Source organism: Bradyrhizobium sp. IAR9, assembly GCF_013408065.1.
Classification (GTDB): Bacteria; Pseudomonadota; Alphaproteobacteria; order Rhizobiales; family Xanthobacteraceae; genus Bradyrhizobium.
On the sequence record NZ_JACBZW010000012.1, the window covers coordinates 230,687 to 288,200 of the forward strand.

The 57,514-nt window shown below is 64.9% G+C and carries 51 protein-coding genes and 1 pseudogene (2 of these 52 cut by a window edge); 42 read left to right on the forward strand and 10 right to left on the reverse strand.

The window, feature by feature from the left end; translation table 11 throughout:
• The 5 genes and pseudogenes from GGD67_RS28335 to GGD67_RS28355 form a co-directional block, all read right to left on the reverse strand.
• Positions 1-2,097, reverse strand: partial view of an Orn/Lys/Arg decarboxylase N-terminal domain-containing protein gene (locus GGD67_RS28335; RefSeq protein WP_179737491.1) — the 5' portion only. The gene continues 258 nt to the left of window position 1, outside the view; only the first 2,097 of its 2,355 coding nucleotides appear in the window; it begins with the start codon at positions 2,095-2,097; its stop codon lies off the left edge, out of view.
• A gap of 100 nt (positions 2,098-2,197) precedes the next feature.
• Positions 2,198-4,398, reverse strand: a pseudogene (locus GGD67_RS28340) (xanthine dehydrogenase family protein molybdopterin-binding subunit).
• A gap of 7 nt (positions 4,399-4,405) precedes the next feature.
• Complete coding sequence (locus GGD67_RS28345) at positions 4,406-5,422, reverse strand: xanthine dehydrogenase family protein subunit M (protein ID WP_018315886.1); 1,017 nt, start codon at positions 5,420-5,422, stop codon at positions 4,406-4,408.
• The gene (locus GGD67_RS28350; protein WP_018315887.1) at positions 5,419-5,904 is read right to left on the reverse strand and encodes a (2Fe-2S)-binding protein; all 486 of its coding nucleotides are present in this window, start codon (positions 5,902-5,904) and stop codon (positions 5,419-5,421) included. Before GGD67_RS28350 ends, GGD67_RS28345 begins: the two co-directional genes overlap by 4 nt.
• A gap of 140 nt (positions 5,905-6,044) precedes the next feature.
• Entirely contained in the window at positions 6,045-6,524 is a 480-nt protein-coding gene (locus GGD67_RS28355; protein ID WP_026201569.1) for an Lrp/AsnC family transcriptional regulator, read from the reverse strand.
• Between the two features lie 144 nt (positions 6,525-6,668).
• Between GGD67_RS28355 and ald the strand changes: the two genes are divergently transcribed.
• Positions 6,669-7,784: an alanine dehydrogenase gene (ald, locus tag GGD67_RS28360; RefSeq protein WP_179737494.1), complete on the forward strand. Its 1,116-nt coding sequence runs from the start codon at positions 6,669-6,671 to the stop codon at positions 7,782-7,784.
• A gap of 76 nt (positions 7,785-7,860) precedes the next feature.
• Here the strand turns inward: ald and GGD67_RS28365 are convergent, their stop codons facing one another.
• The 3 genes from GGD67_RS28365 to GGD67_RS28375 are packed head-to-tail and all read right to left on the reverse strand — an operon-like array spanning position 7,861 to position 11,905.
• Positions 7,861-9,771 carry an NAD(P)/FAD-dependent oxidoreductase gene (locus tag GGD67_RS28365; RefSeq protein WP_179737496.1) on the reverse strand — a complete coding sequence of 637 codons (1,911 nt, stop codon included), beginning with the start codon at positions 9,769-9,771 and terminating at the stop codon, positions 7,861-7,863.
• A complete protein-coding gene (locus GGD67_RS28370) occupies positions 9,768-10,415 on the reverse strand; it encodes a TetR/AcrR family transcriptional regulator (RefSeq protein ID WP_018315891.1) in 648 nt (215 codons plus the stop codon). Before GGD67_RS28370 ends, GGD67_RS28365 begins: the two co-directional genes overlap by 4 nt.
• Positions 10,412-11,905 carry an AMP-binding protein gene (locus GGD67_RS28375; protein ID WP_179737498.1) on the reverse strand — a complete coding sequence of 498 codons (1,494 nt, stop codon included), beginning with the start codon at positions 11,903-11,905 and terminating at the stop codon, positions 10,412-10,414. Before GGD67_RS28375 ends, GGD67_RS28370 begins: the two co-directional genes overlap by 4 nt.
• A gap of 171 nt (positions 11,906-12,076) precedes the next feature.
• Here GGD67_RS28375 and GGD67_RS28380 point away from each other — a divergent pair, with 171 nt between their 5' ends.
• The 19 genes from GGD67_RS28380 to mmsB all read left to right on the forward strand — a co-directional run bounded on the left by GGD67_RS28380 (position 12,077) and on the right by mmsB (position 32,345).
• Positions 12,077-13,336, forward strand: a complete 1,260-nt coding sequence (locus tag GGD67_RS28380) for an ABC transporter substrate-binding protein (protein ID WP_179737500.1) — start codon at positions 12,077-12,079, stop codon at positions 13,334-13,336.
• Positions 13,337-13,425: 89 nt separating this feature from the next.
• Positions 13,426-14,328: a branched-chain amino acid ABC transporter permease gene (locus GGD67_RS28385; protein WP_179737501.1), complete on the forward strand. Its 903-nt coding sequence runs from the start codon at positions 13,426-13,428 to the stop codon at positions 14,326-14,328.
• Positions 14,325-15,344 carry a branched-chain amino acid ABC transporter permease gene (locus GGD67_RS28390; protein ID WP_179737502.1) on the forward strand — a complete coding sequence of 340 codons (1,020 nt, stop codon included), beginning with the start codon at positions 14,325-14,327 and terminating at the stop codon, positions 15,342-15,344. The genes GGD67_RS28385 and GGD67_RS28390 overlap by 4 nt, the downstream gene beginning before the upstream one ends.
• A 2-nt stretch (positions 15,345-15,346) precedes the next feature.
• A complete protein-coding gene (locus GGD67_RS28395) occupies positions 15,347-16,102 on the forward strand; it encodes an ABC transporter ATP-binding protein (RefSeq protein WP_179737503.1) in 756 nt (251 codons plus the stop codon).
• Positions 16,099-16,812 (forward strand): ABC transporter ATP-binding protein, encoded by a 714-nt coding sequence (locus GGD67_RS28400; RefSeq protein ID WP_179737504.1) that lies wholly within the window; start codon positions 16,099-16,101, stop codon positions 16,810-16,812. Before GGD67_RS28395 ends, GGD67_RS28400 begins: the two co-directional genes overlap by 4 nt.
• Positions 16,813-16,977: 165 nt before the next feature.
• Positions 16,978-17,196: a hypothetical protein gene (locus GGD67_RS28405; protein ID WP_018315898.1), complete on the forward strand. Its 219-nt coding sequence runs from the start codon at positions 16,978-16,980 to the stop codon at positions 17,194-17,196.
• A 111-nt stretch (positions 17,197-17,307) separates the two neighbouring features.
• Complete coding sequence (locus GGD67_RS28410; RefSeq protein ID WP_018315899.1) at positions 17,308-18,366, forward strand: YeiH family protein; 1,059 nt, start codon at positions 17,308-17,310, stop codon at positions 18,364-18,366.
• A gap of 95 nt (positions 18,367-18,461) precedes the next feature.
• Positions 18,462-19,634 (forward strand): fumarylacetoacetate hydrolase family protein, encoded by a 1,173-nt coding sequence (locus tag GGD67_RS28415; protein WP_179737505.1) that lies wholly within the window; start codon positions 18,462-18,464, stop codon positions 19,632-19,634.
• A 381-nt stretch (positions 19,635-20,015) separates the two neighbouring features.
• Positions 20,016-20,981 carry a galactofuranose ABC transporter, galactofuranose-binding protein YtfQ gene (gene ytfQ, locus GGD67_RS28420; RefSeq protein WP_018315902.1) on the forward strand — a complete coding sequence of 322 codons (966 nt, stop codon included), beginning with the start codon at positions 20,016-20,018 and terminating at the stop codon, positions 20,979-20,981.
• Positions 20,982-21,101: 120 nt separating this feature from the next.
• Entirely contained in the window at positions 21,102-22,646 is a 1,545-nt protein-coding gene (locus GGD67_RS28425) for a sugar ABC transporter ATP-binding protein (protein WP_179737506.1), read from the forward strand.
• Positions 22,643-23,635, forward strand: coding sequence for an ABC transporter permease (locus GGD67_RS28430; protein ID WP_179737507.1), 993 nt, complete (start codon positions 22,643-22,645; stop codon positions 23,633-23,635). The genes GGD67_RS28425 and GGD67_RS28430 overlap by 4 nt, the downstream gene beginning before the upstream one ends.
• A complete protein-coding gene (yjfF, locus tag GGD67_RS28435; RefSeq protein WP_179737508.1) occupies positions 23,632-24,612 on the forward strand; it encodes a galactofuranose ABC transporter, permease protein YjfF in 981 nt (326 codons plus the stop codon). Before GGD67_RS28430 ends, yjfF begins: the two co-directional genes overlap by 4 nt.
• Positions 24,609-25,373, forward strand: coding sequence for a FadR/GntR family transcriptional regulator (locus GGD67_RS28440; RefSeq protein ID WP_018315906.1), 765 nt, complete (start codon positions 24,609-24,611; stop codon positions 25,371-25,373). Before yjfF ends, GGD67_RS28440 begins: the two co-directional genes overlap by 4 nt.
• Positions 25,370-26,296 carry a Gfo/Idh/MocA family protein gene (locus GGD67_RS28445; RefSeq protein ID WP_179737509.1) on the forward strand — a complete coding sequence of 309 codons (927 nt, stop codon included), beginning with the start codon at positions 25,370-25,372 and terminating at the stop codon, positions 26,294-26,296. Before GGD67_RS28440 ends, GGD67_RS28445 begins: the two co-directional genes overlap by 4 nt.
• Before the next feature lie 2 nt (positions 26,297-26,298).
• Positions 26,299-27,375, forward strand: coding sequence for an aldose epimerase family protein (locus GGD67_RS28450; protein WP_179737511.1), 1,077 nt, complete (start codon positions 26,299-26,301; stop codon positions 27,373-27,375).
• A complete protein-coding gene (locus GGD67_RS28455) occupies positions 27,375-28,253 on the forward strand; it encodes an SMP-30/gluconolactonase/LRE family protein (protein WP_179737551.1) in 879 nt (292 codons plus the stop codon). Before GGD67_RS28450 ends, GGD67_RS28455 begins: the two co-directional genes overlap by 1 nt.
• 76 nt (positions 28,254-28,329) lie before the next feature.
• Positions 28,330-29,403: a multiple monosaccharide ABC transporter substrate-binding protein gene (gene chvE / locus GGD67_RS28460; RefSeq protein ID WP_018315910.1), complete on the forward strand. Its 1,074-nt coding sequence runs from the start codon at positions 28,330-28,332 to the stop codon at positions 29,401-29,403.
• 177 nt (positions 29,404-29,580) lie between these two features.
• Complete coding sequence (gene mmsA, locus GGD67_RS28465; RefSeq protein WP_179737513.1) at positions 29,581-31,158, forward strand: multiple monosaccharide ABC transporter ATP-binding protein; 1,578 nt, start codon at positions 29,581-29,583, stop codon at positions 31,156-31,158.
• A complete protein-coding gene (mmsB, locus tag GGD67_RS28470) occupies positions 31,155-32,345 on the forward strand; it encodes a multiple monosaccharide ABC transporter permease (RefSeq protein WP_018315912.1) in 1,191 nt (396 codons plus the stop codon). Before mmsA ends, mmsB begins: the two co-directional genes overlap by 4 nt.
• A gap of 99 nt (positions 32,346-32,444) precedes the next feature.
• On the opposite strand, the gene GGD67_RS28475 is transcribed toward mmsB, so the two are convergent.
• Complete coding sequence (locus GGD67_RS28475; RefSeq protein ID WP_018315913.1) at positions 32,445-32,612, reverse strand: hypothetical protein; 168 nt, start codon at positions 32,610-32,612, stop codon at positions 32,445-32,447.
• 173 nt (positions 32,613-32,785) lie between these two features.
• Here GGD67_RS28475 and GGD67_RS28480 point away from each other — a divergent pair, with 173 nt between their 5' ends.
• From GGD67_RS28480 to GGD67_RS28550, 15 genes are all read left to right on the forward strand, one after another.
• Positions 32,786-33,364: a cytochrome c oxidase subunit 3 family protein gene (locus GGD67_RS28480; RefSeq protein ID WP_026201572.1), complete on the forward strand. Its 579-nt coding sequence runs from the start codon at positions 32,786-32,788 to the stop codon at positions 33,362-33,364.
• The gene (locus GGD67_RS28485; protein WP_179737553.1) at positions 33,364-33,624 is read left to right on the forward strand and encodes a cytochrome C oxidase subunit IV family protein; all 261 of its coding nucleotides are present in this window, start codon (positions 33,364-33,366) and stop codon (positions 33,622-33,624) included. The genes GGD67_RS28480 and GGD67_RS28485 overlap by 1 nt, the downstream gene beginning before the upstream one ends.
• Before the next feature lie 114 nt (positions 33,625-33,738).
• Positions 33,739-34,191, forward strand: a complete 453-nt coding sequence (locus GGD67_RS28490; RefSeq protein WP_018315916.1) for a cytochrome c — start codon at positions 33,739-33,741, stop codon at positions 34,189-34,191.
• Positions 34,192-34,291: 100 nt separating this feature from the next.
• Entirely contained in the window at positions 34,292-35,638 is a 1,347-nt protein-coding gene (locus GGD67_RS28495) for a cbb3-type cytochrome c oxidase subunit I (RefSeq protein ID WP_092256289.1), read from the forward strand.
• A gap of 65 nt (positions 35,639-35,703) precedes the next feature.
• On the forward strand, positions 35,704-36,513 hold the full coding sequence (locus GGD67_RS28500; protein WP_018315918.1) for a CbbQ/NirQ/NorQ/GpvN family protein: 810 nt from the start codon (positions 35,704-35,706) through the stop codon (positions 36,511-36,513).
• 10 nt (positions 36,514-36,523) lie between these two features.
• Positions 36,524-38,440, forward strand: a complete 1,917-nt coding sequence (locus GGD67_RS28505) for a nitric oxide reductase activation protein NorD (RefSeq protein ID WP_179737515.1) — start codon at positions 36,524-36,526, stop codon at positions 38,438-38,440.
• 73 nt (positions 38,441-38,513) lie between these two features.
• Positions 38,514-39,176 (forward strand): HAD family hydrolase, encoded by a 663-nt coding sequence (locus GGD67_RS28510; protein ID WP_179737517.1) that lies wholly within the window; start codon positions 38,514-38,516, stop codon positions 39,174-39,176.
• Positions 39,177-39,183: 7 nt separating this feature from the next.
• Entirely contained in the window at positions 39,184-40,134 is a 951-nt protein-coding gene (locus GGD67_RS28515) for a sugar-binding transcriptional regulator (protein ID WP_179737519.1), read from the forward strand.
• A 327-nt stretch (positions 40,135-40,461) separates the two neighbouring features.
• Positions 40,462-41,775, forward strand: coding sequence for a sugar ABC transporter substrate-binding protein (locus GGD67_RS28520; RefSeq protein WP_018315922.1), 1,314 nt, complete (start codon positions 40,462-40,464; stop codon positions 41,773-41,775).
• Positions 41,776-41,860: 85 nt separating this feature from the next.
• Positions 41,861-42,733 (forward strand): carbohydrate ABC transporter permease, encoded by an 873-nt coding sequence (locus GGD67_RS28525; protein ID WP_026201575.1) that lies wholly within the window; start codon positions 41,861-41,863, stop codon positions 42,731-42,733.
• A 3-nt stretch (positions 42,734-42,736) separates the two neighbouring features.
• Positions 42,737-43,567, forward strand: coding sequence for a carbohydrate ABC transporter permease (locus tag GGD67_RS28530; RefSeq protein WP_018315924.1), 831 nt, complete (start codon positions 42,737-42,739; stop codon positions 43,565-43,567).
• A 15-nt stretch (positions 43,568-43,582) separates the two neighbouring features.
• The gene (locus GGD67_RS28535) at positions 43,583-44,590 is read left to right on the forward strand and encodes an ABC transporter ATP-binding protein (RefSeq protein WP_018315925.1); all 1,008 of its coding nucleotides are present in this window, start codon (positions 43,583-43,585) and stop codon (positions 44,588-44,590) included.
• A 20-nt stretch (positions 44,591-44,610) separates the two neighbouring features.
• A complete protein-coding gene (locus GGD67_RS28540; RefSeq protein WP_018315926.1) occupies positions 44,611-45,384 on the forward strand; it encodes an SDR family NAD(P)-dependent oxidoreductase in 774 nt (257 codons plus the stop codon).
• A 40-nt stretch (positions 45,385-45,424) separates the two neighbouring features.
• Positions 45,425-47,071: an FGGY-family carbohydrate kinase gene (locus GGD67_RS28545; RefSeq protein ID WP_179737521.1), complete on the forward strand. Its 1,647-nt coding sequence runs from the start codon at positions 45,425-45,427 to the stop codon at positions 47,069-47,071.
• Positions 47,072-47,076: 5 nt separating this feature from the next.
• Positions 47,077-48,012: a carbohydrate kinase gene (locus GGD67_RS28550; protein ID WP_179737523.1), complete on the forward strand. Its 936-nt coding sequence runs from the start codon at positions 47,077-47,079 to the stop codon at positions 48,010-48,012.
• 166 nt (positions 48,013-48,178) lie between these two features.
• Here the strand turns inward: GGD67_RS28550 and GGD67_RS28555 are convergent, their stop codons facing one another.
• Positions 48,179-49,066 (reverse strand): LysR family transcriptional regulator, encoded by an 888-nt coding sequence (locus GGD67_RS28555; protein ID WP_018315929.1) that lies wholly within the window; start codon positions 49,064-49,066, stop codon positions 48,179-48,181.
• 126 nt (positions 49,067-49,192) lie between these two features.
• Between GGD67_RS28555 and GGD67_RS28560 the strand changes: the two genes are divergently transcribed.
• From GGD67_RS28560 to GGD67_RS28590, 7 genes are all read left to right on the forward strand, one after another.
• Positions 49,193-50,614 carry an amidase gene (locus tag GGD67_RS28560; protein ID WP_179737556.1) on the forward strand — a complete coding sequence of 474 codons (1,422 nt, stop codon included), beginning with the start codon at positions 49,193-49,195 and terminating at the stop codon, positions 50,612-50,614.
• A gap of 84 nt (positions 50,615-50,698) precedes the next feature.
• Positions 50,699-51,649: an ABC transporter permease gene (locus GGD67_RS28565; RefSeq protein ID WP_179737524.1), complete on the forward strand. Its 951-nt coding sequence runs from the start codon at positions 50,699-50,701 to the stop codon at positions 51,647-51,649.
• Entirely contained in the window at positions 51,646-52,539 is an 894-nt protein-coding gene (locus GGD67_RS28570) for an ABC transporter permease (protein WP_092256267.1), read from the forward strand. The genes GGD67_RS28565 and GGD67_RS28570 overlap by 4 nt, the downstream gene beginning before the upstream one ends.
• Before the next feature lie 2 nt (positions 52,540-52,541).
• Complete coding sequence (locus GGD67_RS28575; protein WP_179737526.1) at positions 52,542-53,555, forward strand: ABC transporter ATP-binding protein; 1,014 nt, start codon at positions 52,542-52,544, stop codon at positions 53,553-53,555.
• Positions 53,552-54,556, forward strand: coding sequence for an ABC transporter ATP-binding protein (locus GGD67_RS28580; RefSeq protein WP_179737535.1), 1,005 nt, complete (start codon positions 53,552-53,554; stop codon positions 54,554-54,556). Before GGD67_RS28575 ends, GGD67_RS28580 begins: the two co-directional genes overlap by 4 nt.
• Positions 54,557-54,612: 56 nt before the next feature.
• Positions 54,613-56,109 (forward strand): ABC transporter substrate-binding protein, encoded by a 1,497-nt coding sequence (locus GGD67_RS28585; RefSeq protein ID WP_179737537.1) that lies wholly within the window; start codon positions 54,613-54,615, stop codon positions 56,107-56,109.
• A gap of 491 nt (positions 56,110-56,600) precedes the next feature.
• Positions 56,601-57,514 carry the 5' portion of a hypothetical protein gene (locus GGD67_RS28590; protein ID WP_312009886.1) on the forward strand. 370 nt of this gene lie beyond the right edge of the window, so 914 of the gene's 1,284 nt are visible here — the first part of the coding sequence; its start codon is at positions 56,601-56,603; its stop codon lies off the right edge, out of view.

Sequence of the window (57,514 nt, forward strand, 5' to 3'; positions counted from 1 at the left end):
GTTCTTGAACAGATAGCGCGCGGCATCGCGAGGCGACATCGCGATCTCAGGCATGTGCTCGGGCATGAACTGCCGGGCCTGGAGCGCGCTGACGTCGGCGGCGCGGAAGAACCGGTGCATCTCGCCGCAGAGGTCGCGTAAGCGCACGCCGGCATAGCGTGCCTGCCGCCGCTGGTAGAATTCTGGAATGACGTCGGCCAGCAGCGCGTTGTCATCGTGGAGCTTCTTGAAGGCGACAAGGCCGGAGATCAGCGTGCCGGCCTTGCTCGCCTCGACGCCGGGGGTCAGCAGGAAGAGCAGGGAGTTGAGGTCGTTCTTCTCGGGGACGATGCGGTTCTCGCGCAAATATTGCGCCACGACGGGGGCGGGGATGCCGTGCTCGGCATAGGCGCCTGAGCGGTCGAAGCCGGGGGTGAGCAGCGTCAGCTTGTTCGGATCTGTCATGGCAAACCCCTCGGCCATGCCGGGGAAGCCGTGCCAGTTGGTATCGGGCGAGAGCTGCCACAGCGCGGCGTTGGTGGCGAGCTCATCGGTGGAGAGGGTTTCCCAGGCGACGTTGTGGACGGCGCCCGGGCGGCCGACATCGGGAATGGCGACGCGGTCGGGAACGAAGGGTTCGAAGAACCAGCGCCGGTCCGGATTCTGCTCCTTCTCTTCGAACTCCCTGCGCATCGCGCGGATCTTCTTGCGCAGCTCGATGCCGAGGCGGATCGTGTCGTCCCACAGCACTTCGCCGGAGCGGCCCTTCATCATCTGCGCACCGACGTCGAGCGAGGCGAACAGCGGATAGAAGGGTGACGTGGAGGCGTGCTGCATGAAGCTTTCGTTGAAACGGCGGTGCTCGACGCGTCGCTTCTGGCCGCGGATGTGGCGGTCCTTGATGTGGATCTGGGAGGCCTGCGAGAAGCTCGCAAGCTGCTTGTGGGTCGATTGCGTCGCGATGATGCCCGGTGCTTCCGGCGGAAGGTTCGCCAGCCCCATGGCGAAACGGCCGGCATAGAGCGGGTGGAATTTCATGAAGCCGGCCCAGGCTTCGTCGAACAGGATGTACTCGCACAGATGGCCGATGCGCTTCAGGATCATCTCGGCGCTGTGGATCGTCCCATCATAGGTGCACTGTTCGACGACGGCGACGCGGAACGGCCGCTCCTTGCGCCAGGCCTCCTTGTCCGTGACCAGCGGGTGATTGCGGATCGCCTCGCGCAAGGTCTTCTCGTCCAGCACGTCCCAGCGCATCGGGCCGATCAGGCCCCAGGCGTTGCGGATGGTCGGCACGTAAACCGGGACGCCGCCGTTGATCATCAGGGCGCCGTGATGGGCAGCCTTGTGGTTGTTGCGGTCGAACAGCACGAGGTCGCCGTCGGTGACGAGGGCGCCGAGCGCGACCTTGTTCGAGGTCGAGGTGCCGTTGAGCACGAAATAGGTCTTCTCCGCGCCAAAAATCTGCGCGGCTTCCTTCTGCGCTTTGAGGGCAGGCCCTTCATGGGTGAGGAGGTCGCCGAGATCGAGCACGGAATTGTCGAGGTCGTCCCGGAATACGGATTCGCCGAGGTGCTCGACGAAGACCCGGCCGATCGGGCTGCGGTTGTAGAATACGCCGCCATTGTGCCCCGGGCAGGTCCAGAGCTGGTTGCCTTCCTCGGCATAGTCGACCAGCGCGCCAAAGAACGGCGTCTTCAACGTTTCGGCATATTGCTTGAGCCGGCTGATTAGATTCTTGGCGATGAAGGTCGGCGTTTCCTCGGACAGGAAGACATAGCCGTCGATGAAATCGAGCACCTCGACCGGCAGGTCCTCGAAGCGCTTGCGCCGGATCAGGAGGATGATCGGGAAATCGAGGCCGCGGCGGCGCATCAAATTGATCAGCGCCGAGGTCTTGCCCTCCAGGCCCTTCTTGCCCCAGTCCACCACCATGCAGCCGATCGCGGCGTCGGTCTGCACCGCCATCTCGGCATCCTCGAGCTTGCGCGCCCGGACCACCTCGAAGCCGGAGCGCTGGATCTCCTCGATGATCTGGTTGAAGCGGACGCCTTCGAGATCGTCGGCGTCGAACACTGGTGCGGCGAACAGGAAGTTGAAGCGCTTGAAATAGTCCATGTCGGGTCCTGAATGTGCCAGAGACACAGCTCATCGACACATTCGATGACAGCTGGATGACACTGACCCGATCCAGGCATGGCTCGGATGACAAGGCAGGTCAGCCGAGCAGCTTGTCCAGCGTGATCGGGAAGTGCCGGACACGCTTGCCGGTGGCATGATAGACGGCGTTCGCGATTGCCGCAGGCACGCCCACGATGCCGATCTCGCCGAGACCCTTGACGCCGAGCTTGTTGATTCGGTCGTCCGGCTCGTCGACGAAGATGACGTCGATGTCGTGAATATCGGCATTCACCGGGATGTGGTACTCGGCGATGTTCGCGTTCATGATGCGGCCGAAGCGGTGGTCCATGACCGTCTCCTCGTGCAGCGCCATTCCGATCCCCCAGACCACGCTGCCCATGATCTGGCTGCGGCCTGTCTTGGTATTCAGGATCCGCCCGGCCGCGACGGCGCTCACGACTCGCGTGACCCGAATGACGCCGAGTTCCTCGTCGACCTTCACCTCGGCGAAGACAGCCGAATGCGTGTTGCGGGCGTGCGACTTGTCCTCCGCGAACTGGTTGAGCTTCTGCTTCTCGATCCGCTCGAGCTTGCCGTGACGCATCACATCGGCGATCGAGACAGCGCGGCTCTTGTCGCCGGCCTTGGAAATCGTGCCGTCAACAAGAACCATTTCCGATGCATTGAGGCCGCCAAGTGGCGAGTCAGGTATCGCCTTGGCCAGACGCGCGAGCTCCTGGCGAATGTCCTCGGCCGCTCCCAAGACCGCATGTGCGCTCGAAGCGGCCATCCAGGAGCCGCCCTCGACGGGCGCTTGGGGCAGGGTTGAATCGGCAAGCTTCACGTCGATATTCCCGATCGGCAGCCCGAGGGCGTCGGCCGCGACCTGCGCCATGATGGTGTAGGTGCCGGTGCCGATATCGGACGCGGCGCAGGATACCTCGGCGTGGCCGTTGGCGGTCAGCACGATGCGCACGGCGACCGGCATCTGCAGCGCCTCCCACACCCCTGTCGCCATGCCCCAGCCGACCAGGTCCTTGCCATCGCGCATCGCACGCGGCGCGGGATTGCGGCGAGCCCAGCCGAAGGCTTCCGCGCCACGGGCGTAACATTCGCGCAGTTGCTTGCTGGTGAAGGGCAGGTCTTCTGGTCGCGATCCGAGTAGCACTTCAGGCGCAGCTCGATCGGATCGAGCTTGAGTGCGACGGCCAGCTCGTCCATGGCGCATTCGAGTGCGCAGACGCCCGTTGCCGCGCCCGGCGCACGCATGTCGCAGGGGGTGGGGACGTCCAGGTGGACGAGCTTGTGGGAGAGGCGACTGTTGGGGCTCTTGTAGAGCTGCTGCGCCCAGCCGGTGTCATTGCGTGAGAAATCCTCGTAGCGCGAGGTGACGGCAATGGCTTCGTGCGTGACCGCATCGAGCGTGCCGTCCGACTTTGCGCCGAGCGCGACGCGCTGGATGGTCATCGGCCGGTAGCCGAGCCCATACATCTGCTGCCGCGTCAATACGACACGAACGGATCGCTTCAGCGCGAGGGCGGCAAGCGTTGCCAGCACCACCTGGTGCTGCGGCCGCAGGCCGGAGCCGAAGGCGCCGCCGACATAGGGCGAGACCACGCGGATGTCCTCCGGCTTCATGTCGAACACGCCGCAGAGATATTTATGGACGTTCTGGACGCCCTGCGTCTTGTCGTAGACCGTGAGGCTGCCGCTGCCGTCCCAGACCGCTGTCGTCGCATAGAGCTCCATCGGGTTGTGGTGCTCGGTCGGGAGGACGTAGTCGGCCTCATGGCGAACCGCTGCCCCAGCCAGCGCCGCTGCGGCGTCGCCGCGCGGCTTGTGCGGCTGGTCCACCTTGGCGGATGTGCCGCGTTCGGTTTCGAGATCGGTCGCAAACGCCTCCTGCTCGTATTCGACACGCACGCGCGTTGCCGCGAATTTGGCAGTTTCCCAGTCCTCCGCGATGACGAGCGCGATTGGCTGACCGTTGAACTTGACCCTGTCGTCGTAAAGCGGGCGGAAGGGTGAACCCTTCTCCGGCGCCACCTCGTCCTTCCAGGCCTCATCCTTGTCGGCGAGGGCCACGCGATGCGTATGCGTGAGCACGTCGACCACGCCCTTCACCTTCAGCGCGTCGCTGGTGTCGAGCCGAGCGATGCGCCCGCGCGGAACCGTGGCATCGACGATGAAGCCATGGAGGAGGCCGTCTGCCGCGAATTCGCCGGCATATTTGGCGGCGCCAGTGACTTTGGCCCGGCCATCGACGCGGGACGTTGGTGTTCCGACATAGCCGTTCATCGGTCCCTCACGCGATCTTCTTGTGAGCTTGTGACTGTGGTGTGCCGCTTGCGGCCTGCATCAGCGTACGCACGACGGCCCGGCGTGCGAGTTCGAGCTTGAAGCCGTTGTGCGAACCAGCGACCGCTCCCTGCAGCAGCAGATCGGCAGCGCGTCCAAAATGATCCGGCGTTGCCGCCTGGCCGCGCAACGCCGCTTCAGCTTCGAGCCTGCGCCACGGCTTGTGAGCCACACCGCCGAGTGCCAGGCGCGCTTCGCTGATTGCGTTGCCCTCCAGTTCGAGCGCAGCCGCGACCGAGACCAAGGCAAAGGCGTACGACAGCCGGTCACGGATCTTCAGATAGCTGTAGTTCCGGGCAAAGCCGCGCGGCGGCAGCCCGATCGCGGTGATGATCTCGCCGGTGCTGAGATTGGTATCGACGTGAGGTTTGTCGCCTGGAAGCCGATGGAAATCTGTCAGCGCGATGGTGCGCTCACCGGTGGGGCCTGCGATGTGCACCAGCGCGCCGAGCGCGGCCAGCGCCACGCTCATGTCGGATGGGTTGGTCGCGATGCAGGAATTGCTGGCGCCTAGGATCGCGTGGTTGCGGTTGAGACCGTCGATCGCCGAGCAGCCGCTGCCGGGCTCTCGCTTGTTACAAGGGGTGGTCGTATCATAGAAATAGGCGCAACGCGTTCGCTGCATCAGATTGCCGCCGACCGAAGCCATGTTGCGCAATTGCGCGGAGGCGCCGGCGAGGATGGCGCTGGCGAGCAGGGGATAGCGCTGTTCGATCAACGGATGGTAAGCAAGGTCCGAATTCGGCACCAGGGCGCCGATGCGCAGCCCCTGATCGGGTGTCTCCTCGACGTTGCGGAGCGGCAGGCGGGAGATGTCGATCAGCCGCGAGGGGCGTTCGACGTTCTCCTTCATCAGGTCGATCAGATTGGTCCCGCCGGCAATCAGTTTTGCGCCAGGATCGGCGGCCAGAAGGCGGATCGCGTCGGCGACATCGTTGGCGCGGGAATACTGAAAATTATTCATGACCGGCTCATCGCCTGCTCGATCGCAGCCACGATGTTGGGATATGCGCCGCAGCGACAAAGATTTCCGCTCATCAACTCCCGGATCTCGTCGGCATCGCGCGCCCGACCTTCGGCCAACAAGCCCGCGGCAGAGCAAATCTGTCCCGGCGTGCAATAGCCGCACTGGAAGGCATCGTGGTCGATGAAGGCTTGTTGCAGGGGATGCAACGTGCCGTCCCTGGCCAAGCCTTCGATCGTCGTGATCTCGGCGCCATCCTTCATGACCGCGAGGGTCAGGCAGGAATTGACCCGTCTTCCGTCGACCAGCAGGGTGCAAGCGCCGCATTGGCCGTGATCGCAGCCTTTCTTGGTGCCGGTCAACTCCAGGCGGTCACGCAGCGCATCGAGAAGCGTGGTCCACGGCACGACCTGAAGCGCGCGCCTTTCGCCATTGACGACGAGGTTGATCAGAATGCGCTCGGGGATCGTAGTGTCGGCCATATCCTAATTCCTTGCGGAAAGGCCGAGCTGGACAAATAGTGGAAGTGACGCAAGAATGCGCTGCCGCCGCTGGCCGATAGCGCCCAACGGATGACGCGTTGCTTGGTTCCAGACCGATTCCCCCGACCGGATAGACGAGGTCAGCGCTTCACTTCGCCGAATACCACCGTCGGCACCGCGCGGTTGACGATTTCGCGCAGGGCAAAGCTCGATTGCACGCGCGCGACGCGCGGCAGGCGGGACAGCTCGGTGCGGTGGATGCGCTCGAAATCCTGGATGTCGCGGGCAAGCACGATCAGGATGTAGTCGTCGGTTCCCGACATCAGGAAGCAGCGCACGACGGAAGGGCATTTCACCACCTCCGCCTCGAACGCCTTCAACGCGTCGTCGCTCTGGCTTTCCAGCGCGATGCGGACCAACACGGTGATGGTGAGGCCGAACTGGGCGAGATCGAGTGCGGCCTGGTAGGCCTGGATGTAGCCCTCGTCCTCCAGAGCCTTCTGCCGCCGGGCCAGCGCCGTGCTGGAGAGCCCGACCTTGTTGGCAAGCTCGGTGTGGCTGGCACGCGCATTGGTCGTGAGTTCCGCGAGGATCGCGAGGTCTTTCCGGTCGAGGGCCAATGTTTCGTTTCCAGCGTGAAAGGGCAGCTTGGCGCCGGAAACCGGCGCGCGCCTGCCGAAACTAGCGGATATTTGCACGAAACCAAACCGGCCCCGTCGCTACGATGAGGAACAGAATCAAGGCGTTGGCAAAGGAGCCGGAAGATGCGCATCGGTGTGCCCAAGGAGATCAAGGTGCAGGAATATCGCGTCGGGCTCACCCCGGGCGCCGTCCGTGAATATGTCGCGGCCGGGCACCAGGTCACGGTCGAGACCGGCGCCGGCGGCGGCATCGGCGCATCCGACGAGGTGTATCGGCGGGCAGGGGCCACCATTGCCGAGAGCGCCCGCGACATCTTTGCCAGGTCCGACATGATCGTGAAGGTAAAGGAGCCGCAGAAGAGCGAATGGGCCCAGCTCCGGGACGGCCAGATCCTGTTCACTTATCTTCATCTTGCGCCGGATCCGGAGCAGGCCAAGGGCCTGCTTGCCTCCGGCTGCACCGCGATCGCCTATGAAACCGTCACGGACGCGAACGGTCACCTCCCGCTGCTCGCCCCGATGAGCGAAGTCGCCGGCCGACTCGCCATCGAGGCCGCCGGCGCCGCGCTCAAGCGCTCGGCCGGCGGCCGCGGCCTGTTGCTGGGCGGCGTGCCCGGCGTGCAGCCGGCGCGCGTCGTCGTGCTCGGCGGCGGCGTGGTCGGAACGCAGGCGGCGCGCATGGCCGCAGGCCTCGGTGCCGAAGTCACCGTGATCGACCGCTCGATCCCGCGCTTGCGCCAACTGGACGATCTTTTTGCCGGACGCGTGCGTACCCGCTTCTCGACCATCGAATCGGTCGAGGACGAGGTGTTCACCGCCGACGTCGTGATCGGTGCGGTGCTGGTGCCGGGCGCCAGCGCCCCCAAGCTGGTCACGCGCGCGATGCTGAAGTCGATGCGGCCGGGCGCCGTGCTGGTCGATGTCGCGATCGACCAGGGCGGCTGCTTCGAGACTTCGCACGCGACCACGCATGCCGACCCGACCTATGAGGTGGACGGCGTCGTGCACTATTGCGTTGCTAATATGCCGGGCGCGGTGCCGGTGACGTCGAGCCAGGCGCTGAACAATGCGACACTGCCGTTCGGCCTGATGCTCGCGAACAAGGGCTTTGCCGCGGTGCTGGAAAACCCGCATTTGCGAAATGGGCTGAACGTCCATCGCGGGCGCATCACCAACAAGGCGGTGGCGGAGAGCCTCGGGCTGGAGTTTGCTCCGGTGGAGAGTGGGCTGGCGGCTTAGCGGCGCGGCGTACGCGGATGTCTCACCCTTTCCCACAAGGGGAGAGGGTGCACCGGTTCTGCCGAGCGATCAACGTTCACGCCTTCGTCAGCCTGTACTGCCGCAGATCGGGATCATGGGTCATGCGCCAATAGTCCACGAACCGCCACGGCATCGCCGAAAACACCCGACCACTCGAATTGCGATAATAGGTGCTCATGCCAGGGTGCGTCCAGATCATCGCTTCGTGCTCGACATCGACCTTACGGACGTAGTCGTCGAGCACGTCCTGACGGACGTCGATGGCAGCGACGTCGTGCTCGATCATTTCGGCGAGGCAGGCGGCGATGTAGCGGCTCTGGCATTCCGACTGGAAGATGACGCTGCCGCCATGCGCCGGGCCGGAGTTGGGGCCGAGCATGCAGAAGAAGTTGGGGAAATCGGGCACGGTGAGGCCGAGGAACGCGGTCGGATTGTCGTTGCTCCAGGCCTCGCGCAAATCCTTGCCGTTGCGGCCGCTGATGTTGAGGCGCGCCGCCATTTCCGTCACCTTGAAGCCGGTTGCGACCACGATGACGTCGGCAGGGCGGTGATTGCCATCGGCGGTGACGATGCCGCGCTGGTCGAAATGGTCGATTGCCTCGGTGACGAGCTCCACGTTCGGCCGCGTCAACGTCTTGAACCAGTTGTTGTCGAGCAGGATGCGCTTGCCGTAGGGCGGATAGGTCGGCACGCATTTTTCGATCAGGTCCGGCCGGCCCTGCAATTCCGACAGGATGAAATCGGTCAGCTCCTGGCGGTGCCGGTCGTTGCCCTTGTTGACGGCACGCTCGGGATGCGGCCAGGCCGGGTCCTTGCGCAGGAAAGGCAAGAGGCCGTCGCCATAGCGCCAGAACATGTTGAAGCGGTACCATTGCACGTAGAAAGGCAGATGCGCCAACAGCCAGCGCGCACCCTCGCTGATCGGATCGGCATAGCCCTTCACCGGCCGCGCCCATTGCGCGCTGCGCTGATAGACGGTGACCGAGGCGACGCGGCCGGCGATCGACGGCACCAGCTGCATCGACGTCGCGCCGGTGCCGATCACGGCGACATGCTTGCCGTCGATGTTGATGTCATCGGACCACAGCGCCGAATGCAGGATCATTCCCGTGAACTTGTCCTCGCCCTCGAAGTGTGCGCGGGAGGGATCGTTGAGCTGGCCGATGGCCGAGACCAGCGCGGTGGATTCGAAGGTCTCTTCGCCGCTCTCGGTCTTGAGCGTCGAGATCCAGCGCCTTTTGCCTTCGTCCCAGCGCGACGAGGTCAGCTCGGTTTTGATGCGCAGGTGCTCGCGGATGCCGTATTCGTCGGCGACCTTCTGAAGATAGCCGAGCAGTTCCTCGCGCTGGCAGAAGTAGCGGGTCCATGCATTCCCGGAGCCGAAGGAATAGGAATAGGAATGGTTCGGCGTATCGACGCCGCAGCCGGGATAGCGGTTGATCCACCAGGTGCCGCCGAGCTCGGCGTTCTTCTCGACGATGGTGTAGGGAATGCCGAGATGACCGAGCGCCACGCCGAGCGCGATGGCGCAAACGCCGGCACCGACGATCAGCACGTGCCGCTCCGCGAGCTTGTCGTCGGAAGGACGCTGGGTCCAGCGCGCCTCGCGCGGCACAAAGCCCATCTCCTCGCGCATCAGCGGGGCGTATTCCGGCGCGACATTCTCGCCGAGGCAGCCGCGCATCATCTTCAGCAGCAGCTCGTCGCCGGGATCAGTGATGACGGGCTTCGGCGTGCCATTGGCGAAGAGCTTCACCACTGCGGCGCGGATTTCGTCCTGGATTTCCTTGGGCACGCCGGCCTCGGGATCGGGAATGAGGCGGATGTCGCGCTTGGGCAAGTACGGCGCAGCGAGCCATTTCTCGTCGCCGGTCATATGCACCAGCACCATCAGGAGGCAGCGGATGTCGCCTTCTGCGATGGTCGAGGCAAGGTCGAGCGGCCTGTGCGGAGATTCGATGTTCATGGCGTGTCCTGGTCTCCGGAGCCGGTGAAGAGGCCGCGCGTCATCAGCTTGCGATAAGCGGAGATGACGTGCTCGGGCACAGCGGTGACGCCGCCGGCCGAGTAGGAGTAGCGGCGGCTGAGATAGCCGCGCGCACCCATCAGCATGTGGACGATCGCCTCGAACTCCTCGTCGCTGAAATCCGCGATGGCGCCGGCAAGGCGCGCACGGCGGAGGATGCGGACATAGGCGACCGAGATGTTGTCGAGATGTTTCTGGTAACCGATGGGTGCGAAGAATTCGGCCTCGTTGAGGATGCGCAAAAACTCCGGCACCTCGCGGATGAAGTCGAAGAAGGCGGCGAAGCGCTCGATCTCCTGCCGCGCCGCATCCGCCGTGCCGGTGCGTACGCGGATGAACTCGACCATGTCGAGGCCGATCTTGGGCAGCAGCTGGTCGAGCAGCTCCTGGCGGTTCTCGAAATGATTGTAGAAGGTGCCCTGCGCGACGCCGGCCTGTTCGGTGATGCGTGCGACGGAGGCTTCGGCATAGCCATGCTTGCCGACGACCTTGGTGGCGGCCTCGAAGATCTTCTGCTTGGTCCAGGCGTTGCGCTCGATGCGGTTGAGCTTTGTGACTTTCGCGGTGGCTGGGCCTTGCGTCATGCCACGGTCTCCAGTTCGGCGCGCAGCACGCGCTTGAGAATTTTTCCAGATGGATTGCGCGGGAGGCTGTCGCGGATGATCAGCTCTTTCGGCACCTTGAAGCTCGCGAGCCGCGCGCGGCAATGCTCGGTGAGGGCAGGGAGCTCGAGCCTGGCGCCCTCGGTCAGCACGACGATCGCGACCGGCCGTTCACCCCAGCGTGCGTCGCGCAGGCCGATCACCGCGACCTCGCGCACCCCAGGCAATTCATAGATGACGCGCTCGACCTCGGAGGAGGCGATGTTCTCGCCGCCGGAGATGATCATGTCCTTCTTGCGGTCGGTCAGATACAGGAAGCCATCCTCATCGAGATAACCGACGTCGCCGCTGCGGAACCAGTCGCCGAAGAAGGCGGACGCCGTCTTGTCCGGATCCTTCCAGTAGCCGCGCGTGATCTTCGGACCGCGCAGGCAGATCTCCCCGTTAACGTTCGCCGGCACGGCCTTGCCGTCCTCGTCGCGGATCTCGATCTCGACATGGGCAATCGCACGCCCGGTCGAGCCGATCTTCTCGATCTCGCGGCCGGCCTCCATGAAGGTGTCGCCGCCGACGGTTTCGGTGAGGCCATAGGCATCGATATAGCGCGCGTTGCGGAAATATTCGGCGAAGGCGCGGATGCGCAGCTCCGGCGTTTTCTCGCCGCCGCCGACGGCCCATTGCAGGCTGGAGACGTCGTAGCGCTCGCGCGTCGGGCAGGTGAGCATCGCGCTGGTCATCACAGGTGCGAACCAGGCTGCGTTGAGCTTGTCCTCGGCGATCGCTGCAAGCGCCGTCTCCGGCTCGAAATTGCGTTCGATGCGAATGAAGCCGCCGTGCCAGAGCACCGCGAGGCCGGGAAGGTCGAGCGCGCCGACGTGATAGAGTGGGCCGACGACGAGAAGGCGGGTCTCGGCGCTGAGGCCGAGCGCGATCGTCTGGTCGGCGGACTTCCAGTAGAAATTATCGTAGGACAGCATCACGCCCTTGGGGCGGTCGGTCGTGCCCGAGGTATACATCAGCCGCATCAGGTCCGATGGTGCGCGGACATGCATCGGCGCGGGCAGCGCATCGCCAGCAAGACGCGCAAGGCTCTGCTGCGCGGCCTCGTCGAGCACGACAACCTCTGTGCCCGCGGCATTCGCAGCCAATTCCTCGTCGACGATCAGAAGCCGTGCGCCGGCATTGCCGATGATGTAGCCGACCTCGTCGCGGGAGAGGCGGAAGTTGATCGGCAAGAACACCGCGCCGAGATGGCTGGTGGCGAAGACGAGCTCCAGGAAAGCCGCACTGTTCTTCATCAGCACGGCCACGACATCGCCGGCGCCGATGCCCCGCGCAGCGAGCCAGCCTGCCACCGTCCGGACACGCGCATCGAACGCCGCGTAGGAAATCTCCTCGCCGCGATATTTCAGCGCGGGCCGGTCCGGCGTGCGCCGGGCATGAAAGGCGATGAAACTCGAAAGATTGATCATTTGCGGACTTTTGGGCCGTTTGTCGGCCTCACTTCCTCCTACAATGAATTCTGACTCGTAATTCATCTTCGGCTTGACGTCACCCCCCACCCTCTGAAATCCTCCGGAATACGGAGACGACACGATCTCCGACAGGGATTTGAAACGCCGACCCGACAGAGGGAGGGAAAAATGACGAGGACCCGCACGCCGGGCATCAGCCGCCGTTCAACGCTGGCGCTGATGGGTGCCGGTGCGATGAGTGTTGCCGCGCCTTGGGTGGCGCGTGCGCAAGCCAAGACCATCAAGATCGGTATGCCGACGATCCTGTCGGGCCGCGTGGCCCAGCTCGGCACGTCCTCGCGCAATGCGGTGATGCTCGAGGTCGAGAAGGTCAACGTCGCCGGCGGCCTGGCCGGCCGGCAGATCGAGATGGTGATCCGCGATTCCAAGGGCCAGCCGCAGGAAGCCGCTCGCGTCGCGCGCGAGCTCGTGAATACCGATGGCTGTGAGCTGCTGATCGACGCCGAAGCCTCGTCTGGCGCCTTCGCGGTGCATGAGGTTGCACGCGATCTCGGCGTGTTCTGCATCCACACCAATTCGGAAACTTCGTCGCTGACTGCGGACCCGAAGCAGCACATTCCCAATGCCTTCCGCACTGCGCGACAGGGCGTGCACGATTCCATCATCGGCGGCAGCTATGCCGCGGCGATCGCCAAGACCAAGGGTCTGAAGAAATGGGCGACCTGCTCGCCCGATTATGCTTATGGCCGCGACACAACGGCGGAGTTCACGCTGTACCTGAAGCGCTTCGCGCCCGAAGTCGAGATCATCAGCGAGTCCTGGCCCAAGCTGTTCCAGCCCGACTACACCGAGGTGGTGACGAAGATCCTTCAGGCCAAACCCCAGGCGCTTTATTCCTGCCTGTGGGGCGGCGATCTCACCTCCTATATCGATCAGGCCAACATCTACGCGATGTTCGGCCAGATGGAGGTGTTCGCGGTCAACATGGCCGACTACACCGCGCTCACTGTCGTGAAGAACCTGCCCAAGGGCATCCACTCCGGCAACCGCTACATCAAGACCTTCCCGACCACGCCGGAGAATGCCGCCTGGGGCGACGCCTACAAGGCGAAGTACAACGAATATCCGACCAACTGGTCGTGGGAGAACGCCACCGCCATCATGCTGATGGCGGAAGCCGCGAAGAAGGCGAACTCCGCCGACGGCAAGAAGATCGCGGAGGCGTTGAAGGGCCTCACCATCAAGTGCCCGTTCGGTGCCGACGGCACCGTGACGATGCGCGGCGACGACCACACCCTGGTCGGCTACGCCATCGGCTGGGGCACCACGATCCCGCAGGAGCCGTATGTGCCGGAGGTCAAGGCCGGCGACTGGAAGACGATCTTCGAGCTGGAGGCCGAGTGGAAGAAGAGCAAGGGCTACACCTGATCTGATGTGCGGCGGAGACGGGTGACCGTCTTCGCCGTTTCGTTTGAGTTTTCGCGCCGTGTCAGGCGCCCGATAATGAAAGTGCTCTCGTGGATCTCGACGCGCTTGCCGGCTGCCTCTCCAGTTCCGCCTGCCTGGTGACGCAAACCACCAGCGGCCTCATCATCGGCATGCTGCTGTTCCTGGTCGCGGTTGGGCTGACGCTGATCTTCGGCGTGCTCAAGGTGGTCAATTTCAGCCACGGCGCCTTCTACATGTTTGGCGCTTACTTCGCGATGACCGCCTATCAGCTCACCGGCAGTTTCGCGCTGGCGATGCTGGCGGGCGCGGCCGGCACGGCCATTCTCGGCCTGATCTTCGAGCGCGTCTTCATGAGCCGCGTCTATGGCGCGGACGTCTTGATGCAGCTCCTCGTCTGCTACGCCTTCGTGCTGATTTTCGACGATGTCGTGCGCCTGATCTGGGGGCCCGAATTCAAGTCGATGGGCATGCCGTCCGCGTTCCAGGTGATGCCGCTGTTCATCGCCGGCGGCGTGGTACCGCCTTATTACCTGCTGCTGATCGGTGTCGCGCTGGTTGCAGCGATCGTGCTCGGCATCGGGCTGTCGCGCAGCCGGATCGGCAAGGTGATCCGCGCCGCCGCGCAGAATCCCGGCATGGTGTCCGCGCTCGGCATCGACACCGGCCTGATCTATGGCGGCGTGTTCGCGCTCGGCGGCATGCTGGCGGGGCTCGCGGGTGCGCTCGCCGCACCGGTGCGCTCGCTGACGCCCGGCATGGGATTTTCGGTGCTGATCGAATCCTTCATCGTCACCGTGATCGGCGGCATGGGCTCGATCCTGGGTGCCCTGATCGGCGCGCTGCTGCTCGGCCTGATCCGCTCGTTCGGCTCGCTCGGCTTTCCCCTGTTCACGGAAGGCTTGATGTATCTGTTCATGGTGATCGTTCTGGTCTCGAAACCCACCGGCCTGTTCGGCAAGGAGGCGGCATGACCGAGCTGGAGGCCGGACGTGCGCAAGGGCTGGCACCCGTGCGCGGTGGCTCGGTGCTGCAACGTTATCGCGACGTCCTGATCGCGCTGGTCGCCTTTGCCGTGCTGGCGAGCTTGCCGCTATTGACGGGCAGCAAGGCGCTGCTCGATTTCGTCATCCGCTGCTCCGCCTACGGGCTGTTCGCGACCTCACTCAACCTACTGGTCGGCTACACCGGCCTGACCTCGTTCGGCCATGGCATGTTCTTCGGCCTTGGCGCCTACAGTTTCGGCCTGATCATGCAGAAGCTCGGCGTGCCCGTTCCGGTCGCCTTCGTGGCGACGCTGGCGATCACGGCGCTCGTCGCGGCCGTCATCGGCGCGATCTGCGTGCGGCTCAAGGAGATCTATTTCGCCTTCGTCACGCTCGCCTTCCAGATGCTGATCCACTCGACCATCCTGTCCTGGGCTTCCTTCACCGGCGGCGACCAAGGCCTGCGCGGCGGCATTCCGCGACCGGTCTTTCTAGGCATTGATCTCGCCAACCACGTCCATCTCTACATCGCCAGTTGCGCGCTGTTGATCCTCGGCCTGCTCGCGATGCGCCAGATCGCGCAATCGCCGTTCGGCTACACGTTGCGGATGATCCGCGACAATGCCGCGCGCGCGAGCTTTCTCGGCATCGACGTCTGGCGCGCCAAGCTCACCGTGTTCGTGCTGGCAGCGCTGTTCGCGGCGATGGGCGGCATGGTAATGGCGCTGTTCGTTTCCGGCGCCTATCCGGAATTCGCCTATTGGACCATCTCGGGTGAAGGCATCTTCATCAACATGCTCGGCGGTGTCTCAACCTTCCTCGGGCCGATGGTCGGCACCGTGCTCTTGCTGCTGCTCAACGACACCGTGACGCGGTTCACCGAGTACCATGGCATCGTGCTCGGCGTTGTCATCCTGTTCTTCGCGCTGGGCCTGCGCAAAGGCTTGCTGGATTTCGTCGCGGAATGGTTTTCGCAGCGGCGCGACGCAGGCGAGGGCCGCTAGCGATGCTGGAGATCCGCAACCTCGCAAAGTCCTTTGGCGGCGTGAAGGCAACCAACGACGTCTCGTTGGATTTCCCCGACGGCTCGCTCACCGCGGTGATCGGTCCGAACGGCGCCGGCAAGAGCACCTTCTTCAATTTGATCACCGGCGCGTTGAAGCCTGACACCGGCCAGGTGCTGCTCGACGGAGTCGATCTCGCCGGCCGCTCGCCGCCGGAGATCGTCCGGCACGGCATCGGCCGCGCCTTCCAGGTTGCGAGCATCTTCAAATCGCTGACGGTGCAGGAAACAATGCTCGCTGCGGTCAGTGCCGACCAGCGCAGCTCGGCGGTGCTGCACAAGCGCTTTCCGTTGCCAGAGACACGCGACCGCGCCGAGCACGTGATGGAGCTGCTCGGCCTTGCGGGCAAACGCCATCGCACAGCCGCGACACTGTCGCACGGCGATCAGAAGCTGCTCGATATTGCCCTTGCGCTGGTGCTCGAACCAAAAGTGCTGCTGCTGGACGAGCCGACCGCCGGCATGGGGCCGGAAGAGCGCTGGCGCATGATCGACAAGGTGCGCGAGCTCTGGGAGACCCAGAAGATCACCGTCGTCTTCATCGAGCACGACATGGACATCGTGTTCAAGATCGCGCCCAAAATCGTCGTGCTCTGCTATGGCCGCATTCTTGCGACCGGCACGCCCGGGGAGATCCGCAACAACAGTGCCGTGATCGAGGCCTATCTTGGCACCGAGCATGCGGGAGCGACCGCATGAGTTCTGTCGTCATCGAAGTCGTCGATCTCGACGTCTATTACGGCACCAGCCAGATCCTGTTCGGCGTCGGCCTCTCGGTGCGGCAGGGCGAGACCATGGCGCTGCTGGGCCGCAACGGCGCCGGCAAGTCCACGACCATGAAGGCGATCATGGGGCTGGCGCCGCCGCGGCGCGGCAGGGTGAGCCTCCGCGGCTCGGTGATCTCCGGCTGGAAGCCGCACCATATCGCGCGTGCCGGCCTCGGCTTCGTGCCGGAGGACCGCCAGATCTTTCCGGAGCATACCGTCGAGGACAATCTCGTGATCGGAAAGAAGAAGGGGCCGGAGGGCCAGGACGAATGGCCGATCAGGCGCATCTATGAGGTCTTCCCGCTGCTGGAGCCGCTGCGCCATCGCATTGCCGGGCGTCTTTCAGGCGGCGAGCAGCAGATGCTGGCCATCGCGCGCACGCTGATGGGCAATCCGGCGCTGTTGCTGCTGGACGAGCCGAGCGAGGGGCTCGCGCCAATCATCGTGCAGCGGATCGGCGAGCTGTTGCGGCAGCTTCGAAGCATCGGATCGACCGTGCTGATCGCCGAGCAGAACATGCATTTCTGCCTGGGGCTCGCGAGCCACGCCACGATCATCGACAAGGGCCAGATCGTCTACGCCGCCGGAATCGACGAGCTGAAAGCCAATGAGGCGATCCGCCGGCGTTATCTGGCCCTTTGAGCCCGGCGGGCGGTGCCCGAATAGGCCCGAAGAAGAAAACGGTTGTCCGGGGTCATTCCGGCGGAAGGAGTTTCCCCGCGGGGGACCAAAAAAGCCAATCGCTTCCATTGCTGTTTGGGGTCGAAAAGACGACATTTCAGCCACGAATTGATGGATTGGCCTGCTATGGAACGCACTGGATTTGAGCCCTTCGGCGAGCAATTGGTGTCCGCAACGGATGCCCAGCCGAAGTCGCGCGCGTCAAAGCTCCTGTTGCGGGTCGGCACCGGCCTGTTCTGGTCGCTCGTGGCCGGAATTGTGCTCGCGCGTGCAGCGTTCTTCGAACCCGGCGTCTACGACGGGTTCAGCCGTGTGGCCTCGCTCGCCAAGAGCCTGATCTTCTGAGGCCGTTTATTCCGGGTTGAGGACAGAACTTCCCTCGGCCCTGATATGTCGAAAACTTATTCCCCATTGAGCTGGCGCTGCGTATAAATCTTTCTCCCCTGGGAGAGATTTGTGTCGCAGAATCAAGCATCCAGCCCGGCCGATGCCAAGCCGGCCACCGCCGCGAGCCGTATTTTCGCGCTGATTCCAGGCATCCTCCTCTGTATCGCCGTCGCCGGTGTCTCGGCCCTGCTAGAAAGGGCTGAGCTCGGGGTGTTCGAGCATCCCTATGTCGAGGCGCTGGTGATGGCGATCCTGCTCGGGATGGCCCTGCGCAGCTTCTGGAAACCCGCGCCGCGCTGGCAGGCCGGCATCGCCTTCAGCGCAAAACAGCTGCTCGAAGTCGCGGTCATGCTGCTGGGCGCCTCGATCAGCTTCGCCGCCATCGCGGCTTCCGGCGTCGCGCTGCTGGCGTCGATCGCAGCCGTCGTGGTGATTGCACTCTGCGTGTCCTTTGGCATTAGCCGGATGATGGGCCTGTCGACGCGGCTGTCGATCCTGATCGCCTGCGGCAACTCGATCTGCGGCAATTCGGCGATCGCCGCCGTGGCGCCGATTATCGGCGCCAACAATGACGAGATCGCATCCTCGATCTCCTTCACCGCGATCCTTGGCGTGATGATGGTGCTCGGCCTGCCGCTGCTGATTCCGCTGTTGCAATTGTCTGCCACGCAATACGGCATCCTCGCCGGCCTCACGGTCTATGCGGTGCCGCAGGTGCTGGCCGCGACGGTCCCGGCCGGGCTCGTCTCGACGCAGATCGGCACGCTCGTGAAGCTGATGCGTGTGCTGATGCTCGGGCCGGTCGTCGTCGGCCTGTCGCTGGTTGCCTCGCGCTGGCAGAGCGATGCCAAGAAGACCAGCGTCGGCTTCTTCCGCCTCGTGCCCTGGTTCATCCTCGGCTTTCTGGCGCTGGCGACCTTGCGTTCCCTCGAGATCGTGCCGGGGACGGTGGTTGGGCCGGTGACCAAGATCACGAGTTTTCTCACTGTGGTGTCGATGGCGGCCCTCGGACTCGGCGTCGACGTGCGCGTGCTCGCCAATGTCGGCGGGCGGGTGACGGCCGCGGTGACGCTATCGCTGATGCTGCTGCTCGGCATCAGCATCGCACTGGTGCATTGGTTCAAGTGAGGGGCGCGCTCTCTGGACTTCCCCCGCCAGACGTTTATTGGTCTTCGCCAATATGATCGGCTGCGGCTGATCCGAGAAACAGTGAGGGCGCGGCCATGACGATATTGACGGTGAAAGACCTTCTCCCCGAGGACGGAACACGCGGCACACTCGCCGGCCGCGTCTGGCTGCCGCAGGCGAACGGTCCGGCCGTGGTCGCCGTCCGTGGCGATGGCGTGTTCGACGTCACCGCAAGATTTCCGACCATCAGCGCGCTCTGCGAAGAGGACAACCCAGCCAAGGCGCTGAGCCTGACCAAGGGCGAGCGCATCGGCGATCTCGACGCCATCGTGGCCAACACGGCGCCGGACCAGCGCGATCGCCAAAAGCCGTGGCTGCTTGCGCCCGTGGACCTGCAGACGCTGAAAGCTGCTGGCGTGACTTTCGCCATCTCGATGCTGGAGCGCGTGATTGAGGAGCGGGCGAAGGGCAATCCGGCCTCTGCCGAAGCGATCCGCAAGGAGGTGACGCGGCTGATCGGCGACGATTTGTCAAAGCTCAAGCCGGGCTCCGACCAGGCGATGCATCTGAAGCAGGTGCTGATCGATCAGAACGCCTGGAGCCAATATCTCGAGGTTGGCATCGGTCCCGATGCCGAAGTCTTCACCAAGGCGCCGACCATGTCCTCGGTCGGCACCGGCATGGATGCCGGCCTGCATCCGAAATCGACCTGGAACAACCCGGAGCCGGAGCTCGTGCTGTTCGTGTCGAGCCGCGGCAAGATCGTCGGCGGCGCACTCGGCAACGACGTGAATCTGCGCGACTTCGAAGGACGCTCCGCGCTGCTGCTGTCGAAGGCCAAGGACAACAACGCCTCCTGCGCGATCGGACCGCTGCTGCGCCTGTTCGACGACAGCTTTACGCTCGACGATGCGCGCAAGCTCGACATCAGCCTGAACGTGAAGGGAGCGGACGGCTTCATTCTCGACGGCCATTCCTCGATCAGCAAGATCAGCCGTGATCCGACCGATCTGGTCGAGCAGACCATCGGCAAGGTGCATCAATACCCTGATGGCTTCGTGCTGTTCCTCGGCACGATGTTCGCGCCGGTCAAGGATCGCGATGCGCCGGGGCAGGGCTTCACCCACAAGCGCGACGACATCGTCACGATCGCAGCGCCGCAACTCGGCAATCTCGTCAACCGGATGCGCACCAGCGACGAGTGCGAGCCCTGGACCTTCGGCATTGGTGCGCTGATGAAGAACCTGGCGCAGCGGAAGCTGATTTAGCGCTTCACGTCTCGCAGCTGACCTCCCAAGCGAACGTCTATGGGGCCGTCATGCCCGGGCTTGTCCCGGGCATCGACGTTCTTCGTCATGCGAGATGAGGCGTGGATGGCCGGGGACAAGCCCGGCCATGACGGTGTCCGCGGCTGGATCCAACCACAAGCTTCCTTCATCTTCCCGTTGCATCGGTGGAACAAAATCGCGCTTGGCGTGTCTTAGAACCGCTTGCCGCCGCTCGGGCGCGTTTTACTTCAAATAGTCAAATAATATGACTAGTCGGAACCCTTCTTCCGTGAAATAGTCCCTCCCGCCGCCTCAAAGGCCGGCCTGCGGGTGCCATGCTACCAATCGGCGCCCCGGATAACGTCTTGGGAGACTCGCCTGATGATCCTCAAAGCCCTCTTTGCGGCCAGCGCCACGGCCGCCTTGTTGCTCGCGCTGCCGGCGAATGCCGCCGAGCTCACCATCGGCTTCTCGCAGATCGGATCGGAATCCGGCTGGCGCGCCGCCGAGACGTCGGTCTCCAAGCAGGAGGCCGCCAAGCGCAAAGTCAATCTCAAGATCGCCGACGCGCAGCAGAAGCAGGAGAACCAGATCAAGGCGATCCGCTCCTTCATCGCGCAGAACGTCGATGCGATCTTCCTCGCGCCCGTGGTCTCGACCGGCTGGGACTCGGTGCTGAAGGAGGCCAAGGAAGCCAAGATCCCGGTCGTGCTGCTCGACCGCGACATCGATCCCTCCGGCAAGGAGCTCTATCTCACCGCCGTAACCTCGGACAGTGTGCATGAGGGCGAGGTCGCCGGCGACTGGCTGGCCAAGACGGTCGGCGCCAAGGCCTGCAACATCGTCGAGCTGCAGGGCACGGTCGGCGCCAGCGTCGCCACCAACCGCAAGAAAGGCTTCGACACCGCCATCGCCAAGCACGCGAACCTGAAGGTGGTGCGCAGCCAGACCGGCGACTTCACCCGCGCCAAGGGCAAGGAGGTAATGGAAAGCTTCATCAAGGCCGAAGGCGGCGGCAAGAACATCTGCGCGGTCTACGCCCACAACGACGACATGATGGTGGGCGCGATTCAGGCGATGAAGGAAGCCGGCCTCAAGCCTGGCAAGGACATCCTCACCGTTTCGATCGACGCGGTCCCCGATATCTTCAAGGCGATGGTTGCCGGCGAAGCGAACGCCACGGTGGAGCTGACGCCGAACATGGCGGGCCCGGCGCTCGATGCCGTCGCAGCCTTCAAGGGCAAGGGCACGGTTCCGCCGAAGTGGATCCAGACCGAGTCCAAGCTCTATACCGCCGCCGACGATCCGCAGAAGATCTACGACAGCAAGAAGGGCCTCGGTTACTGAGGGGGGGGCTCCGCGCCGGACCGCCTCCAGTGGTCCGGCGATCCCCCTTCGAAACCGCTGCACGAACGGCTAGGCTGGGTGTCCGCTTCAATGGCGGGCACCCGTGGGAGTGAATTTGCCATGCAGAACAGCCCCGATCCTGCTCTGCCCCTTCTTGAGGTGCGCGGGATCAGCAAAAGCTTTGGCGCTGTGCGCGCGCTGCAGGAGGTCGACTTCACGCTGCGCGCCGGCGAGATCCATGCGCTGCTCGGCGAGAACGGCGCCGGCAAGTCCACGCTGATCAAGGTCGTCACCGGCGTGTTCCCGCGTGATGCCGGCATTGTCAGGATCGGCGGTGAAGAGGTCGCGCCGCGCTCGGCCAAGGCAGCGCTGGCAGCGGGCATTGCCACCGTCTACCAGGAAGTCAACCTGCTGCCGAACCTGTCCGTGGCGCAGAACCTGTTCCTCGATCGCCAGCCGATGCGCTTCGGCATCGTGCGCGAGGGCGAGATGCGCCGCCGCGCCAAGGCGCTGCTTGCGGAGTTTGGCCTCGACATCGACGTTGCCGCGCCGCTCAGCAGCTATTCGGTGGCTGTGCAGCACGTCACCGCGATCGCCCGCGCCGTCGATCTCTCCGCGCGCGTGCTGATCCTGGACGAGCCCACCGCGAGCCTCGACCGCCACGAAGTCGAGATCCTGTTCGGCATCATGCGGCAGCTCGCGAAGCGCGGTATCGGCATCGTCTTCGTCAGCCACTTCCTCGACCAGGTCTACGAGATCTCCGATCGCATCACGGTGCTGCGTAACGGCCGCCTCGTTGGGGAGCGCGAGATCGCCTCGCTGCCCCGGCTCGAGCTGATCCGGCTGATGCTCGGCCGCGAATTGGCCGAAACCACCAGCGCGCGCGCATCAGTGGGCGAGCACAAGGTGCGCGAGGTCTGCGCGAGTTTCGAGAATTACGGCAAGGCCGGCTATGTCGCGCCGTTCAATCTCGAGCTGCGCCATGGCGAGGTCGTCGGTCTCGCCGGCCTGCTCGGCTCGGGCCGGACCGAGACGGCGCGGCTGGTGTTCGGCGCCGAGCGCGCCGATGGCGGGAAGGCGAGGGTGGAGGGTGCGCCGGTGCGGCTGCAGTCGCCCCGCGACGGCGTCCGCCACGGCTTTGGCTATTGCCCGGAGGAGCGCAAGACCGACGGCATCGTCGCCGAGCTCACCGTGCGCGAGAACATCGTGCTCGCGCTCCAGGCCAAGCGCGGCCTGCATCGGCCGCTGTCGCGCCGCGAGCAGGACGAGCTCGCGCGCCGCTACGTCAAGATGCTCGACATCCGCCCGCCCGATCCGGAGCGCCCCGTGGGCCTGCTCTCCGGCGGCAACCAGCAAAAGGTGTTGCTGGCGCGTTGGCTCGCGACCTCGCCGCGGCTTCTCGTGCTGGACGAGCCGACCCGCGGCATCGATGTCGGCGCGCATGCCGAAATCATCCGCCTGATCCGCGAGCTCTGCGACGACGGGCTTTCGCTGCTCGTGATCTCCTCCGAGCTCGACGAGATCGTGACCTATTCGGACCGCGTCGTGGTGCTGCGCGACCGCGCCCATATCGAGGAGCTCGCGGGCGAGGCGATCGACGTCGGCAACATTCTCGCCGCCATTGCCGCCGATAGCGTCGCTGTTGCGCTTGAGGCCCACACATGACAGCGCTGCTGCCGCGCCGCGGCCTTGCCCAGATCCTGGCGCTGATCGTCATCCTCGCGGTCGATCGCGTGGTGTCGCCGCAATTCTTCGACCTGCGCCTGCAGGACGGCCGGCTGTTCGGCAGCCTGATCGACGTGCTCAACCGCGGCACGCCGGTGGCGCTGCTCTCGCTCGGCATGGTGCTGGTGATCGCGACGCGTGGCATCGATCTCTCGGTCGGCGCCGTCATGGCGATCTGCGGCGCGATCGCAGCGAGCCTCGCCGACACTCACAGTCTGGCCGTCGTGCTGGCGGCAGCACTCGGCGCGGGCTTGATTTGCGGCCTGTGGAACGGCTTCCTCGTCGCGGTGCTCGGCATGCAGCCGATCGTGGCGACGTTGATTTTGATGGTGGCGGGACGCGGCATCGCCCAGCTCATCACCGAGGGACGCATCGTGACGTTCTCCTCGCCGGATCTGGTCTGGCTCGGAAATGGCTCGGTGCTCGGACTGCCGGTGCCGGTGGTGATTGCCTTGGGCATGCTCATCCTGACCGGCGCGGTGGTGCGGGGCTCCGCGCTCGGGCTGCTGATCGAGGCGACCGGCGGCAACGCACGGGCGAGCGAGCTTGCCGGCGTCGGCACCCGTGCGATGATCCTGTCGGTCTATGTCTGGTGCGGCGTCTGCGCCGCGCTGGCCGGCGTGATCGCGGCGGCCGACATCATGGGGGCGGACGCAAACAATGCCGGCCTCTGGCTCGAGCTCGATGCGATCCTGGCCGTGGTGATCGGCGGCACTTCGTTGTTCGGCGGCCGCTTCAGCCTCGTGCTGGCCGTCCTCGGCGCGCTGATCATCCAGACCATGAACACCGGCATCCTTTTGTCCGGCTATCCGCCGGAGTTCAACCTGCTGGTCAAGGCGGTGGTGGTGCTCACGGTGCTGTTGCTGCAATCGCCCAAGTTGACCGGATTTGCCGGCATCGCCGCGCGGCTGCGGAGGACGAAAGCATGAGAGGTCTGCCGCCTGCCCTCATCACGGCGATCGTGCTGGTCGCGGGCTTCGCCGCCTGCGCGGTGCAGTTTCCCAACATCGCATCGACCCGCGTCGTCGGCAATCTGCTCACCGACAACGCTTTCCTCGGCATCGCCGCGGCCGGCATGACCTTCGTCATCATCTCCGGCGGCATCGATCTCTCGGTCGGCTCGGTGATCGGCTTCACCACCGTCTTTGTTGCGCTCGCGATCGAGCGCTGGGGCATGCCGCCGCTGGTTGCTTTCGTCGCCGTCCTCGCACTCTCGGCGGCCTTCGGTGCGGCGATGGGCGCGGTGATCCATGTCTTTGATTTGCCACCCTTCATCGTGACGCTCGCCGGCATGTTCCTGGCGCGCGGCGCGAGCTTTCTGCTCTCCACCGAATCCATACCGATCACCGCGCCGATCTATTCCACCGTGTCGGACTTCGCCTTGCGATTGCCGGGTGGCGGGCGGTTGACGGCGATTGCGATCATCATGCTCGCGATCGTGATCGGCGGAGCCTTGCTGCTGCATCTCACCCGGTTCGGCGCCAATGTCTATGCGCTCGGCGGCGGCCGGACGACAGCGAGCCTGATGGGCGTTGCGGTCGGCAAGATGACGGTGAAGATCTACATGCTGTCGAGCCTGCTCGCAGGCATCGCCGGCATCGTCTTCTCGTTCTACACCAGCGCTGGCTATTCGCTTTCCGCCGTCGGCGTCGAGCTCGACACCATCGCGGCCGTCGTGATCGGCGGCACGCTGCTCACGGGCGGGCAGGGCTCGGTGATCGGTACTTTCCTCGGCGTGCTGATCCAGGGGCTGATCCAGACCTACATCAATTTCGACGGCACGCTGTCGAGCTGGTGGACCAAGATCGCGACCGGCATCTTGCTGTTCGCCTTCATTGCCTTGCAGCAGGGTCTGGTCGCGCTCGCGCGCCGGCCGCTGGCGAAGAGCGCAGGAGCCGCCACATGACATCGCGCATCGTCGTCATCCCGACGCGGCGGGCTCACTCCAACCATGCGGAGGTCGCCCGCTCGATCGGCGTCGACATCATCGCCGGCCGCTACGCGGAAGGGACGCGCCTGCCTGGTGATGCCGAGATGATCGCGATGTTCGGCGTGTCGCGGCCGGTGCTGCGGGAGAGCGTGAAGACCCTGGTCGCCAAGGGACTGCTGACCACCAAGGCGCGCGTCGGAACCGTCGTGCGCGAACGCGCCGCCTGGAACATGTTCGACGCCGACGTGCTGGCCTGGCATCTGGACGCCGGTATCGACAAGCGTTTCCTCAATGACCTCGCCGAGATCCGTCTCGCGGTCGAGCCGCGCGCGGCCATGCTGGCGGCCAAGCAGCGGTCGGAGGAGGATCTGGCCGAACTTCGGCGCAGCATGGAGCGCATGCGGCTCGAAGCGTCCGATTCGGTCGGCTTTGCCGATGCCGACCTCGCACTTCACGTCGCCGTGGCGCGCGCCTCCGGCAACCTGTTCATGCGCTCGATCGGCCACGTCATCGAGGCCGCGCTTCGCGCCTCGTTCCTGCTGAGCGCGCCGGTCGAATTGGAAGACCGCGACACGGTGTTGCTCTGGCACCAGAAGATCGTCGATGCGATTGCGGCCGGCGATGCGGAGGCCGCCTCTGAGGCGATGATTTTCGTCATTCACAACGGCATGCATCGCCATGAGGGCACGGTCATCGAGACGGCACCGGCCTCCGTGGAATCTGGAGAGGGATCGTGACGGAACTCCGCATCGCCATCGTCGGCTTCGGCAAGATCGCGCGCGACCAGCATGTGGGCGCAATCGCCGCCGTGCCGGGCGCGACGCTGGCGGCGATTGCCAGCCGTAACGCCTCGCTGCCAGAACTGCCGCATTTCGCCACCATCGAGGAGCTGCTGGAGAAAGGGCCGCCGATCGATGCGGTCTCGCTCTGCACGCCGCCGCAGGTGCGTCGCGCGCAGGCTGCCGCGGCGCTCGCCGCCGGCAAGCATGTCATGCTGGAGAAGCCGCCGGGTATCGGTGTCGCCGAGCTCGATCCGCTGATCGCGATGGCGGCGGAGGCAAAGCGAACGCTGTTTGCGACCTGGCATTCACGCCATGCGCCGGCGGTCGAGCCCGCGCGGCAATGGCTCACTGAGCGTCGCATCAAGTCGGTGCACATCAGCTGGAAGGAAGATGTCCGCGTCTGGCATCCCGGGCAGGGCTGGATCTGGGAGCCGGGCGGCCTCGGCGTGTTCGACCCCGGCATCAACGCGCTGTCGATCCTGACCAGGATCCTGCCGAAACCCGTGTTCGTCACCGCGGCTGAGCTGGCGTTTCCCGCCAATTGCCAGGCGCCGATTGCGGCGAACCTGACGCTGACCGACATCGATGGCCTTGCTGTCACCGCCGAGTTCGATTTCCGCCAGACCGGACCGCAGAGCTGGGATATCGTCGTCGAAACCGACCAGGGCCGGATGACTTTGTCCAGCGGTGGCGCGCGGATGGAGGTCGACGGCAAGGTGCTTGCCGAGGCGCCCGATGAGGAATATCGCGGACTCTACCGGCGCTTCGTCGAGCTCGCGGCGACCGGCGCAAGCGACGTCGATCTGACGCCGCTTCGCCTCGTCGCCGACGCGTTCCTGCTCGGCAGGCGCACCGTGGTCGAACCGTTTGTGGATTAGACATGGCCGCATCAAAAATCACAAAAGACATCTTCGGAACACTGCCCGACGGCCGCGAAGTCGAGCGCATCGTGCTGCGCGGCGAGGGCGGCTTCGAGGCGCGGATCATCACCCACGGCGCGGTGATCCAGGCGCTGATTGCGCCGGATGCGAAGGGCGGTCACGACGATGTCGTGCTCGGCCATGATGCGTTCGCCGGCTATCTCGCGGAGCGAAAGTTCCTTGGGGCCACCGTCGGCCGCTATGCCAACCGTATCGCCAACGGACAGTTCTCGCTCGACGGTGAAACGGTACAGCTCCCGGTCAACAACGGCCCGAATGCGCTGCACGGCGGCCTCGACGGTTTTGATCGCAAGCTCTGGCAGATTGCGGAGATCGACGACGGCGCCGCGCCCGGGGTGACGCTCACTTACACAAGTCCGCACGGCGAGGAGAATTATCCCGGCCAGCTCGATGTCCGCCTGACCTATCGCGTCACCGGCCCGACCGAATTGTCGTTGAGCATGGAGGCGCGGACCGACCGTCCCACCATCGTCAACCTCACCAACCACAGCTTCTTCAATCTGGAAGGCGCGACGTCAGGCACGCCCATTCTCGATCACAGGCTGACGGTCGCCGCCGAGCATTTCCTCGCCATCGACCCCACCGCCATTCCGCTGCCTGGACCGCCGCGCGCGGTGGCGGGAACGCCGTTCGACTTCCGCGAGCCTCGGCAAGTTGGCGAGCGTATCCGGCAAGGCGATGAGCAATTGCGCAACGGCAGGGGCTACGACCACACCTACTGCCTTGCGCGCGACGGCAAGCTTGCGCTCGCGGCGCGGCTGGAGGCACCGCGCGCGGGGCGCGTCATGGAGCTGTTCACCGACCAACCCGGCCTGCAAGTCTATTCCGGCAACTATCTCGACGGCACGATTTCGGGGAAGGGCGGCAAGCTGATCCGGCAATCGGATGCCATGTGCCTGGAGCCGCACATCTGGCCTGACGCGCCGAACCGGCCGGATTTCCCGAGCCCGCGCCTCGATCCCGGCGGAGTTTATCGGCATCACACGGTCTATCGCTTCGGTGTGAGGGCGTCATGATGGAACAGGTGCCGACATCAGTTCTCTCGGACGATCCCTGTCATCTCGGCGAGGGCCCGACCTATGACGTGACCACAGACACCGCCTGGTGGTTCGACATTCGCGAGGGACGGCTGTTCGAGGCGCAACTCGACAGCGGCAGCATTCGCGTCCACGCGCTCGGCCGGATGGCGAGCGCGCTCGGGCGCATCGATGCCGAGCGGCAATTGATCGTCGCCGAGGATGGGCTTTACATCCGCAAGGTCGCCGACGGTGCGATGACGCTGTTCCTTCCGCTCGAAGCGGACAAGCCCGCCACGCGCTCCAATGATTGCCGCGTGCACCAGTCCGGCACGTTCTGGATCGGCACCATGGGCAAGAAGGCTGAGCCGAAGGCAGGGGCGATCTATGCGCTGCATCGCGGCAAGATCTCCACGCTGTTTCTCGGCATCAGCATCCCCAATTCGATCTGCTTCTCGCCGGACGGCGCCATTGGCTATTTCACCGACACCGCACGCGCCGTGCTCTACGCAGTCCCGCTCAATCCCGCGACCGGCCTGCCGCGCGGCGAGCCGGAGGTGCTGCTGCGACACACCGGTATCGGCGGCCTCGATGGCTCAGTGTGCGATGCCGACGGAAACATCTGGAATGCCTGCTGGGGCGCGAGCCGGATCGATGTCTATTCTCCGCAAGGCGAGCGTCTGCGCTCGCTGAGCGTGCCGGCAAAGCAGGCAAGCTGCCCGGCTTTCGTCGGCCCCGATCTGTCGCGCCTCCTCGTCACGTCAGCGTGGCAGGATATGGACGCGGCGGCGCGTGCCGCCGATCCGCAAGCCGGTTGCACTTTTCTATTGGAGCCATCCGCGCGCGGTCGCGCGGAGCCCGACGTCAAGCTCGCATAGGAGACCAGAGGCAGTCCACGACGACGACGTTCTCGACGACATCAAGAAACAGTCTGACACCCAAGGGAGTGAAAACATGCTGAAACTGAAGACGACATTCCTCGCACTGGCGTTGGCCGGCGCTGCGACGATGGCCACAGGCCTCACCGCCTCCGCCCAGGACAAGGCGACCGTCGGCATCGCGATGCCGACCAAATCGTCGGCGCGCTGGATCGACGACGGCAACAACATGGTCAAGGTGCTGAAGGAGCGGGGTTACAACACCGACCTGCAATATGCCGAGGATGACATCCCGAACCAGCTCTCGCAGGTCGAGAACATGGTGACCAAGGGCGCGAAAGCGCTGGTGATCGCTGCAATCGACGGCACCACGCTGTCCGACGTGCTCAAGCAGGCCAAGGCGAAGGGCATCACCGTGATCGCCTATGACCGCCTGATCCGCGGCACGCCGAACGTCGACTATTACGCGACCTTCGACAATTTCCAGGTCGGCGTGCTCCAGGCGCAGTCGATCGAGCAGGGGCTCGGGCTGAAGGACGGCAAAGGCCCGTTCAACATCGAGCTGTTCGGCGGCTCCCCCGACGACAACAACGCCTACTTCTTTTATAACGGCGCGATGAGCGTGCTGAAGCCCTATATCGACAGCGGCAAGCTCGTCGTCGGCTCGGGCCAGATGGGTATGGACAAGGTCGCGACGCTCCGCTGGGACGGCGCCACCGCCCAGGCCCGCATGGACAATCTGCTCAGCGCCTACTATGGCAACAAGAAGATCAACGCCGTGCTGTCGCCCTATGACGGCATCTCGATCGGCATCATCTCCTCACTGAAAGGCGTCGGCTACGGCAGCGCCGATCAGCCGATGCCGATCATTTCGGGTCAGGACGCCGAGGTGCCCTCGATCAAGGCGATGCTGCGCGGCGACCAATATTCGACCATCTTCAAGGATACCCGCGACCTCGCCAAGGTGACCGCCGACATGGTCGACGCCGCGCTTGCCGGCAAGCAGGTCACGGTCAACGACACCAAGACCTACGAGAACGGCGTCAAGACCGTGCCGTCCTACCTGCTCAAGCCGGTCGTGGTCTACAAGGACAATTGGGAGAAGGTGCTGGTCGACAGCGGCTACTACAAGAAGGCGCAGTTCCAGTAATACTCTTTCCTTCCTCTCTCCCCGCTTGCGGGGAGAGGGGAAGGGTGAGGGGCGCGAGCGAGGTGGCAGTGGGACTCGCGGAGACTCCCCCTCACCCGGATCGCATCTTGCGATGCGATCCGACCTCTCCCCGCAAGCGGGGAGAGGTGAACGACAGCGATCGAGGGATATGACACGATGACCGCCATGCTGGAGATGCGCAACGTCAGCAAGAGCTTTGCAGGCGTGCAGGCGCTACGCGACGTCAACTTCTCGGTTCACGCCGGGCAGATCCACGCGCTCGTCGGCGAGAACGGTGCCGGCAAGTCGACGCTGATGAAGGTGCTCAGTGGTGTCTACCCGCATGGAAGCTATGAGGGCACCATCGTCTTCGACGGCGAGGAGCGGCGCTTCCGCGACATCAACGATTCCGAGGCGCTCGGCATCATCATCATCCACCAGGAGCTGGCGCTGATCCCGCTGATGTCGATCGCGGAGAACATTTTTCTGTCGCATCCGCCTTCAAAGCTGGGCGTGATCGACCGCGACGAGGTGTACCGGCGCACGCGTGAACTGCTGGCGCAGGTCGGCCTGAAGGAATCCCCTGACACGCTGATCACCGATCTCGGCGTCGGCAAGCAGCAACTGGTCGAAATCGCCAAGGCGCTGTCCAAGCGGGTGCGGATGCTGATCCTGGACGAGCCGACCGCGAGCCTCAACGAGGCTGACAGCGCCGCGCTGCTCGAACGCCTGATGGCGTTCCGCGAGCAGGGCATCGGCTCGATCCTGATCTCGCACAAGCTCAACGAGGTCGCCAAGGTCGCCGACCACATCACCGTGCTCCGCGACGGCCGCACCGTCGACAGCATCGATTGCCGCGCCGAGCCGATTCAGGAAGACCGCATCATCCGCAGCATGGTCAATCGCGACATGGCGCACCGTTTCCCCGAGCGCAGCGTGAAGATCGGCGAGCCCGTGCTCGACGTCGCGAACTGGTCGGTCTATCATCCCATCCATCCCGAGCGGCAGGTGATCAAGAACGTCAATTTCGGCGTCAGGCGCGGCGAGGTCGTCGGCATTGCCGGGCTGATGGGCGCCGGCCGCACTGAATTCGCCATGAGCCTGTTCGGCCGCTCCTGGGGCACCCATATCAGCGGCAGCATCCGGCTCGAAGGCAGAGACATGGTGCTGCCGAGCGTCGCGGCGGCGATCGACGCCGGCCTTGCCTATGTCACCGAGGATCGCAAGCAGCTCGGCCTGATCCTGGCCGACGACGTCCGCAAGAACATCACGCTCGCCAGCCTCGACCAGGTCGCGCCAAGCCGCGTGATCGACGACATCGCCGAGCTGAAGATCGCCAGCGACTATCGCACCCGCATGCGCATCCGCTGCTCCGACGTCTACCAGGAGACCGGCCAGCTCTCCGGCGGCAACCAGCAGAAGGTGGTGCTGTCGAAATGGCTGATGACCGACCCCAAGGTGCTGATTCTGGACGAGCCGACGCGGGGCATAGACGTCGGTGCCAAATACGAGATTTACTGTATCATCAACGAGCTGGCGGAGGCCGGCCGCGGCGTCGTGGTGATCTCCTCGGAGATGCCCGAGCTGCTCGGCATTTGCGACCGCATCTGCGTCATGAACGACGGCGCCTTCGTCGGCGAGTTCAGCGGAGCCGAGGCGACGCAGGAAAAGATCATGCGCGCCATCATGCGCAACGAACGAAACATTGGGAACGCCGCGCCCGCGGCCGCGGAAATGGGAGGAATGCAGCCATGACCGACAAGACGGTATCGCTGCCCGAGGAGCGCCGGCACGGCAGCTTCATCAAGAACAATTTGCGCAACTACGGCATGCTGATGTCGTTGATCGCGATCATGCTGTTCTTCCAGGTCATGACAGGCGGCACGCTGTTGCAGCCGCTCAACCTGACCAACCTGGTGCTGCAGAACAGCTACATCGTCATCATGGCGCTCGGCATGCTGCTGGTGATCGTCACCGGCCATATCGACCTGTCGGTCGGCTCGGTCGCCGGCTTCGTCGGCGCGGTGGCCGCGGTGCTAATGGTGACCTACAAGATCGACTACACGCTCGCCTTCATCGCCTGCCTGTTGCTGGGTGCGGCGATCGGCGCGGCGCAGGGCTATTGGGTGGCCTTTTTCGGCATTCCGTCCTTCATCGTGACGCTGGCGGGCATGCTGGTGTTCAAGGGCCTCGCGCTCGCGGTGCTGCAAGGGCAGTCGCTCGGCCCGTTCCCGGCGACCTTCCAGAAACTGTCCTCCGGCTTCATTCCGGAGCTGCTGCCCGAAGCCGGCACGCTGCATCCGACCTCCATGCTGATCGGTGCCGTGCTCGCGCTCGGACTCGTCTATGCCAGCGCCAAGGGACGCTCGCGTGAGCAATCGCACGGCATCGAGGTCGAGCCTTATGCGTTCTTCCTGGGCAAGAGCGTCCTGCTCGCTTGCGCCGTGCTCTATTTCACCTATCTGATCGCCTCGCATCGCGGCCTGCCGAACGTGCTGGTCATCATGACCGCGCTGATCGCGCTCTATGGCTTCGTCACCCGGCGCACCGTGATCGGCCGGCAGGTCTACGCGGTGGGCGGCAATGCGAAGGCGGCAAAACTGTCGGGCATCAAGACCGAACGGCTGACCTTCCTCACCTTCGTCAACATGGGCGTGCTGGCCGCACTCGCCGGTCTCGTCTTCGCCGCGCGCCTCAACACCGCGACGCCGAAGGCGGGATTGGGCTTCGAACTCGACGTCATCGCCGCCTGCTTCATCGGCGGCGCCTCGGCCTATGGCGGAGTCGGGCGCGTCGGCGGCGCCGTGGTCGGCGCCATGATCATGGGCGTGATGAACAACGGCATGTCCATCCTCGGCATCGGCATCGACTATCAGCAGGTCATCAAGGGCCTGGTGCTGCTCGGGGCGGTGTGTATCGACGTGTATAACCAGCGGCGGTAGCCGCATTGACGGTCTGGTAGGGTGGGCAAAGGCGCGTAAGCGCCGTGCCCACCATCTTCTTTCGTGGCACTATGGTGGGCACGCTTCGCTTTGCCCACCCTACGGCAGCGGTGATTGCGTCGTGAACAGCACCGTCGCGATCGCGACGGAGAGGATTACCGCCGATACGGTTGCCACGGTCGACAGGACCCCCATTCGCCGGAGCGCGATGGCGAACACGATGATGATGGGGGTCGCGGTCATCAGCCCGATTTGTGCATCGCTCATTGCATCGCTCGCCGTTTTGCGGAACCACCGGATGCACCGACCCTATGGCGGTGAGGCGGGCGGGACGTTGCGATAGCGCAAACCTGCCTCCCGCCAGTTGCACTATTTGTCCGGCGACAAAGTTGGAATCGCGCCGGTGGGATATCTGTTCGGCGTCTTGATGCGGAAGTCAGATGTCGGCAACGGATTGCGAACAACAGGGAACCGGCTGGGGAATCCTGGAAGATCTTCCCGGCGATCCCATGATCTGGGTGCTGATCTTCAGCGAGCTCGCCGCCTTCGGCCTGTTCCTTGGCGCTTTCGTCATCGCGCGCGCGCTTCACCCGGCGGTCTTCGCGGCCGGTCAGGCCAGCCTTGATGCGCATCTGGCGGGAATCAACACCATCGTGCTCGTGACCAGTGGCTGGGCTGCCGCGCGCGGGGCGGCTGCTGCACGGGCGGGCGAAAGCCGGCGTGCACGCGGCTGGCTGTTCGGCGCCATGGCCCTTGGCGTCGTCTTCATCGCGGTCAAGCTGTTCGAATATGCCGGCGAGATCGCGTTAGGAAACGGCCTGGAGACCAGCCCGTTCTTCACGCTGTACTTCCTCCTCACCGGCTTCCATCTCCTGCACGTCGGCCTCGGCATCGTGATTCTGGCCGTAGTGTCCCGGGGCGCCCGAGCGGCGGGCGTCGAGACCGGCACCGCTTTCTGGCACATGGTCGACCTGCTCTGGATCGTCATGTTTCCCATCATCTATCTGGTGCACCCGTGATTCCGGATCGTCTCGACATCACCTGGATCACGTTGATCGGCCTAGCGCTCGCGACCATTCTGGTGCCGCCGCTGGTGTCGCGCCCCTTGTTTGCCAACGCCTTGCTGCTGACGTTTGCCGCTCTCAAGGGCCGCCGTATCGTGCTCGATTTCCTCGATCTTCGCTCAGCGCCGGCACTTTGGCGCGGCATCGTCAGCGCCTGGGTCTTCATCGTGGTGCTGTTTGCCTGGCTCGCATCAGCCGTCGTTGCCCTGATCTGACTGGCGGTTGCGCATCGTCGCGCTGCTTGCGCTTCGTCAAAGAGGACCCCCAGGCAATCGGCAATAAATCGCAGCATCGCATCTTTCTCAGGAATCAAACGGAAAGGATTGGCAATGGCTGAACGCCTGACCAAGTCGGCCGCTCGAAATGTCTTCTACGGCGGTTCGGCCTTCTTCTTCGCCATTTTCATAGGGCTGACGGCGCACAGCCATTACTACATGGCGACGACCTCGACCGACGCGAAGACGCTGACGTCGTCGGTCGCCCGCGGCAAGCATGTCTGGGAGAAGAACTCCTGCATCAACTGCCACACACTGCTGGGCGAGGGCGCCTATTTCGCCCCAGAGGTCGGCAACGTCTGGGATCGCTGGGGCGGCAACGAGGATCCGGCCGCCGCGCGCGAGACGCTGAAGGCCTGGATGCAATCGCAGCCCTCGGGCGCAGAGGGCCGGCGGCAGATGCCGCAGTTCAACCTGACCGACCAGGAACTCAACGATCTCGCCGACTTCCTGCAATGGACCAGCACGATCAAGCGTCAGAGCTGGCCGCCGAACAAGGCCGGCTGAGCATGATCCGGAAAAGTGTGAAGCGGTTTTCCGAAGAGATCATGCTCAAACAACAAGCAAGGCGCACAGCTTTCCTCTTTCAAGACAGAGAGAACCCGAGATGAAGTACCAAACCCAGAAAGTCGCGATGCTGTATTTCTACGGCGCGCTGACCCTGTTCCTGGCCCAGGTCGTGTTCGGCCTGCTCGCCGGGACCATCTACGTCCTACCCAATACGCTGTCGACGCTGCTGCCGTTCAACATCGTCAGGATGATCCATACCAACGCGCTGATCGTATGGTCGCTGATCGGCTTCATGGGCGCGACCTACTATCTGCTCCCGGAAGAGACCGAGAACGAGCTCTACAGCCCGCTGCTGGCGAAGATCCAGTTCTGGATGTTCTTCGGCGCAGCCGGCGTCGCCGTGGTCGGCTATCTCTTCCACTACCACGAGGGCCGGGAGTTTCTCGAACAGCCCTTCATCATCAAGGTCGGCATCGTCGTCGTCTGCCTGATGTTCCTGTTCAACGTCACGATGACGGCGCTGAAGGGCCGCAAGACCACGGTCACCAACATCCTGTTGTTCGGCCTGTGGGGCGTTGCGATCTTCTTCCTGTTCGCCTTTTACAACCCGGCGAACCTTGCCGTCGACAAGATGTACTGGTGGTACGTCGTCCATCTCTGGGTCGAGGGCGTGTGGGAGCTGATCATGGCCTCCGTGCTCGCCTATCTCATGATCAAGCTCAACGGCATCGATCGTGAGGTCGTCGAGAAGTGGCTCTACGTCATCATCGGCCTTGCCCTGTTCTCGGGCATCCTCGGTACCGGCCACCATTTCTACTGGATCGGCGCGCCCGGCTACTGGCAGTGGATCGGCTCGCTGTTCTCCACGCTCGAGGTTGCGCCGTTCTTCACCATGGTGATCTTCACCGTGCAGATGACCTGGAAGGCCGGCCGCAAGCATCCGAATCGCGCTGCGCTGTTGTGGTCGGTTGGCTGCTCGGTGATGGCGTTCCTTGGTGCCGGCGTGTGGGGCTTCCTGCACACGCTGTCCTCGGTGAACTACTATACCCACGGCACGCAGGTCACCGCCGCGCACGGCCATCTCGCCTTCTTCGGCGCCTATGTGATGCTGAACCTGTCGGTGATGGCCTATGCGATCCCGCAGATCAAGGGACGCGCGCCCTATAACCAATGGCTCTCCATGACGAGCTTCTGGATCATGTGCACGGCCATGATGACCATGACTTTCGCGCTGACCTTCGCCGGCGTGGTCCAGGTTCACCTGCAGCGCGTGCTCGGCCAGGGTTACATGGACGTCCAGGACCAGCTCGCGATGTTCTACTGGGTCCGGCTCGGCTCCGGCGTGTTCGTCGCGATCTCCGCGCTGATGTTCGTCTGGGCCGTGCTGGTGCCGGGCCGCGAGAGGCAGGCGACCATTCCTGCGGCGCTGCAGCCGGCCGAGTAAACGAGAGAAAGGGCGGCCGCGGTTCGCCGCGGCCGCCCGCTTCCTGGAAAATCCGGAGAGACATCATGAAAGCTGCCCTTCACACGGTAACCTCGGCCCCCGAGCTGCCGGCCTATGTTCCATCCGGAAACGAATGCGAGCTTTTCGAGCATGCCTGGCGGCGTCGTCTGCCGGTTTTGCTCAAGGGGCCGACCGGCTGCGGCAAGACGCGCTTCGTCGCGCATATGGCGGCGCGGCTGGGCCTGCCGCTTCATACAGTCGCCTGTCATGACGACCTCACTGCCGCCGATCTCACCGGCCGCTATTTGCTCAGGGGCGGCGACACCGTGTGGACCGATGGTCCCCTGACGCGCGCGGTGCGCGAGGGCGGCATCTGCTATCTCGACGAGGTCGTGGAGGCGCGCAAGGACGTCACCGTGGTGCTGCATCCTCTGACCGACGATCGCCGCATCCTGCCGCTGGAGCGGACCGGCGAGGAGCTGGTGGCGCCGAACAGCTTCATGCTCGTGGTCTCTTACAACCCCGGCTACCAGACGCTGCTGAAGGCGCTGAAGCCATCGACGCGGCAGCGCTTCATCGCCATCGAATTCGGCTTCCTGCCGCCCGAGCAGGAGATCGCCGTCGTGTCCGCCGAAAGCGGACTGTCGCCGGAGCGCGTGCGGCCGCTGGTGGGGCTGGCTGGTCGGCTGCGCGCGCTGAAGGGCCACGACCTGGAGGAGGGCGTCTCGACCCGGCTCGTGGTCTATTGCGCGACCCTGATTGCCGCGGGCACGCCGATCGCCGATGCCGTGCTGGCCGGCATGATCGAGCCGCTCACCGACGATTCCGACGTGAAGGCGGCGCTGCTGGACGTCTCACGCGCCGTCATCGGGTGAGGCCGCGCCCATGCTCGACTTCCTCGAACTGGAGGAGACGGTCGGCCGCGCCTGGCACAGGATGGTCGGCGGCACCGCGAGCTATCCGGTTCACGATGATCACGCCGTGGCACTGACCGAGGTGAGAGGCCGGCTCGCGGTGATGTTCCGCGCGCTCGGCGGCGAGACCGGGGTTCAGATCGCAAGCGCGGGCGCGCGAAAATCGGGGCACCGTCTCGGCTGGCGGCAGCGCATCGGCCTCGGTGACGAGCGCCTCGAGCAGCCGGGTCGTGACGCGGCGACCATCTTCCTGCCCGATCAGATCTCGATCTTTCCCGACCGCGCCTTGAACGCGGCGCTCTATCGCTGGCTTGCGGCATGGTTCGCAGCTGCACCGATCGAGACGATCACGGAAGCCGATCCGCTGCGGCGGGATCTTCTGGTGTTGCGCCGGGCAAGTGAGACGGCGGTCTGGGTGCTCACGCAATTCCCCGGGCTCGTCGCCGATTACACCCAACTCGCCGCAGCAACCGCCGAGGCCCGGCCTCGTCGCCCTTTGCCGCGCATCGAGCAGGAAGCCGAGCAGATCGTCTTGGCCTTGCTCGGCGCCGGCAAGGCGCCTGCGGGTAGTCTGTGGCCGGCGATGATGGGAACGGGCCCGCTGCCGGACAAGGCGCCGCCGGGCTATCACTCGATCCTGCCGTGCCCGCTCTGGGGGGATTGCTGGACGCGCGAGCTCTCGCCCGCGCATGCAGGCGAGGACGAATGTGCCCCGGGCGCCGAGCCCGAGGCCCAGGACAATCGCAAGCGCTTTGCCGTCCGCGAGCGCGAGGACAATGCCAACCGCCGCGATCCCTTCGTGCTCAACCGCTTCGAGAAGATCCTCGCGATGGCCGAGATGGTCAATGTCGACCGTCCGGCCGACGACAGTGAAGACGAGGATGCGCAGAAAGCGGCCGACGATCTCGAGGAGATCACGCTCAGCCGCCGCACCGGTAAGCCGGCGAGCCGGTTCAAGTTCGATCTCGATCTGCCGCCGGAGGCCCTCGATGCGTCGCGGCTGAGTGCGGACCTTACCTATCCCGAATGGGATTACCGCAGCGGATCCTATCTGCCCGATCATTGCCGCGTGCTGGCGGGTGCGGCCTCCGAGCAGGGTGAGAGCTGGACCCCCGACCATGCCATGCGCCGGCACATCCGCCAGGTGCGCCGCCGCTTCGAGGTGTTGCGGCCGCGTCACGAATTGATGCGCGCCCAGCTCGACGGACACGATCTCGACCTCGACGCACTGGTGCGCGCGCGCTGCGACCTCCGCGCCGGCAGCAGTAGCGGTCTCGATCGCATCCACGTCGCGATGCGCCCGCAAGGGCACGATCTCGCCGTCACGCTACTCGTCGACGTCTCGCTGTCCACGGACGCCTGGGTCGACGGCTACCGCGTGCTCGACGTCGAGAAGGAGGCGCTGCTGGCGCTCGCCCACGGGATTTCGGCCTGCGGCGATCACCACAGCATCCTCACCTTCACTTCGCGCCGGCGGTCCTGGGTGCGGCTCGAGACGGTCAAGGCCTTTGGTGAGCCGATGAGCGGGACGGTCGAGCGTCGCATCGGCGCGCTGAAGCCGGGCTATTACACGCGGATCGGCGCGGCGGTGCGCCACGCCGCAGCCGAGCTCGCCCGCCAGCCGCAGCGCAAGAAGCTGCTGCTCGTCCTCACCGACGGCAAGCCGAACGACGTCGACCATTACGAGGGCCGCTTCGCGCTCGAAGACACCCGCAAGTCGGTGCAAGAGGCACGCCGGCTCGGCATCGCCGCCTTCGGCGTCACGGTGGACGCAACCGCGCAATCCTATTTCCCGACCCTGTTCGGGCGCGGCGGCTATGCCATCGTCGGCAACATCAAGCGGCTGCCCGCGGCGCTGCCGGCGATCTACCGGCAGGTCGCGCACTAACAGGGGGAAGGCCGCGGCGACGCTTCCCCCTCGAACTATTGCTCATCAGCTGGGTATATGATCGAATGGCCGGATGGACGACTTCCGGTCAAAACCCGACCTGATCATCTTCGACTGCGACGGCGTACTCGTCGACAGCGAGCTTTTGAGCTGCCAGTGTCTGTCCGAGGTGCTGGCCGAATTCGGCATTGCGCTCACCCAGACGCAGGCGCTCGAGCTTTTTCTCGGGCGCAGCACCAAGGCGATCGAGCAGCATTATCGTGATCTCGGGCAGATCGTGCCGGATGGCTTTCTGCCGCGCCTGAAGTCGCATGTGCTGGCGACGTTCGCGGGCTCACTCCGGCCGATCCCCGGCGTTGCCGCCATCATGTCCGACCTGCGAATGCCGTTTTGCGTGGCGTCGTCGAGCGACATCGACCGCGTCTCGCTCTCTCTCGACGTCACGGACTTGCGGGCGCATTTCGGTGAGCGGATCTATACCGCGCAAATGGTCAGGAATGGCAAGCCGGCGCCCGATCTCTTTCTCCTTGCGGCCGAGAAGATGGGCGCGCAACCTGCGCGTACCCTGGTGATCGAGGACAGCGTCAGCGGCGTGCAGGCGGGCAAGGCGGCCGGCATGACGGTCTGGGGATTTGTCGGCGGCAACCATTATCGCGGTCGCGACGGCCGGGCTATATTGTCCGAGGCGGGGGCCGACCGGGTCTTTGCGCGCATGAGCGATTTCTGGGAGGCGTGAGGCCCGCATGGCCGCCGAGAACGACAAATCCCGACTCGACGACGCCGCGCGCGCCGGCTGGCTGTATTTCATCGCCGGTCACACCCAGGACGAGATCGCAAGGATGCTCCAGGTCTCGCGTGCCTCGGCGCAACGGCTGGTCTCGTTGTGCCTTGCCGAGCGTCTCATCACCTTCCGGCTCGAACACCCCATCGCCGCCTGCATGGAACTCGCGGCGCGCCTGAAGGAGCGTTTCGATCTCGCTCACTGCGAGGTGGTGCCGGCCGATCCGGCGGCGCCGCAGGCTACTTCCGGCATCGCCGAACGCTGCGCCAATCTGCTCGATGCGACGCTGCGTTCGGAGACGCCCGTGATCGTCGCGCTCGGCACCGGCCGGGCGGTGCGCGCCGCAGTCGAGCGCGTCACGCCGATCGACCGGCCCAATCACCAGATCGTCTCACTGGTCGGCAACATCTCCGCCGATGGTTCGGCGAGCTTCTATGACACCGTCGGCCGGCTCGCCGACCGCACCGGTGCGCGGCACTATCCGATGCCGCTGCCGTTCCTGATGTCGTCCGAGGACGAGCGCAACAAGATGGTCCGCATCGAGCCGATCGCCAAGGTGAAGGCGGTCGCGGCCAAGGCGGACTTGCGCCTCGTCGGCATCGGCCAGATGGACCAGAAGGCCCAGGTGCATGTCGACGGTTTCGTCACCCGTGACGAATTGTTCGAGATGATGCGGCTGGGTGCCATCGGCGAGATCACCGGCTGGGCCTATGATTCCAAGGGCCGCCTGCTCAAGGCCGGCACCAACAAGCGCCTCACCAGCATCCCGCCCGAAGTGCCGGCGAAGACCACCACCATCGCCGCCGCGGTCGGTGCCGCCAAGGTGCCGGCGATCGCGGCAGCGCTGAACGGCGGCCTAATCAACGGGCTGATTACCGACGAAACGACCGCGCAGGCGATTTTGGAGCGGTAGGGCGAACTGGCGCGGCTGCGGGACTTGGCTCCCTCTCCCGCTTGCGGGAGAGGGGTGGGGAGAGGGTCTTTCCGCTGGGAAGACTCCCCAAGAGGTGAAAGCCCTCACCCGTATCGCATCTTCGATGCGATCCGACCTCTCCCGCAAGCGGGAGAGGTGGAGCAAGCCGCGCCATCCTCTTCCATTCGCTCGCAACTCCTTCCGCACCGCAGCACTCATAAGTTGCGCAAACGGCTTTGCGCCTGCTTGACAATCCTCCTCCCTTGCGTTGAACATACGCCCAACGCGTGGGCATATGCTCAAAACGCGAATTTGAGGGAGGTCACCGTGAAACATGTCTTGGGCGCCGTCTGTGGCGCGTCTGTTCTGTTGCTGGCCGTCCCCGCGATGGCCGAAACGACCCTGACGATCGCCACCGTCAACAATGGCGACATGATCCGCATGCAGGGGCTGACGGCTGAATTCACCAAGAAGTACCCCGATATCACCGTGAAATGGGTGACGTTGGAGGAGAACGTGCTGCGCCAGCGCGTCACCACCGACATCGCCACCAAGGGCGGTCAGTTCGACGTCCTCACCATCGGCACCTATGAGGTGCCGATCTGGGCCAAGAAGGGCTGGCTGGTGCCGCTCGCCAATCTCGGCGGCGATTACGACGTCGCCGACCTCCTGCCCAAGATCAAGGATGCGGTTTCCGTCGACGGCAAGCTCTATGCCGCGCCGTTCTACGGCGAAAGCTCGATGGTGATGTATCGCACCGATCTGTTCGAGAAGGCCGGCCTGAAGATGCCGGAAAAGCCGACCTGGGATTTCGTGATCGACGCCGCCAAGAAGCTGACCGACAAGAGCGCCGGCACCTACGGCATCTGCCTGCGCGGCAAGGCCGGCTGGGGCGAGAACATGGCGTTCCTCTCGGCCATGGCCAATTCCTACGGTGCGCGCTGGTTCGATGAGAAGTGGGAACCGCAGTTCAACACGCCGGAATGGAAGACGACGCTCACGACCTATGTCAATCTGATGAAGGAAGCCGGCCCTCCCGGCGCGAGTTCCAACGGCTTCAACGAGAACCTGGCGCTGTTCAACGCCGGCAAATGCGCGATGTGGATCGACGCCACGGTGGCGGCGTCCTTCGTCACCAATCCGAAGGATTCCAAGGTCGCCGACAAGGTCGGTTTCGCGCTCGCGCCCAACACCGGGCTCGGCAAGAACGCCAACTGGCTGTGGGCCTGGAATCTTGCGATCCCCGCCGGCTCCAAGAAGATGGAAGCCGCCGAGAAATTCATCGCCTGGGCGACGAGCAAGGACTACACCAAGCTCGTGGCATCGAAGGAGGGCTGGGCCAACGTGCCGCCAGGCACGCGCACCTCGCTTTACAAGAATGATGAATATCTGAAGGTCGCCCCGTTCGCCAAGCTGACGCTGGCCTCGATCGACGCGGCCGATCCGAACAAGCCGACGGTGAAGCCGGTGCCTTATGTCGGCGTGCAATACGCTGCGATCCCCGAATTCCAGGGCATCGGCACCCAGGTCGGCCAGCAATTCTCCGCCGCGCTTGCGGGCTCGATGACCGTCGATGCCGCGCTCACCGCGGCGCAATCGGCAACCGAGCGCGAGATGAAGCGCGCCGGCTACATCAAGTGAACCCGAGCTCTTCCTCCTGAGCTCAGACTAGCGGCCATCCAGCGTCATGGATGGCCGCCTTCTTCCCGCCAGCGGAGAAGCGTTGATGGCAACCCGGCAGACGCAGACCCTTGCGCGCTCGCTCCTGACGCCGGCCGTCGGGCTGCTGTTCATCTGGATGATCGTCCCGCTGGCGCTGACGATCTATTTCTCGACGCTGCATTACAGCCTGCTCGATCCCGGCTCGGAATCATTCATCGGGCTGGAGAACTTCCGCTACTTCCTCACCGATCCCGCCTTCCTGGCTTCGCTCCAGAACACGCTGGTGCTGGTCGGCTCGGTACTGGCGCTGACGATCCTGCTCGGGATTCCGCTGGCGCTGCTGATGGACCAGCCGGTGATTGGACGCAATTTCGTGCGGCTGATGGTGATCGCACCGTTCTTCGTGATGCCGACGGTGAGCGCGCTGGTCTGGAAGAACTTGCTGATGCATCCGGTGTCCGGCCTGTTCGCCTGGCTCGCCTCGCTGTTCCATCTGACGCCGATCGACTGGTTCAACGACGTGCCGCTGTTTGCCGTCATCCTGATCGTGACGTGGCAGTGGCTGCCCTTCGCGACGCTGATCCTGCTCACCGCGCTGCAATCGCTCGACGAGGAGCAGAAGGAGGCCGCCGAGATGGACGGCGCCAGCGCCGTCTCGACCTTCATCTACATCACGCTGCCGCACTTGGCGCGGCCCATCACCGTGGTGATCCTGATCGAGACGATCTTCCTGCTCACGGTCTTTGCGGAAATTTATGTCACCACCGGCGGTGGCCCGGGCCTGCAAACCACCAACATCGCCTTCCTGATCTATGCGCAGGCGCTGATCCAGTTCGACGTCGGCAGCGCCTCCGCGGGCGGCCTCGTTGCTGTCGTGATCGCCAACGTCGTCGCCTTCTTCCTCGTCCGCATCGTCGGCCGCAATCTGGAGGCTTGAAGCATGGCTCGGATGGCGACGACGCGGCGGGTGGTGATATCGACAATCGGGGCGTGGTTCTTCGGCTTCCTGATCTTCTTCCCGATCCTCTGGATGGTGCTGGCGAGCTTCAAGACCGAGCTGGAGGCCTTCGCCATCCCGCCATCCTTCCTGTTCTTCCACTGGACCACCGAAAACTATGCGACCGTGCAGGAGCGCAGCGACTATTTCCACCACGCCATGAACTCGGTCATCATCGCAGGCGGCTCGACGCTGATTGCGCTTCTGATCGCGATCCCCGCCGCCTGGTCGATGGCGTTCTCGCCGACCAAGCGCACCAAGGACATCCTGCTCTGGATGCTCTCGACCAAGATGATGCCGCCGGTCGGCGTGCTGGTGCCGATCTACCTGATCTACAAGACCTTCGGCCTGCTCGATTCCCGCATTGGCCTCGTCTTCATCCTGTGTCTCGGAAACTTGCCGATCGTGATCTGGATGCTGTTCACCTATTTCAAGGAGATCCCGCGCGACATCCTTGAAGCCGCGCGCATGGACGGCGCCACCATCGGCCGCGAACTCGTCTATGTCTTGACGCCGATGGCGATCCCGGGCCTGGCCTCGACCATGCTGCTCAATTTGATCCTGGCCTGGAACGAGGCGTTCTGGACGCTCAATCTGTCGACGTCGAACGCTGCGCCGCTCACCACGTTCATCGCCTCCTATTCGAGCCCGGAAGGGCTGTTCTGGGCAAAGCTGTCGGCGGCCTCGACGCTGGCGATCGCGCCCATTCTCGTCCTCGGTTGGTTCAGCCAGAAGCAGCTCGTGCGCGGGCTCACCTTCGGCGCGGTGAAGTAGAAGGGCTGCCGGATCATGGGTCAGATCACACTTCAGGGCGTGCAGAAATCCTTCGGCCCGGTGCACATCATCAAGGGCGCCGACCTCGACATCGCCGACGGCTCCTTCGTGGTGTTCGTGGGCCCCTCCGGCTGCGGCAAGACCACGCTCCTGCGGCTTATCGCCGGGCTCGAAGACGTCTCTGGCGGCAAGATCCTGATCGACGGCAAGAACGTCGTCGATACGCCGCCGGCCAAGCGCGGTCTCTCGATGGTGTTCCAGTCCTACGCGCTCTATCCGCATATGAGCGTGCGCGGCAATATCGGCTTCGGCCTGAAGATGGCGGGCCTCGCCAAGGACGAGATCAACCGCAAGGTCGAGGCGGCCGCCGCGACGCTGAACCTCACGCCCTATCTCGACCGCAAGCCGCGCGAGCTTTCCGGCGGCCAGCGCCAGCGCGTCGCGATCGGCCGCGCCATCGTGCGCGAGCCCAAGGCCTTCCTGTTCGACGAGCCGCTCTCCAACCTCGATGCGGCGCTGCGCGTGCAGATGCGCATCGAGGTGACGCGGCTGCAGAAGCAGCTCGGCACCACCGCGATCTACGTCACCCACGACCAAGTCGAGGCCATGACCATGGCCGACAAGATCGTCGTCCTCAACGGCGGCAAGATCGAGCAATATGGCTCGCCCCTGGAGCTCTACGAGCGGCCGGCCAATCTCTTCGTTGCCGGCTTCATAGGTTCGCCCAAGATGAATTTCGTCACCGGCGAGCTCGCGTTGCAACGTGGTGCGGCCACCATCGGCGTCCGGCCGGAGCACCTCAAGATTGACCGCGATGGCACCGGAGGCTGGCAGGGGACCATCGCGGTGGCCGAGCATCTTGGCAGCGACACCTTCCTTTACGTCGATGCCGGTCCGCTCGGCATGCTGACCGCACGCTACATCGGCGAGCTGAGCCTGCATGCCGGCGACCGCGTGTCGCTGGTGCCGGACCCCGCGCGCATCCATCGCTTCGACGACGGCGGTAACGCGCTTCGGAACTAACAAGAAACGGGAAGACCACCATGTACCTGGAAAAATTCAAGCTGAACGGCAAGACCGCGTTCATCACTGGCGGCGGGCAGGGCATCGGCCTTGGCTGCGCGGAAGCGCTGGCCGAAGCCGGCGCCAGGGTCATCATCGGCGACCGCGACAGCAAGGTCGCCGACAGCGCCAAGGCCAGCCTGAAGGCGAAGGGCTTTGACGTGGAGACCGCGATCATGGACGTGACCGACACCAAGCGCGTGGCGGAGGTCGCGAACGACCTCGTCGCCCGCCATGGCAAAGTCGACATCCTCGTCAACAATGCCGGCATCGCCCGCAGCGAAACCCCGGCGGAGACCGTTACCGACGAGCACTGGCTCAACGTCATCGACGTCAATCTCAACGGCACCTTCTGGTGCTGCCGCGAATTCGGCAAGCACATGCTCAAGGCCGGGAGCGGCGCCATCGTCAATGTCGGCTCGATGTCCGGCTTCATCGTCAACAAGCCGCAGGAGCAGTGCTTCTACAATGCCTCCAAGGCGGGGGTGCATCATTTGACCAAATCGCTGGCCGCCGAATGGGGCGCGCGGGGCATCCGCGTCAATGCGGTGGCGCCGACCTATATCGAGACCCCGCTGAACGCCTTCGTGAAGAGCAACGCCAAGATGTATGACGCCTGGATCGGCGGAACCCCGATGGCACGGATGGGGCAGGTCGAGGAGATCGCCTCGGTCGTGTTGTTCCTGAGCTCCGAAGCGGCGAGCCTGATGACCGGCAGCATCGTGCTGGTGGATGGCGGCTATACTTGCTGGTAGGTTCACCGTCAAAGCTGACGGAAAGCGACCGGGAGCGACAATGCCGCGAGCGTATATCGGCGTCGACGTGGGGACCACCAGCACGCGGGCCGGAGTGTTTGACGAGGCCGGCACGCTTTTGGCCACCGCCCGGCATCCGATCCGGATCTGGCACGAGGCCGGCGATATCGTCGAGCAATCGTCCCAGGACATCTGGGAGGCCTGCGCGACGTCGGTGCGGGCTGCAATGGCGGAAGCCGCCATCGCGCCCGACAGTGTCGGCGGCATCGGCTTTGACGCGACCTGTTCGCTGGTTGTCCTCGACAGGCAGGGCGAGCCGCTCACGGTCAGCACATCCGGCGACAAGCAACGCAATGTCATCGTCTGGATGGATCATCGCGCCATCGCCGAGGCGCGGCTGATCAACGAGACTGAGGACGCCGTGCTGCGCTATGTCGGCGGCTCGATCTCGCCCGAGATGGAGATGCCGAAGCTATTATGGCTGAAGCGGCACCTGCGCGCGAGCTTCGACGCCGCCGGACACTTCTTCGACCTCGCGGATTATCTGACCTGGCGCGCGACGGGATCGCTCCAGCGCTCGACCTGCACCGTCACCTGCAAATGGAACTATCTCGCCCATGACGGCGGCGGCTGGAGCGCGCAATTCTTCAAGCGCATCGGCCTGTCCGACTTCGTCAACGAGAAATACGCCCGCATCGGCACCGAGATCGTCGCCCCCGGCACGTGGCTCGGCGCGGGGCTCACCGCCACGGCCGCTGCCGAACTCGGCTTGTCGCCGGGCATACCGGTCGGCGCGTCGCTGATCGATGCGCATGCCGGCGGCATCGGCGCGATCGGCGGCCGCGACGGATCGGGCGGGGCGAGCGATGTCAGCGACCGGCTTGCCTACATCATGGGAACGTCGGCCTGCATCATGGCGACGACGACCGAGCCGTGCTTCGTCCCCGGCGTGTGGGGGCCTTATTACTCCGGCATGGTTCCTGATTTCTGGCTCAACGAGGGCGGCCAGTCGGCTGCGGGCGCGGCGATCGACCATCTCCTCAAATCGCATCCCGGCCATACCGAGGCGAGCGCGGCGGCGCGCAGCGGGGGTCTCGACCTCATCGACTTCCTCGAGCGCCGCATTATCGCACGCGCAGGCAGCGCCAGCCGCGCCGCGCTGCTCGCCCGCGACATCCATGTTCTGCCCGAATTTATCGGCAACCGCTCGCCCTACGCCGACCCCGATACGCGCGCGGTGATCGCGGGCCTCGATCTCGACACCGACATCGCCGCGATGGAGCGGCTGTTCGTCGCCGGCCTGTGCGGACTCGCTTATGGGCTCGCCGAGGTGATCGAGGCATTTGCCGCGCATGGCGTTCGCTCCAGCATCATGATCATGGGGGGCGGTGCGAGCCGCAGCCCGTTGGTGCGGCAGATCATGGCGGATACGACGGGCCTCACCGTCGCGCTGCCGCAGACCAGGGAGCCGGTGCTGCTGGGGGCTGCGATGCTGGGGGCGGTGGCCGGCGGCGCCTATGCCTCGATCGGCGAGACCATGGCAAAAATGTCGGCGCTGGGACGGAAGAGCGAGCCGACCGCGCCCGACATGGCCGCGTTTCACGCCCGCAAGCGCGAGGTCTATAAGCTCCTGCGCGACGTCGATCGCGGCAGCCGCGCGGCGATGGCCGACATCGCGAGAGGTTGAAGGACATGCTGATTGCCTGCGGCGATGCGCTGATCGATTTCGTGCCGACGGGAAATGCGCAGGGGCGCGAGGCGGTGATGCCGGCGGTCGGCGGCTCCTGTCTCAACGTCGCCATCGGCATGGCCCGGCTGGGCGCACCCACTGGATTCGTCGGCGGCATCTCGACCGATTTGTTCGGGCGGATGATTGCAGATCATGCGGCGGCCTCCAACGTCGACCTCAATCTCGCCACCCGCAGTGATCACCAGACCACGCTCGCTTTCGTCCGCATCGTCGCGGGCGAATCGCATTATGCCTTCTACGACGCCGGAACCGCGACGCGGAACTGGACCTACCGGCGCGGGACGATTCCGTTCGCGCATGTGGACGCCGTTCATGTCGGCTCGACCACACTCGTCAACGACCAGGGCGCGGCCGAGACGACAGCGCTGATCGCGGACGCGTGGGCGTCGTCGACGATCTCGTTCGATCCGAACTGTCGGCCCAATCTGGTCAAGGACAAGCCGGCTTACCTGGCGCGCATGGCCGAGTTCACTGGCTGCGCCGATCTCATCAAGATGTCCGACGTCGACTTCGCCTATCTCTTCGGCGACGAGCCTTATGAGCAGCGGGCGGAGGCGCTGCTCGGGCAGGGCACGCGCCTCGTCGTCATCACCCGCGGCAACAACGGCGCGATCGCATGGCACGCGGGGGCAGGGCAGATCGAGGTCGCCGCGCCCAAAGTCGAAGTCGCCGACACGATCGGCGCGGGCGACAGTTTTCAGGCGGCGCTGCTCTTTGCCCTGCACAAGCAGGGGAGGCTCGCCCGGCAGCAACTGAAATCCATCGGTGGGGACGAGCTCCGCCGGGCCCTGTCCTTTGCCGCCAATTGCGCCGGCCTGACCTGCACCCGCCCGGGCGCCGATCCGCCCTGGAGCCATGAGATCAATTGGAGCTGGTAGCCCGTTTTTCCCTTCTCCCCTGTGGGAGAAGGTGGCGCGAAGCGCCGGATGAGGGGTATGCACCCACGAGCGCGAGAGCTTCGTTGGCCGCGCGAGACCCCTCACCCGCCTCGCCGCTTCGCGGCGATCCACCCTCTCCCACAAGGGGAGAGGGGAAGGCACCGAGTCACATCCGCGCAACGGCCTTCTCGGCGCATTTTATGAACCTTGAGATCAGCGGGCTCTGGGAATCCCTCCGCCAGCACACAGCGATGTCGATGGAATCGGCGGCATCGCGCAGCGGCCTGAACACGATGCCGCGTGGCGCGCCGAGCTGGGCGCAGGCCGGCACGATCGCAAGACCTTCGCCGGCGAGAACCAGGCTCATCGCCGAATGCACCGTCTCCACACGACTCGCGATCGGCATCACGATCTGATGTCGTCGCAGCAGGGCTGCGACCGCGGAGGAGGCGGGATCTTGCTCCGGAGGCGGCAACGCGATCAGCGGACGGCCCTGCAACCGCGCCATCGGCACGGCGCCGAGACGTGCGAGCGGCGAGCGGATCGGCATTGCCAGCATGAATGGCTGCGCACCGATCCGAGCTACCTGGATCTCAGGATGGTTGATGGCCGGCATGCACAGCGCAACCGTGACACTGCGGTCAAGCAGCCTGGCCTCGCGCGTCGATGCGCTGAGCTCGGCGAAGTCGAGATCGACGCCTGGAATGGAGCGGCGCAGCTCAGGGATGAGCCGCGGCAGCATCGCATTCGCCAGGACGAACATGTAGCCGACCGAGAGCCGCCCGCGCTTGCCGGCGGCGACCGCGCGCGCAGCTTCGGCGCCGTCGACGGCCAGCGCCAGAGCTTCGCTCGCACGCGCCAGCAGCGCCAGGCCTGCCTCGGTCAGGTCCATGCCGCGGGTGCCTCGGCGGAACAGCGGCGCGCCGATCTCGGCCTCGAGCTTGCGGATCTGGACGGACAGCGGAGGCTGAGCCATCCGCAGCCGCTCGGCGGCCTTGCCGACGCTGCGTGTCTCGGCGACGGCGACGAAATAGCGGAGGCGGCGAAGATCCATTGGCATACCAAAAACGTATGGGTTGGCCATCAAAATCGTATTGGACGGCGAGTTAACAAAACTGTCATTCTCGCTGTCAATGCTTTGGGCCAACGGCGGCCCGCCTCGGAGCGTGATGTGACGACGATGAACGGCGATCCCTGTCTCCTGTCCGCAACCGAGCTGCGCGGCCTCATCGCCGAAAAGCGGATTTCGCCCGTCGAGATCGTCAGTGCCGTGCTCGCGCGCGCCGCGGCGCTCCAGCCCGGGTTGAACTGCTTCATCACGCTCTGCGGCGACGAGGCGATGGCGCAGGCGCGCGTCGCCGAGCGCAAAATGATGGCCGGCGAGCCGCTCGGCCTGCTCCACGGCATCCCCGTCACCGTCAAGGACATCGTCAACACCAAGGGCGTCAAGACCACCTTCGGCGCCGTTCCCTACAAGGACAATGTGCCGAAGGAGGATGCCGTCGCGGTGGCGCGGCTGCGCGCCGAAGGCGCGATCCTGATCGGCAAGACCACGACGCCGGAATTCGGCAGCAAGTGCCTGACCGATTCACCTTTGTTCGGCCGCACCCGCAATGCGTGGGATCGGCGCCGGTCCTCCGGCGGCTCCAGCGGCGGCGCGGCCGTTGCCGTGGCCAGCGGCATCGCGCCGCTCGCGATCGCGACCGACGGCGGCGGCTCGACGCGAATTCCCGCCGCCTGCAACGGCGTGGTCGGCTTGAAGCAGAGCAACGGAGTCATCCCCCATAGTCAGGCGCTCGATGCGTTCGGCAACCAGACCTATGTCACGCCGACCACGCGGACCGTCGCCGACACGGCGTTGATGATGCAGGCGATGGCAGGCGAGGATGCTTGCGACCCCTGGTCGATCGGCGTCCCCGTGCCCGATTTCATCGGCACGGCCGCGCCGCGCGGCGATCTGCGCGGGCAGCGGATCCTGTATTGCCTGACGCCGCCGGGCCGTCCGGTGTCCGCCGAGGTCGCAGCCAGCTTCAAGGCGAGCCTCGACCGGCTGGCGGGGCTCGGCGCCGAGCTCGAGGAATTTTCCGGCGACGGTTTCGACATCGAGCCGATCTGGCGCGCCATCAACCACACGGTCTGGCGCACGCGCTTTGCAAAACTCGCAGCCGAGCACAAGGACGAGCTGAGCGAGGCCTTCCTCAAGCAGCTCGCGCTTGCGACCGAGGTCAGGGGCGTCGACTATCAGGAGGCGATGTTCGCGCGTACCGCGCTGTTCCGCCGCGTGCAATCGCTGCTTGCGCGCGCACACTTCCTGGCGATGCCGACGCTCACGCGCACTGCGCTGCCGATCAAGCAGGATTTGTTCGGCTCCATCGAGATCGACGGAGCGCATTTCGACAGCGTCCGGCCGCACTGGTTCCCCTGGACCATGCCATTCAACATGACCGGCCATCCCGCCGTCAGTCTGCCCTCTGGCTTTGGCCGAGACGGCCTGCCGATCGGGCTTCAGCTCGTCGGCCGCTTCCGTGCCGATGCGGAATTGCTGCGCGTCAGCGCGCTGTTCGAGGCTTCAAGCGACCTTCTGTCCCGCTGGCCGGCTTGAGGAGATGGGCATGCAGCAAAAGGCTTGCCTCAACCGCCCGGACATGTTGATCGTGCCGCAGTTGAGCCCTGAAGCCGAGCGCGCATGAGCGTATTTGTCCTCCGACGTCTGTTGACCTTGCTGGCGACCCTGGTCGGCGCATCCCTGATCATTTTCCTGGTGCTGGACGCGCTTCCCGGCAACGCCGCGCAGATGCTGATGGGCGCCGATGCCTCGCCGGATGCGGTCCGCGCGCTCACCGTCAAGCTTGGGCTCGACCAGCCGCTGGCGGTTCGCTATTTGCAATGGATCAAGGGCCTCCTCGTCGGCGATCTCGGCAACTCCTATGTCTACGGCACGCCGGTCGCCAGCCTGATCGCGGAGCGGCTGGTGCTGACCATTCCGCTCGCGATCATGGCCATGACGATCACGGTGACGCTGGCACTCTCGGCCGGCATCTATACCGCCGCCAATCACAACAAGCTCGGCGACGTCGGCGTGATGTCGCTGACGCAGGTCGGCATCGCGCTGCCGAATTTCTGGTTCGCGATCCTCTTGGTGCTCCTGTTCGCGGTGCGGTTGCAATGGCTCTCGGCAGGGGGATTTTTCGGCTGGGAGGATGGCATCTGGCTCGGCGTCAAGTCGCTGCTGCTGCCGGCGATCTCGCTCGCGGTGGTGCAGGCGGCGATCCTGGCGCGGGTCACGCGCTCGGCCGTGCTGGAAGTGCTGCGCGAGGATTTTGTTCGAACGGCGCGCGCGAAGGGGCTCGGCAAGCGCGAGGTGCTGTGGAGCCACGTGCTGCGCAATGCCATGATCCCCGTCATGACGGTGATGGGGCTGCAATTCGCCAACCTGCTCGCCGGCACCATCGTGATCGAGAACGTGTTCTATCTGCCGGGCCTTGGCCGCCTGATCTTCCAGTCGATCGCCAACCGCGACCTGATCGTGGTGCGCAATTGCGTGATGCTGCTGGCGACCATGGTCGTCATCGTCAATTTCGTGGTCGACGTGCTCTATGCCTTCATCGATCCCCGCATCAAGGTCCACGACCTGTGAGCGCGCCCCTGACCACTCCGGTTGACGCGCCGGTCGCGGCGCGCCGCGTACCGGCCAAGACCTTCTGGGGCCGCGCGCTGCGCCATCGCAGCTTCGTGCTCGGCGGTTCGCTGAGCCTTCTGGTGCTCGCCTCGGCGCTGCTTTCGCTGGTGTGGACGCCATGGTCTCCTTACGAGATCGACATCGCCTCGAAGCTGCGGCCGCCATCGGCGGCGCACTGGCTCGGCACCGATTCCTTCGGCCGCGACATCGTCTCGCTGCTGCTCGCCGGCGCCCGCGCCACCATCATGGTCGGCGTCATCGCCGTCAGCATCGGTCTCAGCTTCGGGGTCACGCTCGGACTGATCGCCTCGGCCCGGCGCGGCTGGACCGAAGAGATCATCATGCGCTTCTCCGACTTCACCTTCGCCTTTCCGGCGGTGCTGTCCGCGATCATGCTCGCCGCGGTGGTGGGGCCGGGGATGGTCACCTCGATCGTCGCGATCGGCATCTTCCAGATCCCGACGCTGACCCGGCTGACGCGCGGCTCCGCCAACGCGATCTGGGCGCGCGAATTCGTGCTGGCCGCGCGCGCCGCAGGCAAGGGGGCCTTCCGTATCACCATCGAGCATGTACTGCCGAATATTCTGTCGATCCTGATCGTGCAGGTCACCATCCAGTTCGCGCTCGCCATCCTGGCTGAAGCCGCTTTGTCCTATCTCGGTCTCGGCACGCAGCCGCCACAGCCGTCCTGGGGACGGATGCTGAACGATGCGCAGACGCTGCTGTTCCAGTCGCCGATGCTCGCGGTCTATCCGGGCGCTGCGATCGCGATCGCGGTGCTGGGCCTCAATCTTCTCGGTGACGGATTGCGCGACCTGCTCGATCCCCGACTGGCACGGGAGCGATGACGATGGGCGAGCGCTCCACCATGCCGCTGATCGAGGTCGACAATCTCGGTGTCCGCCTCAACACCAGCCGCGGGCCGGCACAGGCCGTGCGCGGCGTCAGCTTCTCCCTCAAGCGCGGCGAGACGCTCGGGCTGGTCGGCGAGTCCGGCTGCGGCAAGTCGGTCACCGCGATGTCGCTGATGGGCCTGCTGCCCGATAGCGCCGTGGTCTCGGGCAGCATCAAGCTCGACGGCAACGAGCTCGCGGGCTTATCGGATGCCGATTACTGCCGCCTGCGCGGCAACCGCATCAGCATGATCTTCCAGGAGCCGATGACCGCGCTCAATCCGATGCACACGATCGGGCATCAGGTGGCCGAGCCGCTGCGACGTCACAAGAAGCACTCGGCGGCGCAGGCGCGCAAAGAAGCCATCGCCTTGCTCGACCGCGTCGGACTGCCCGATCCGGCGCGGCGGGTCGACGCCTATCCGCACCAGTTTTCCGGCGGCCAGCGCCAGCGCATCACCATCGCCATGGCGCTCGCCTGCGAGCCCGACCTGTTGATCGCGGACGAGCCGACCACCGCGCTCGACGTCACCATCCAGGGCCAGATCCTCGACCTCATCGCTGATCTCGTCGAGGAGCGCGGCATGTCGATGATCCTGATCTCGCACGATCTCGGCGTCATCGCCGAGAACGTGCAGCGCATGATGGTGATGTATGGCGGCACCGTCGTCGAGAGCGGGCCGACCGACGAGGTGTTCCGCCGCATGGGGCATCCCTATACGCAGGGCCTGTTCCGCGCCCGGCCGAAGCTCGGCGCGCGCAAGGGGACGCGGCTGAAGACGATCTCGGGCACCGTACCGGAACTTGCGGATCTGGCGGCGGGGTGCACGTTCTCCGACCGATGTCCGCTCGCGATCGATCAGTGCCGCGCCGCGCTTCCGCCGATGGTCGACGTCGGACTCCGGCACGTCGTGCGTTGCATCAGGACGGATGTCTCGATGGCTGAGAACGTCGGAGCGCTGTCCGCATGACCGCTGCGCCTCTTCTCGACGTGAAGGATCTCGAACAGCGCTACGCCCTGCCGCGGGAAAGCCTGTTCCGTCCGCCGGGCCAGGTGCGCGCGCTCAATGGCGTCAGCGTGCAGGTCGCCGCCGGCAAGAGCCTCGGCGTCGTCGGCGAGTCCGGCTCCGGCAAATCCACGTTTGCGCGGCTGGTGATGGCGTTGGAGCGGCCGACGTCGGGCCAGGTCGCGCTGCTCGGCCGCGATCTCAACCGTATCCCGCCCGACGAACTGCGTCGCGCGCGGCGCGATTTCCAGATGGTGTTCCAGGATCCTTACGGCTCGCTCGATCCGCGCCAGACCATCGCCCGCATCGTCGCCGAGCCGCTCACTGTGCTGGAAGACGCCGACCGCGCCACTTTTCGTGCGCGCGTCGCCGCAGTGCTGCGCCAGGTCGGCTTGCGCGATGCCGACATGGAGAAATATCCGCACGAATTCTCCGGCGGCCAGCGCCAGCGCATCGCCATTGCGCGCGCGCTGATCACCCAGCCGAAGCTGATTGTCGCCGACGAGCCGGTCTCCGCGCTCGACGTCTCCGTGCAGGCGCAGGTGCTGAACCTGATGCAGGATCTGCAGGAGCAGTTCGGGCTGAGCTACATCCTGATCAGCCATGACCTCGCTGTCGTCGACTATCTCTGCGACGAGGTCGCGGTGATGTATCTCGGCCGGATCGTCGAGCAGGGTCGGCCCGACGACCTGTTCGAGCATTGCGCCCATCCCTATACGCGAGCGCTGCTGGAGGCGGTGCCGCGGGCCCGCGCCGGCGGCGGCCGGCGGCGGCGCGGTGGCCAGGCGATCGCCTCGCAATCGGCGGCGGCGGCCGGATGCCCCTATGTCGCGCGCTGTCCGCTCGCCGACCAGCATTGCCGCGAGGCCCTGCCTGCGTTACGCAAGGTGGGCGAGGGGCACCTTGCCGCCTGCCACAAGGCCGAGGCCGTGATGGCGTTGCCGCAGGCGGCCATGGAAGGTTAGTGTCCGGAGCAGGATTGGCGTAGGCTCACGAAGACAGCAGGCCGGGGAGTTACGAGATGTTCAGGAAACTATCCATCGTCGCATTTGCTGCCGCGCTGGTCGCGGCGCCTCTGCCGGTGCTGGCGCAGAGCAAGAAGGACAGCGTCGTCATGGCCATGGCGCTGGAGCCGCCGGGGCTCGATCCGACCAACGCCGCCGCCGCCGCGATCGCCGAGGTCACGCTCTACAACATCTACGAGACCCTGACCAAGATCAACGAGGACGGCTCCGTTTCGCCCTTGCTGGCGGAGAGCTGGACCGCTTCGCCGGACCTGAAGACCTATACGTTCAAGCTGCGCAAGGGCGTCAAATTCCATAACGGCGAGGCATTCGATTCCGCCGCGGTGAAGTTCTCGTTCGAGCGCAACGCCGCGCCGACCAGCACCAACAAGGACAAGAGCCTCTATCAGGCCTTCGAGAAGGTCGAGGCGCCCGACGCCGACACCATCGTGATCACGGTGAAATATTCCGAGCCGAACCTGCCGTTCTTGCTCGGCCAGGCGGGCGGCTCGATCGTCGAGCCGAAGAGCGCGCCGACCAACGTGACGCAGCCGGTCGGCACCGGGCCCTATCAGCTCGGCGCCTGGGCCAAAGGCTCCTCGATCACGCTGAATAAGTGGGCCGATTATCGCAACGCCTCGGCGATCAAGCTTTCGAAGGTGACGATCCGCTTCATCTCCGATCCGGCCGCGCAGGTGGCGGCGCTGCTGTCGGGCGACGTCGATGCGTTCCCGCGCGTCGCCGCGTCGCGCGCCCTGGCCCAGTTCAAAGCCGATCCGCGTTTCACGGTGCTGGTCGGCGGCTCCAGGGCTAAGACCATCGTCGCGATCAACCATCGCAAGAAGCCGCTGGACGACGTCCGCGTCCGCCGCGCCATCCTCGCCGCGATCGACCGCAAGGCCATGATCGACGGCGCCGTCGACGGCTTCGGCACGCCGATCGGTAGCTTCTATGTGCCGGGGGCGCTCGGCTATGTCGACACGACCGGCATCAATCCCTACGACCCCGAGAAGGCCAAGAAGCTGCTCACTGAAGCCGGCGTCACCACGCCGCTCGAATTGTCGCTCAAGCTGCCGCCGCCGTCCTATGCGCGGCAGGGCGGCGAGATCGCCGCGGCCCAGCTCGCCAAGGTCGGCATCGTCGCCAAGATCGAGAACGTCGAATGGGCGCAATGGCTGTCGCAGGTGTTCGCCGGCAACGGTCCGCACAATTTCGACCTCACCATCGTCAGCCATGTCGAACCGTTCGATCTCGTGAAGATCACCGAGCCGGATTACTACCTCGGCTACAACAACGAGAAGTTCAACGCACTCTACAAGCAGATCGTGTCGACGCCCGAGGAGGCCGCTCGCGCCAAGCTGCTCGGCGACGCCCAGCGCATGCTGGCCACCGACGCCGTCTCCGCCTACCTCTATCAGCCGCAGCTGATCACCATTACAGCCAAGAAGCTGAAGGGCGTCTGGAAGGACGTCCCGCAGTACGAGAATGATTTCTCGACATGGTCCTGGGAGTAGGGCCCTCCATCAAGTCGAGCGTATCGCGTCAATCTTGGCCTCTCCCATCGGGGAGAGGCCATTCGTTTGGCGCGTCCAAACAAAAAACTGAAAAACAACCCCATGCACAGTAGCCGGGCATAGTCATTTCAATGGCTTGCACGTTGCGTCGCAATGGCTTGTGCGTTGCGTCGTTCAATGGTCGATACGCCGGAATATTGACCCGTCGGGCAAAACACCGGCAATATTCCATCATCGCGGTCTCGTGGTTCGGGCCGCTGTCGGGCGAGGCACGCCGTGAAGATGCCGATGCCGCCTGGTGGAGTCGCAAGCAGATGCGCCGGCGTTCGCTCGGCTGCTTTTGCCAGCAGGTCATCAAACCTTCACGGATGCGCAATCTGAGGTGACGATCCGCACGACGCAGCCGCGGTTCCATGCGCGCGATCAAACTCTCTCCCGAATTCCTGCAAATCTCTGCCATCTACCAAAGGTAGATTCGCTCCCGGTGAAGCGTGGTCAACAACGCGTCTTGCAAAAAAGAAAGCTCTGCAGGCGTCAGGTCCGCTTCCGACAATGAAAATGGGAGTTACGCCATGCAGCATCTGCCGAACGACACCTACGACGTCACGCTTGACCAATTTGGCCAAATCGCGACCGTGTATGGAGACCCCGGCTTTCCGGCATCCACCGACGTCGTGGGCGGCAACGACACCGTGACCGCCAGTGTCGCCGCGCTCAATGCAAAACTCACGATCTTCGGTGACGACCACACGATGTTGCTTGGTCATTCCCAAGGCGGAAACGACACACTGATCGCCGACATCGACGGCGGCTGGGACACCGCCGTCGTGATTGGCGATACCCAGTCGATGATCGATGATGCCAAGGGCGGCAACGACACCATCGTCGCGGATGCCGGCCGCACCATCTACACGACGATCTCAGCGTTCGGGGATGTCGCCGGCGACATGTCGGGCAATGCGCAGGGCGGCCATGACGACATCACCGGCTCAATCGCGTGGCGCGGCGGCGCCAATCTGTTCGCCGGCGATGCCGGCGGTTCCATGATGGACACCACGCATGGCGGCAACGACACACTCGATGTCAGCGTGCTCACGACGGATGGCGGGGCGACCGTCAGCGGAGACGCCATCGGTTCCCTGAGGGGGCTCGCGCAGGGCGGCAACGACAACCTGACCGTCACCTTGAACGGTGGCAGCCCCATCTCGAGCGGAGCCTTGTTCGGGGATTCGGCTGAAACCCTGATGGACTTCGCCCAAGGCGGCGACGATGTGCTCACCGTCAAGCTCGACGGCCAGTATGCGGAAGCCGGCGCGCAGATGTACGGCGATGCGCCGACCATGGTGGGCAATTCCCATGGCGGCAACGACGTCCTCAACGGCGGCGCGGGCCGAGATTTCATGTA

Excerpts from the sequence above, each read along its gene's own strand:
- GGD67_RS28345 (WP_018315886.1), bottom strand. The coding sequence starts at position 5,422 with ATGAATAATTTTCAGTATTCCCGCGCCAACGATGTCGCCGACGCGATC.
- GGD67_RS28350 (WP_018315887.1), bottom strand. The coding sequence starts at position 5,904 with ATGGCCGACACTACGATCCCCGAGCGCATTCTGATCAACCTCGTCGTC.
- ald (WP_179737494.1), top strand. The coding sequence starts at position 6,669 with ATGCGCATCGGTGTGCCCAAGGAGATCAAGGTGCAGGAATATCGCGTC.
- GGD67_RS28365 (WP_179737496.1), bottom strand. The coding sequence starts at position 9,771 with ATGAACATCGAATCTCCGCACAGGCCGCTCGACCTTGCCTCGACCATC.
- GGD67_RS28370 (WP_018315891.1), bottom strand. The coding sequence starts at position 10,415 with ATGACGCAAGGCCCAGCCACCGCGAAAGTCACAAAGCTCAACCGCATC.
- GGD67_RS28375 (WP_179737498.1), bottom strand. The coding sequence starts at position 11,905 with ATGATCAATCTTTCGAGTTTCATCGCCTTTCATGCCCGGCGCACGCCG.
- GGD67_RS28380 (WP_179737500.1), top strand. The coding sequence starts at position 12,077 with ATGACGAGGACCCGCACGCCGGGCATCAGCCGCCGTTCAACGCTGGCG.
- GGD67_RS28390 (WP_179737502.1), top strand. The coding sequence starts at position 14,325 with ATGACCGAGCTGGAGGCCGGACGTGCGCAAGGGCTGGCACCCGTGCGC.
- GGD67_RS28395 (WP_179737503.1), top strand. The coding sequence starts at position 15,347 with ATGCTGGAGATCCGCAACCTCGCAAAGTCCTTTGGCGGCGTGAAGGCA.
- GGD67_RS28400 (WP_179737504.1), top strand. The coding sequence starts at position 16,099 with ATGAGTTCTGTCGTCATCGAAGTCGTCGATCTCGACGTCTATTACGGC.
- GGD67_RS28405 (WP_018315898.1), top strand. The coding sequence starts at position 16,978 with ATGGAACGCACTGGATTTGAGCCCTTCGGCGAGCAATTGGTGTCCGCA.
- GGD67_RS28415 (WP_179737505.1), top strand. The coding sequence starts at position 18,462 with ATGACGATATTGACGGTGAAAGACCTTCTCCCCGAGGACGGAACACGC.
- ytfQ (WP_018315902.1), top strand. The coding sequence starts at position 20,016 with ATGATCCTCAAAGCCCTCTTTGCGGCCAGCGCCACGGCCGCCTTGTTG.
- GGD67_RS28425 (WP_179737506.1), top strand. The coding sequence starts at position 21,102 with ATGCAGAACAGCCCCGATCCTGCTCTGCCCCTTCTTGAGGTGCGCGGG.
- GGD67_RS28430 (WP_179737507.1), top strand. The coding sequence starts at position 22,643 with ATGACAGCGCTGCTGCCGCGCCGCGGCCTTGCCCAGATCCTGGCGCTG.
- yjfF (WP_179737508.1), top strand. The coding sequence starts at position 23,632 with ATGAGAGGTCTGCCGCCTGCCCTCATCACGGCGATCGTGCTGGTCGCG.
- GGD67_RS28440 (WP_018315906.1), top strand. The coding sequence starts at position 24,609 with ATGACATCGCGCATCGTCGTCATCCCGACGCGGCGGGCTCACTCCAAC.
- GGD67_RS28450 (WP_179737511.1), top strand. The coding sequence starts at position 26,299 with ATGGCCGCATCAAAAATCACAAAAGACATCTTCGGAACACTGCCCGAC.
- GGD67_RS28455 (WP_179737551.1), top strand. The coding sequence starts at position 27,375 with ATGGAACAGGTGCCGACATCAGTTCTCTCGGACGATCCCTGTCATCTC.
- chvE (WP_018315910.1), top strand. The coding sequence starts at position 28,330 with ATGCTGAAACTGAAGACGACATTCCTCGCACTGGCGTTGGCCGGCGCT.
- mmsA (WP_179737513.1), top strand. The coding sequence starts at position 29,581 with ATGACCGCCATGCTGGAGATGCGCAACGTCAGCAAGAGCTTTGCAGGC.
- mmsB (WP_018315912.1), top strand. The coding sequence starts at position 31,155 with ATGACCGACAAGACGGTATCGCTGCCCGAGGAGCGCCGGCACGGCAGC.
- GGD67_RS28475 (WP_018315913.1), bottom strand. The coding sequence starts at position 32,612 with ATGAGCGATGCACAAATCGGGCTGATGACCGCGACCCCCATCATCATC.
- GGD67_RS28480 (WP_026201572.1), top strand. The coding sequence starts at position 32,786 with ATGTCGGCAACGGATTGCGAACAACAGGGAACCGGCTGGGGAATCCTG.
- GGD67_RS28490 (WP_018315916.1), top strand. The coding sequence starts at position 33,739 with ATGGCTGAACGCCTGACCAAGTCGGCCGCTCGAAATGTCTTCTACGGC.
- GGD67_RS28495 (WP_092256289.1), top strand. The coding sequence starts at position 34,292 with ATGAAGTACCAAACCCAGAAAGTCGCGATGCTGTATTTCTACGGCGCG.
- GGD67_RS28500 (WP_018315918.1), top strand. The coding sequence starts at position 35,704 with ATGAAAGCTGCCCTTCACACGGTAACCTCGGCCCCCGAGCTGCCGGCC.
- GGD67_RS28505 (WP_179737515.1), top strand. The coding sequence starts at position 36,524 with ATGCTCGACTTCCTCGAACTGGAGGAGACGGTCGGCCGCGCCTGGCAC.
- GGD67_RS28510 (WP_179737517.1), top strand. The coding sequence starts at position 38,514 with ATGGACGACTTCCGGTCAAAACCCGACCTGATCATCTTCGACTGCGAC.
- GGD67_RS28515 (WP_179737519.1), top strand. The coding sequence starts at position 39,184 with ATGGCCGCCGAGAACGACAAATCCCGACTCGACGACGCCGCGCGCGCC.
- GGD67_RS28525 (WP_026201575.1), top strand. The coding sequence starts at position 41,861 with ATGGCAACCCGGCAGACGCAGACCCTTGCGCGCTCGCTCCTGACGCCG.
- GGD67_RS28530 (WP_018315924.1), top strand. The coding sequence starts at position 42,737 with ATGGCTCGGATGGCGACGACGCGGCGGGTGGTGATATCGACAATCGGG.
- GGD67_RS28535 (WP_018315925.1), top strand. The coding sequence starts at position 43,583 with ATGGGTCAGATCACACTTCAGGGCGTGCAGAAATCCTTCGGCCCGGTG.
- GGD67_RS28540 (WP_018315926.1), top strand. The coding sequence starts at position 44,611 with ATGTACCTGGAAAAATTCAAGCTGAACGGCAAGACCGCGTTCATCACT.
- GGD67_RS28545 (WP_179737521.1), top strand. The coding sequence starts at position 45,425 with ATGCCGCGAGCGTATATCGGCGTCGACGTGGGGACCACCAGCACGCGG.
- GGD67_RS28550 (WP_179737523.1), top strand. The coding sequence starts at position 47,077 with ATGCTGATTGCCTGCGGCGATGCGCTGATCGATTTCGTGCCGACGGGA.
- GGD67_RS28555 (WP_018315929.1), bottom strand. The coding sequence starts at position 49,066 with ATGGATCTTCGCCGCCTCCGCTATTTCGTCGCCGTCGCCGAGACACGC.
- GGD67_RS28560 (WP_179737556.1), top strand. The coding sequence starts at position 49,193 with ATGAACGGCGATCCCTGTCTCCTGTCCGCAACCGAGCTGCGCGGCCTC.
- GGD67_RS28565 (WP_179737524.1), top strand. The coding sequence starts at position 50,699 with ATGAGCGTATTTGTCCTCCGACGTCTGTTGACCTTGCTGGCGACCCTG.
- GGD67_RS28575 (WP_179737526.1), top strand. The coding sequence starts at position 52,542 with ATGGGCGAGCGCTCCACCATGCCGCTGATCGAGGTCGACAATCTCGGT.
- GGD67_RS28580 (WP_179737535.1), top strand. The coding sequence starts at position 53,552 with ATGACCGCTGCGCCTCTTCTCGACGTGAAGGATCTCGAACAGCGCTAC.
- GGD67_RS28585 (WP_179737537.1), top strand. The coding sequence starts at position 54,613 with ATGTTCAGGAAACTATCCATCGTCGCATTTGCTGCCGCGCTGGTCGCG.